This is a genomic window from Streptomyces sp. YIM 130001 (genome assembly GCF_003574445.1).
In the GTDB taxonomy this organism is placed as follows: Bacteria; Actinomycetota; Actinomycetes; order Streptomycetales; family Streptomycetaceae; genus Streptomyces.
Map to the genome: position 1 here is coordinate 457,780 of NZ_KZ984550.1, position 45,018 is coordinate 502,797.

Annotated in this window: 32 protein-coding genes (1 of these 32 only partly in view); 16 read left to right on the top strand and 16 right to left on the bottom strand. The window is 70.8% G+C overall.

The window, feature by feature from the left end; translation table 11 throughout:
- On the bottom strand, positions 1 to 565 hold the 5' portion of the coding sequence (locus tag DSC45_RS07620) for a glycosyltransferase family 2 protein (RefSeq protein WP_240434513.1). Its footprint begins 212 nt before the window's first position; the window shows 565 of its 777 coding nt (coding positions 1–565); its start codon is at positions 563 to 565; its stop codon lies beyond the left edge, outside the window.
- A 157-nt stretch (positions 566 to 722) separates the two neighbouring features.
- On the opposite strand from DSC45_RS07620, the gene DSC45_RS07625 reads away from it, so the two are divergent.
- The 5 genes from DSC45_RS07625 to galE all read left to right on the top strand — a co-directional run bounded on the left by DSC45_RS07625 (position 723) and on the right by galE (position 10,054).
- Positions 723 to 4,193: a bifunctional glycosyltransferase/CDP-glycerol:glycerophosphate glycerophosphotransferase gene (locus DSC45_RS07625; RefSeq protein ID WP_346426650.1), complete on the top strand. Its 3,471-nt coding sequence runs from the start codon at positions 723 to 725 to the stop codon at positions 4,191 to 4,193.
- Entirely contained in the window at positions 4,190 to 5,785 is a 1,596-nt protein-coding gene (locus tag DSC45_RS07630; protein WP_119288333.1) for a hypothetical protein, read from the top strand. The genes DSC45_RS07625 and DSC45_RS07630 overlap by 4 nt, the downstream gene beginning before the upstream one ends.
- Positions 5,786 to 5,895: 110 nt before the next feature.
- Positions 5,896 to 7,149, top strand: coding sequence for a glycosyltransferase 87 family protein (locus DSC45_RS07635; RefSeq protein WP_119288475.1), 1,254 nt, complete (start codon positions 5,896 to 5,898; stop codon positions 7,147 to 7,149).
- Between the two features lie 80 nt (positions 7,150 to 7,229).
- A complete protein-coding gene (locus tag DSC45_RS07640; protein WP_119288477.1) occupies positions 7,230 to 8,900 on the top strand; it encodes a glycosyltransferase family A protein in 1,671 nt (556 codons plus the stop codon).
- A 188-nt stretch (positions 8,901 to 9,088) separates the two neighbouring features.
- Positions 9,089 to 10,054 (top strand): UDP-glucose 4-epimerase GalE, encoded by a 966-nt coding sequence (gene galE / locus DSC45_RS07645; protein ID WP_119288334.1) that lies wholly within the window; start codon positions 9,089 to 9,091, stop codon positions 10,052 to 10,054.
- Between the two features lie 95 nt (positions 10,055 to 10,149).
- Here galE and DSC45_RS07650 read toward each other — a convergent pair whose 3' ends face one another.
- Positions 10,150 to 10,800: a TetR/AcrR family transcriptional regulator gene (locus tag DSC45_RS07650; RefSeq protein WP_119288336.1), complete on the bottom strand. Its 651-nt coding sequence runs from the start codon at positions 10,798 to 10,800 to the stop codon at positions 10,150 to 10,152.
- A gap of 169 nt (positions 10,801 to 10,969) precedes the next feature.
- On the opposite strand from DSC45_RS07650, the gene DSC45_RS07655 reads away from it, so the two are divergent.
- Together DSC45_RS07655 and DSC45_RS07660 are read left to right on the top strand one after the other, a co-directional pair.
- Positions 10,970 to 11,926, top strand: coding sequence for an ABC transporter permease (locus tag DSC45_RS07655; RefSeq protein WP_119288338.1), 957 nt, complete (start codon positions 10,970 to 10,972; stop codon positions 11,924 to 11,926).
- A gap of 100 nt (positions 11,927 to 12,026) precedes the next feature.
- Positions 12,027 to 12,776 (top strand): ABC transporter ATP-binding protein, encoded by a 750-nt coding sequence (locus DSC45_RS07660; protein ID WP_240434530.1) that lies wholly within the window; start codon positions 12,027 to 12,029, stop codon positions 12,774 to 12,776.
- A gap of 52 nt (positions 12,777 to 12,828) precedes the next feature.
- On the opposite strand, the gene DSC45_RS07665 is transcribed toward DSC45_RS07660, so the two are convergent.
- The 3 genes from DSC45_RS07665 to DSC45_RS07675 all read right to left on the bottom strand — a co-directional run bounded on the left by DSC45_RS07665 (position 12,829) and on the right by DSC45_RS07675 (position 21,931).
- Complete coding sequence (locus tag DSC45_RS07665) at positions 12,829 to 13,968, bottom strand: glycosyltransferase (protein WP_240434514.1); 1,140 nt, start codon at positions 13,966 to 13,968, stop codon at positions 12,829 to 12,831.
- Positions 13,965 to 16,838: a bifunctional glycosyltransferase/CDP-glycerol:glycerophosphate glycerophosphotransferase gene (locus DSC45_RS07670; RefSeq protein WP_119288340.1), complete on the bottom strand. Its 2,874-nt coding sequence runs from the start codon at positions 16,836 to 16,838 to the stop codon at positions 13,965 to 13,967. Before DSC45_RS07670 ends, DSC45_RS07665 begins: the two co-directional genes overlap by 4 nt.
- A gap of 149 nt (positions 16,839 to 16,987) precedes the next feature.
- The gene (locus DSC45_RS07675) at positions 16,988 to 21,931 is read right to left on the bottom strand and encodes an NAD-glutamate dehydrogenase (protein WP_119288342.1); all 4,944 of its coding nucleotides are present in this window, start codon (positions 21,929 to 21,931) and stop codon (positions 16,988 to 16,990) included.
- Positions 21,932 to 22,408: 477 nt separating this feature from the next.
- Between DSC45_RS07675 and DSC45_RS07680 the strand changes: the two genes are divergently transcribed.
- Positions 22,409 to 22,975 (top strand): DJ-1/PfpI family protein, encoded by a 567-nt coding sequence (locus tag DSC45_RS07680; RefSeq protein ID WP_119288344.1) that lies wholly within the window; start codon positions 22,409 to 22,411, stop codon positions 22,973 to 22,975.
- 63 nt (positions 22,976 to 23,038) lie between these two features.
- Here the strand turns inward: DSC45_RS07680 and DSC45_RS07685 are convergent, their stop codons facing one another.
- Positions 23,039 to 23,701: an HAD family hydrolase gene (locus DSC45_RS07685; RefSeq protein ID WP_119288346.1), complete on the bottom strand. Its 663-nt coding sequence runs from the start codon at positions 23,699 to 23,701 to the stop codon at positions 23,039 to 23,041.
- A gap of 70 nt (positions 23,702 to 23,771) precedes the next feature.
- On the bottom strand, positions 23,772 to 24,278 hold the full coding sequence (locus DSC45_RS07690) for a DUF6912 family protein (RefSeq protein WP_119288348.1): 507 nt from the start codon (positions 24,276 to 24,278) through the stop codon (positions 23,772 to 23,774).
- 470 nt (positions 24,279 to 24,748) lie between these two features.
- Between DSC45_RS07690 and DSC45_RS07695 the strand changes: the two genes are divergently transcribed.
- Positions 24,749 to 25,084: an Rv3235 family protein gene (locus tag DSC45_RS07695; protein WP_119288482.1), complete on the top strand. Its 336-nt coding sequence runs from the start codon at positions 24,749 to 24,751 to the stop codon at positions 25,082 to 25,084.
- A 143-nt stretch (positions 25,085 to 25,227) separates the two neighbouring features.
- On the opposite strand, the gene DSC45_RS07700 is transcribed toward DSC45_RS07695, so the two are convergent.
- Together DSC45_RS07700 and secA are read right to left on the bottom strand one after the other, a co-directional pair.
- The gene (locus DSC45_RS07700) at positions 25,228 to 25,626 is read right to left on the bottom strand and encodes a VOC family protein (RefSeq protein ID WP_119288350.1); all 399 of its coding nucleotides are present in this window, start codon (positions 25,624 to 25,626) and stop codon (positions 25,228 to 25,230) included.
- A gap of 101 nt (positions 25,627 to 25,727) precedes the next feature.
- Complete coding sequence (gene secA, locus DSC45_RS07705; RefSeq protein WP_119288351.1) at positions 25,728 to 28,571, bottom strand: preprotein translocase subunit SecA; 2,844 nt, start codon at positions 28,569 to 28,571, stop codon at positions 25,728 to 25,730.
- Positions 28,572 to 28,814: 243 nt separating this feature from the next.
- On the opposite strand from secA, the gene DSC45_RS07710 reads away from it, so the two are divergent.
- Both DSC45_RS07710 and DSC45_RS07715 read left to right on the top strand, forming a co-directional pair.
- On the top strand, positions 28,815 to 29,396 hold the full coding sequence (locus DSC45_RS07710; protein WP_119288484.1) for a GNAT family N-acetyltransferase: 582 nt from the start codon (positions 28,815 to 28,817) through the stop codon (positions 29,394 to 29,396).
- Positions 29,397 to 29,490: 94 nt separating this feature from the next.
- Entirely contained in the window at positions 29,491 to 30,678 is a 1,188-nt protein-coding gene (locus tag DSC45_RS07715) for a winged helix-turn-helix domain-containing protein (RefSeq protein WP_119288353.1), read from the top strand.
- A gap of 40 nt (positions 30,679 to 30,718) precedes the next feature.
- On the opposite strand, the gene DSC45_RS07720 is transcribed toward DSC45_RS07715, so the two are convergent.
- From DSC45_RS07720 to mtnA, 7 genes are all read right to left on the bottom strand, one after another.
- A complete protein-coding gene (locus DSC45_RS07720) occupies positions 30,719 to 31,462 on the bottom strand; it encodes a response regulator (protein WP_119288354.1) in 744 nt (247 codons plus the stop codon).
- A gap of 191 nt (positions 31,463 to 31,653) precedes the next feature.
- Entirely contained in the window at positions 31,654 to 32,391 is a 738-nt protein-coding gene (gene raiA / locus DSC45_RS07725) for a ribosome hibernation-promoting factor, HPF/YfiA family (protein WP_119288356.1), read from the bottom strand.
- A gap of 268 nt (positions 32,392 to 32,659) precedes the next feature.
- Complete coding sequence (locus tag DSC45_RS07730) at positions 32,660 to 33,472, bottom strand: ComF family protein (protein WP_119288358.1); 813 nt, start codon at positions 33,470 to 33,472, stop codon at positions 32,660 to 32,662.
- A 153-nt stretch (positions 33,473 to 33,625) separates the two neighbouring features.
- A complete protein-coding gene (locus DSC45_RS07735; protein WP_240434531.1) occupies positions 33,626 to 35,374 on the bottom strand; it encodes an LpqB family beta-propeller domain-containing protein in 1,749 nt (582 codons plus the stop codon).
- A gap of 97 nt (positions 35,375 to 35,471) precedes the next feature.
- Positions 35,472 to 37,478 (bottom strand): MtrAB system histidine kinase MtrB, encoded by a 2,007-nt coding sequence (gene mtrB / locus DSC45_RS07740; RefSeq protein WP_240434515.1) that lies wholly within the window; start codon positions 37,476 to 37,478, stop codon positions 35,472 to 35,474.
- Between the two features lie 61 nt (positions 37,479 to 37,539).
- Complete coding sequence (gene mtrA / locus DSC45_RS07745) at positions 37,540 to 38,229, bottom strand: two-component system response regulator MtrA (RefSeq protein WP_015659998.1); 690 nt, start codon at positions 38,227 to 38,229, stop codon at positions 37,540 to 37,542.
- A 4-nt stretch (positions 38,230 to 38,233) separates the two neighbouring features.
- On the bottom strand, positions 38,234 to 39,382 hold the full coding sequence (gene mtnA / locus DSC45_RS07750) for an S-methyl-5-thioribose-1-phosphate isomerase (protein ID WP_119288364.1): 1,149 nt from the start codon (positions 39,380 to 39,382) through the stop codon (positions 38,234 to 38,236).
- Between the two features lie 140 nt (positions 39,383 to 39,522).
- On the opposite strand from mtnA, the gene DSC45_RS07755 reads away from it, so the two are divergent.
- Genes DSC45_RS07755 through DSC45_RS07775 form a run of 5 tightly spaced genes read left to right on the top strand, consistent with a single transcriptional unit; the run spans position 39,523 to position 44,974 of the window.
- A complete protein-coding gene (locus DSC45_RS07755; protein WP_119288366.1) occupies positions 39,523 to 40,788 on the top strand; it encodes a DUF7544 domain-containing protein in 1,266 nt (421 codons plus the stop codon).
- Between the two features lie 4 nt (positions 40,789 to 40,792).
- Positions 40,793 to 41,485, top strand: a complete 693-nt coding sequence (locus DSC45_RS07760) for a DUF4129 domain-containing protein (RefSeq protein ID WP_119288368.1) — start codon at positions 40,793 to 40,795, stop codon at positions 41,483 to 41,485.
- Positions 41,482 to 42,672, top strand: coding sequence for a DUF4350 domain-containing protein (locus DSC45_RS07765; RefSeq protein WP_119288370.1), 1,191 nt, complete (start codon positions 41,482 to 41,484; stop codon positions 42,670 to 42,672). The genes DSC45_RS07760 and DSC45_RS07765 overlap by 4 nt, the downstream gene beginning before the upstream one ends.
- The gene (locus tag DSC45_RS07770) at positions 42,669 to 43,652 is read left to right on the top strand and encodes an AAA family ATPase (RefSeq protein ID WP_119288371.1); all 984 of its coding nucleotides are present in this window, start codon (positions 42,669 to 42,671) and stop codon (positions 43,650 to 43,652) included. The genes DSC45_RS07765 and DSC45_RS07770 overlap by 4 nt, the downstream gene beginning before the upstream one ends.
- An 11-nt stretch (positions 43,653 to 43,663) precedes the next feature.
- On the top strand, positions 43,664 to 44,974 hold the full coding sequence (locus tag DSC45_RS07775; RefSeq protein WP_119288373.1) for a DUF58 domain-containing protein: 1,311 nt from the start codon (positions 43,664 to 43,666) through the stop codon (positions 44,972 to 44,974).
- Positions 44,975 to 45,018 lie beyond the last annotated feature (44 nt).

A 45,018-nucleotide genomic window follows, 5' to 3' on the forward strand; every position in this document is an offset into this window, starting at 1 on the left:
AGTACAGCACGTCCTCGTACGGCTCGTGGGTCTCGGTGAAGGACAGGCCCTCGTACTGCCAGAACGCGCGCCTGACGAGGCGGTTCCAGGCCGCGTTGGTGACGGCGTGCGGATCGCCGGCGAGATCGTCGCCGCCGGGGAGCACGGTGTCCCACCAGTCGACGCGGTCGTGGGCGAAGAGCAGGACGTCCACGGGGGCGGGCCCCGGGCCACTCTCGTCGGGGGCCGGCCGGTCACCGGCCTTCAGGGCCGTATCGAGGGCTTCCAGTGCGCCCGGCAGCAGCAGGTCGTCCCCGTCGAGGAAGAGCAGATAGTCACCGGTGGCCGCGCGGGCGCCCGCGTTTCGGGCTCCTCCGGCGCCCGCTCGCGCGTCGAGCCGGACGACTTGCACGCGCGCGTCCTCGGCCGCAGACTCCGCGGCGATCGCACCGCCGGCATCGGGCGAGCAGTCGTCGACGACGATCAGTTCCAGGTCACGATGGCTCTGCGCCCGCACGGACTCCAGACATTCCCGCAGGTAGCCCTGGACGCGGTGGGCGGTCACGACAACGGAGAAACGGGGCATGCGCACCGAACGTAGTGAGACGGACACCGCCTGTCGAAGACCGATAGTCATCCTTTCGGGCGACGCAGGGCGAAGGAATTGACCGGAACGGGCAAACCGTACAAATACTCCGCCATGGTCGGCGGTGTCCCGTGCGCCCGCTCCGGAGGAGAGGCCCGTGTCCGTGCAGCCACGTCTCAGCGTCGTCGTGCCCATCCACAACGTCGAGCACTGCCTGGAGGAGTGCCTGCGATCGATCGCAGCCCAGACCGTCCCGTGGGACGGCGCCCTCGAAGTCGTACTCGTCGACGACGGCTCCACCGACGGCAGCACCCGCATCGCCCAAGCATTCGCCGACCGCGATCCACGCCTGCGGTACGTACGCCAGGAGCACGCCGGACTCGGAGCGGCCCGCAACACCGGGGTCCAGCAGATCTCCCCCGGCGTCGAGTTCCTGGCCTTCGCCGACAGCGACGACGTCGTGCCGCACGGCGCGTACCACCGGATGATCACCAGCCTGGAGAGCACCGGCTCCGACTTCGCCACCGGCAACGTCTGGCGGCTCGACGACCGCGGCCGCCACCAGACCGGGCAGTACACGTGGCTGACGAAGACCCGGGAACGCACCCACATCACCCGCGACCCCGAACTGCTCTCCGACCGGGTCGCCTGGAACAAGGTCTTCCGCCGCGCCTTCTGGCAGCGCCACGGCCTCTCCTTCCCCGAAGGTGGGCTCTACGAGGACACCCCGGTGATCGTCCCCGCGCACTTTCTCGCCTCCTCCGTGGACGTGCTGCACGACCACGTCTACTACCGGCGCGAAGGCTCGCTCACCGGGCAGCGCACCGACGTGCGCGGCGTACGGGACCGGATCGCGGCCTGCGACGAGGTGAGCCGCTTCCTGGCGGAGCGGTTCCCCGAGCACCGCCGGAGTTACGACACCTCCTGCCTGCGCGACGACTTCGGGCCCCTCCTCGACGGGCTGCCGATGGGCGGTCCCGAGTACCGGGCCGCCTTCCTGGTGGGCGCGGCCGCGTTCCTCGCGCGCGCCGACCCGGGTGTCATCGACGCACTGCCGGTCGACCTGCGGGTGAAGTGGCATCTGGTGCGTGAGCGGCGGCTCGCCGATCTGATCGCGGTGCTCTCCTTCGAGCAGCGGGGCGGCGCCGCGTTCGGCGTGCGGGGCGCGGTGCGTCGCGCCGCGGTCCATCCCGACGCCTCGGGAGGCCGGTTGCGCGTCCCGGCCCGCACGGCACGGCTGCGGCGCGGTGAACTGCCGGTCGTAGCCCGCCTTGAGCGTGCCGAATGGCAGGACGACGGGACGCTCCGCATCGACGGGTACGCGTACGTGCGCAACCTCCCGAGCGCGTCACCGGGCCGTGAGGTGCGCACCGGCATCCTGAAGTCCGCGCGCCACAAGGGAGTTGTGCGCCGCGTACCGACCAGGAGCGTGCCGTCGCCCGCGGCGACCGAGGACTCGGGCCAGGAGCTGCACGTCTACGACCACTCCGGCTTCTCGATGATCGTCGACCCGGACAGCCTCAAGGTGCGCGGTCGCAGGGAGCCCGGCAGTTGGCTGCTCGGTGTCCTCGTCGCCGGACACGGCACGGTGCGCAGGGCGGCCGTGCGGGCCCCCGAGGGACCGGCCGCGCAGGCCCTGGTGCGGGAGCTCGAGGACGGGTTCCGGCTCGTCCTGACGTACAGCCGGGGACGGTTGGTGCTCGAGGTCGTCGCGTACCACGCGCGCGTGGAGTCGCATCGTGCGGAGGGTGACGAGGTGGTGCTGCACGGGCGCCTGCACGGCCCTCGGCCGACCGTCCTGCGGCTCACGCACACGCATGCGGACGCCCGTTTCGACTGCCCCGTCGAGGGCGCCGGCGACGACTTCGCGATCCGGCTTCCGGTCGCCGCCATCGCCGCTGTGCCGCCCGCCGAGCGCCACGAGCCCAAGGAGGTCGAGCCGCCGCACAGTGACCGCTGGCAGGCGGAGCTGATGCTTCCCGACGGCTCCTCGGCCGCACTCGCGGCGGTCGTCGCTCTGCCGCCCGGGCGGTATCCGGCAGGTGCCGGACGCGAGCTCTGTGCGACCGCCGACGATTCGGGGCAACTCGTCGTCGAACTGACCCGGCAGCCGGTGGCCGACTCGCTGCGCTGGACCGACGGCGGTTCGCTGGTGGTCGAGGGCACGGTGGCGGACGCCAGTTGGGGCGATGCGGAGCTCGTACTGCGGCACGACTCACGGCACGAAGAGGTCGCCGTGGACGTCCACCGCGCGGGTGGCCGCTTCACCGCGCGCGTGGAGCCGGCCATCGCGGACGGCGGCCTGCCGCTACGCCAGGGCCGCTGGTACGCCTTCCTCCGGGAACTCGGTGCGGACGGCGACGGGGTGCCTGTGCGCACGCTCGCGTCGCTGGCGGGCCGGCTGCCGCTCACGCGCGCGTGCCAGGGCCGCGACTACAGCGCCGACCGCCGCTTCGGGGACCGGCTCCTGATCGACGCGGCGCCCCGCCTCGCGCGCGAGGAGCGCGGTGCGTACCGCCAGGCGCAGCTGCGGACCGTGCACTACGCGGCACAGCGCGAACTGCCCCTGAAGGAGACGGTCCTGTACGTCGGCGGGGACTCCCCGCGCGCAGTGCAGGAAGAACTCCTCCGACGCGGTGCCCCGGTCGAGCACCTGTGGGTGACACACGACGGACGCAGCTCGGTGCCGGCAGGCGCCGACGGTGTGGAACTGCACAGCAGCGCCTGGTACGAGGCGCTCGCGCGCTGCCGCAGGATCGTCACCGCAGGGCATCTGCCGGACTTCTTCGAGCGCCGAAGCGGCCAGACCGTCGTACAGACCTGGCACGGCAACCCGTTCAAGCGCATCGGCACGGATCTCACCGGCAGCCCCTACGCGGACCACTCCCAGCTCGACGTCCTGGCCCGGGCCACCGCCCAGTGGAGCGTCCTGGTCGCCCCGGGCCGGCGCGCCACCGCACGATTGAGCCGCGCACTCGCCTACCGCGGTGAGCTGCTGCAGGCCGGATCCCCGGCCAACGACCTGCTGTTCGCGGACGACCGCGGCAAGATCGCCGACCGGGTACGGGCCCGCCTGGGGCTGCCGCCCGGCAGACGCGTGGTGCTGTACGCCCCGACGTACCGCGACCATCTCGGCTACGCACCCGACCGCTACCGGCACGAGCAGGCACTCGACCTCGCCGCCGCGGAATCGGCACTCGGCGACGACCATGTGCTCCTGGTACGGCGTCATCCGCTGGCCGCGGGACCGCTGCCGGGTGCCCGCCCGCCGTTCGTCGTGGACGTCAGCGCGTATCCGCAGGTGGCCGAACTCCTCCTGGTCGCCGACGTCCTGGTCACCGACTACACCTCGCTGGCGTTCGACTTCGCGCTGACCGGCCGCCCGATGCTCTTCCACACCTACGACCTCGAGCAGTACCGGGACACCGTGCGCGGCTTCTGTCTCGACTTCGAGGCCACGGTCCCGGGGCCGCTGCTCCGCAGCACCGAGGACGTCGTCACGGCGCTGCGGGACCTGGACGCGGTGGCCGAGCGGCACGCGCGCGCGTACGCCGCGTTCCGGCAGGCGTACTGCGACCTCGACGACGGACGCGCGGCGGCGCGCGTCGCGGACAGGCTGCTGCGATGACGGACGCGCGCGTGGCCGGGGTCAGGACGGCGGCCGCGCGGCGCGTCGTGCACGGGTCCACAGCCGTGTACGGCGGGCTCAGGTCGCTGCGGCCGAGCCCGTACCTGGTGTACGGCACGCTGTTCTGGCTGGTGGCCGGGGCCGCGGCCTGGCGGGTGCCGGTCTGCTGCGACTTCGGGCAGCACGCGGCCGTGGTGAACCGGCTCGTCGCCGATCTGTGGTCGCCCGCCCAACCGACGGCCGACGTACCGGGCGCCGGCAGCCCGTACTACTCGCCGTACGCGGTGCTGCAGGCCGTCGTCGCCCGGCTGACCGGGCTCGACGGGTGGCAGGTGGTCAAGCTGACCGGACCGGTCAACCTCCTGGTGCTGCTGACGGGGCTCGGCCGCTTCGTGAAGGCCCTCACGCCCCGGCCCTGGGCGCCGGTGCTCGCGCTCGCTTTCCTGGTACTGCTGTGGGGCACCAGGACGGCGTGGTGGAGCGGGTTCCTCGGACTGATGCCGCTCACGGGGCATCTGCCGTTCCCGAGCACCTTCGCCGTCGGACTGGCCTTCTGGGTCTGGGCGTTGACGGCACGGCTCGCCGCGTCCGGCGGCCGGCCGGCCTCGTACGTACTGCTCGGCGTGCTCGGCGCCCTGGTCCTGCTGGTGCATCCGATCGGTTCGGTCGGGGCCATGGCGGGCGTCGCCGCCCTGGTGGCCGGGCGGCAGCGCGGGTGGCACGCGCGCGTGGTGGCCCGTTGGGTACTCGCCGGAGCGACCGCCGTCCTGCTCGCCGCCCTGTGGCCGTACTTCTCGGTGTTCTCGCTCGTCGGGGACGGGAGCGCGGACCCGGTTCACGAGCGGTTGTACACGGGATTTGCCGAACGCTACTGGCTGTCCCTGATCGGGTTGCCCGCGCTGTGGCTGCGGTGGCGGCGCGACCGCCGCGATCCGCTGGTCCTGATGTTCGCCCTCGACTGCCTGATCGTCGGCTACGGCTACCTGTCCGGGCACTTCACGTACGGCCGGGTCCTGGGGGCTGCGGTGATCCCGCTGCAGCTCGCCCTCGCCGTGGAGTTGGCCGGGCCGCGGCCATGGGCGCGGGGCCGCCGGGTCCTCGCGGGCGCTGCGGCCTCGGGAGCACTCGCGGGCCTCCTGCTGGTGCACGCCGGTGCGGTGGTGCCGCGGGCCGTCGATCCGGTGGGCTTCGACCAGCCGCCGCGCTGGCCCTCGTACGCCTGGGCCGCCGAGCGGATCGGGCCGGGCGACGTGGTGCTGACCGACAGCTATCGGGCCTCGCGTTCGCTGCCGGGCTTCGGGCCGAATCTCGTCGCGCCCGTGCGGCCGGACGCCTCGCTGCCCGAGCCGCAGCGACAACGCCGGCTGGACGCCGTCCGGCGCTATCTGGACCCCGGCAGCACGCGCGCACAGCGGGACGGGATCGTGCGCCGCTACGACGTGCGCTGGGTGCTGCTCTCGCCGGATCAACAAGCCCCTCAGGAGGCGGCGGTGGCGGCCTGGGGGCCACGTACAGGTGAGGTGCTGATGCGCGTAGGAGACGGCCGTCGGGCGCCGGCGCCGGTGAACGGCCCTGCGGGGAACGAACGTTGAGCGGCGTGAAGGCGCCCGCGCCCGCCTCCACGGCCGATCCCGAGTCCGTACGCCCCCGGCGGAGCCCGCTGCCCGCGCTCGTCGCGGCCTGGGTGATCACACGGGCGGTGATGCTGGTCCTGCTGGCCCGCGACGGCAGCCACCCGCTCGGGGTGGGCGGCGTCGCCCGCGAGGTCTACGAGCTCTACTTCCGCTGGTACGGCGTCCTGGCCGACGGCGGCTTCCCCCTCGACGACCCGCTGTGGCAGTACCCGCCGGCGGCCGGCCCGGTGATCCTGGCGCCCGGTCTGGTGCCAGGGGCGAGCTACTTCCAGGCGTTCGTCGCCATGACGCTGATCGCCGACGCGGTCGTGGTGCTGCTTCTGGTCCGGGCGGGACGGCGGCCGGGGCGTTCGCTGCGCGGTGCGCTCCTGTGGACCTGCAGCCTCCCGCTGCTCCTGCACATCCCGCTCGCCCGTTACGACGTCCAGGTCACCGCGTTCGCGGTGGCGGCGCTGCTCGCCCTGCCCACCGCAGCCGGGCGCACCAGCCCGGTAAAAGCCGACTCCGCGAAAACGTCCTCCACGCGCGCGTGGAGTGCGATCGCCGGAGCCTGTGCCGCTGCCGGTGCCGTGATCAAGGTGTGGCCGGCGCTCGTCCTGCTCGGCACCCCACCGGGCCGCATCACCCGCACCGCATGGACCGCGGCGGCCGCGACCGCGGCCGGACTGCTGCTCCTGCTCGCCGCCCTGTTCACGCATCCGTTCGACTTCCTGAGCCAGCAGGGCGACCGCGGCGTACAGATCGAGTCGCTCGGCGGCACCGTCCTCTCCCTCGCCCGGCAGGCGGGCTGGCCCGGCGAAATGCGCTACCAGTACGGCTCCGTCGAGTTCGTGGGGCCGTACGTGCCGACGGTGGCCGCCACCTGCCTGGTGCTGACCGTCCTCGCGTGCGTGGCTCTCGTCGGCCGGCGGATCAGGGCGGTGCGGTCCGGGCGGTGGACCACGGCGACGCCGTACGACGCCGCACTCTGCGCCGTACTGCTGTTCACCGTGACGAGCCGGGTGATCTCGCCGCAGTACCTGATCTGGCTGCTCGGACTCGCGGCGGTCTGTCTCACCTCGCGCGCAACGACCCAGCGGCCCGTCGCCGCCGTCCTCGCCGCCGCGGCCGCCGTCAGCACGCTCGCGTATCCCACGCTCTACGAGGACGTGATGACCGGGACCTGGACCGGCTGCCTGGTGATGCTGGTCCGCAACGGCCTGCTCGTGACGGCCGCGGTGCTGTCCTGGAAGGGCCTGTGGTCGTCGACCACGAAGCTCCCCGGAAACCGGGAAACCGGGGCAAACAGAGAAAACAGGTCAAAAGCTAAGATTCACTCGTGAACAGCACGCCAGACCACCGGTCACCGTCCGACGCCGGGTCCATCGCTCCCGCCGCGGCACCCGTCGCCCCCGCCGACGGCGTGAGCATCGTCGTGATCGGCTACAACGACGCACCCCATGTCGTGGACGCCGTGCGCTCGGCGCTCGCCCAGGGACCTCACGTACGCGAGGTCATCGCGGTCGACGACCACTCGACCGACGCCAGCCCCCGACTGCTCGCCGCGCTCGCCGCCGACGACTCCCGGGTCCGTCCCGTCCTGCGGCGGGCCAACAGCGGCGGCTGCGGCACTCCGCGCAACGACGGCATCGACGCCGCGACCTCGGCGCACCTGATGTTCCTCGACAGCGACGACGTCCTGCCGCCGGGTGCCGTGGACGCACTCCTGACGGCCGCCCGCGAACACGGCACCGAGGTCACCACGGGCCGCTGCCTGCGCCGCGAGCTGCCCTCCGGGCACGAGACCGTCTGGCAGCCCGGCCTGTACGACAGCGCCGCGATCATCGAACACCCCGCACACCGCACCTCCCTGGTGCAGGACACCCTGTGCGTCAACAAGCTCTACCGGACCGACTTCCTGCGACAGCACCGGATCCGCTTCCCCGAGGGCCGGTTCCTCTACGAGGACTTCGTCTTCACCGCGCGTGTGCTCGCCGCGGCCCCGCGCATCGCCCTCATCGCCAATCCGGTCTACGTCTGGCACGTACGCCGTGAGGCCGCCCGCCTCTCGCTCTCCCTCGACCGCGCCGGCATCGGGAACTGGACGGCACGGCTCGACGCCCACCGACAGGCCGTCGAGATCCTCGCGGCCGCCGGCGAGCAGCGGCTCGCCAGCGCGGCCCGCGCCAAGTTCCTCGACCACAGCCTGTGTATGTACGCGCGCGAACTGGGCGACCGGAGCGCCGAGTACCGCGCTGCCTGGTGGCACACCACGCGCGCGTACCTGTCGACCTTCGACGCCGCCGATTTCGCGCGCGCCCCCGCGCCGGGCCGCGTCATCGCGCGCGTGGTGCTCGCCGCGCCCGACCCCGTCGACCTCCCCCGCATCAAGGAGATCGCGGCGCGCCCGGCCCGGCTCCTGCCGCCCTACGCCGTCGACGCGGCGGGCGCGCCCATCTGGTCGCAGGCCCTGCCGCAGGTGCCTCTCGACCACCTCCTCGTACGGCCGATGCGACTGTTGCCGCTCGCCGTGGACGCCGAGGTACGGCCACGCGCGCGTGCCTCCACCCTGACGCTGCGCCTGCACGACCTCTACGGACGCGCGAGCGCGGCCGTACCCGTCAGCGTCGACGTCGAGCTGCTCGCCCGCGCCGACCGGCGTACCGGACTGCACCACACGGCGCCCTGGACGCCGGACGGCCCGGCGGACGCCGACTCTGCCGCGCCTTCCTGGTCCGCGCGCGTCGACCTCGACCTGGCGGGGCTCGACACCGGTCTGTGGGACCTGCGGCTCCGGGTCCGCTTCGCCGACGGCAGCTACCGCGACACCACGGCCCACCCGGCACCCGGCCCCGGACGGCTGCACCCGCGGTTCGTCCTGCGCGCGCGCCGCGGCCTGCTGCTCCTGCGGCCGTACAGCACACGGGCGGGGAGCCTCGCCGTACGCGTGGCTCCCGGAGCATCCGCCGCGAGGAGCGCGGCGCGGGCGCGGCTGCGGCGCCTGCTCGACGCGGAGCGCTCCCGGCGCAAGCCACCCGCGCCCGACCACCCGACGGCCGCCCCAGCGGAACCGGCCCGCGGCGCCGCACGTTGACCGACCGAGAACAGCCAACGACCGGCCGGACCGGCACACCGGGTGCGGACGGCGGGACGGCAGCACGGAGAATGCAGGAACCGACGGCGTGGCCGCACCCCGCGCCGACCGGACACGAAGCACGAAGCAGAGACCGGCACACGACCGACGCACAAGAGCGACCAAGCAAGGCAAAGGACAGGGTGGACATGACCTGGCTGATCACCGGCGGCGCCGGCTACATCGGGGCACACGTCGTCCGCGCCATGACGGCGGCGGGCGAGCAGGCGGTCGTGTACGACGACCTGTCGACCGGCATCGCGGACCGCGTACCCGAGGGCGTCCCCCTGGTCCAGGGCTCGATCCTCGACCGTGACCTGCTCGGCCGCACCCTGGCCGATCACGGCATCACGGGCGTCATCCACCTTGCGGCGAAGAAGCAGGTCGGCGAATCCGTCGAACTCCCCCTGGACTACTACCGGGTCAACATCGAGGGCCTTCGTGTCCTGCTCGAGGCAGTGGTGGACTCGGGCGTCGGCGCCTTCGTCCTCAGCTCGTCGGCCGCCGTCTACGGCATGCCGGACGTCGACCTCGTCACCGAGGAGACGCCGTGCCTGCCGATGAACCCGTACGGCGAGACGAAACTGGCCGGCGAGTGGCTGGTGCGCGCGACGGGCCGGGCGCACGGCCTGACGACTGCCTCCCTGCGCTACTTCAACGTGGCGGGCGCCGCGGCCCCTGAGCTCGCCGACACCGGCGTGTACAACATCGTTCCGATGGTCTTCGAGAAGCTCAGCGCCGACGAGGCGCCGCGCATCTTCGGCGACGACTACCCCACGCCCGACGGCACCTGCATCCGCGACTACATCCACGTGGCCGACCTGGCGGATGCGCATGTGGCCGCCGCCCGCCGACTCGCCGCCGAGCCCGGCACTGACCTGACGGTCAACATCGGCCGGGGAGAGGGAGTTTCGGTCCGCGAGATGGTCGACATCATCTCCGAGGTGACCGGCCGGGACATCACCCCCGAGGTCACGTCCCGCCGCGCGGGCGACCCCGCGCGCGTGGTGGCCGCGGCGGACCGCATCTCCGGGGAGCTGGACTGGAAGGCCAAGCACGACGTACGGGACATGGTCACGTCCGCCTGGGCCGGTTGGCAGCACCACCACCGGTGAACGCTCCACGGCCCGACCAGGACCCACCCCCGTAACGCCTCGCGGCCCGACCGGAGCGCGCCGTCGCCCGACATCGAATCGGGCGGCGGCCGGCCTCACAACTCCCGAAGCGCCGCCGCCGTGGCCGAGGCGAGCAGGTCCAGGTAGCCGTCGGGCAGCGGTGAACGGACCACGACGGAGCGCCAGTACAGCGGCCCGGAGATCAGGTCCAGCGCCAAGTCCTCGTCCGTCCCGTCCAGTTCGGACAGCTCCCCGCGCGCGGACGCTGCCCGTACGATGCCGCTCGCGACCGAGTACTGCCCCTCCCGCAGCGCCTGCTGCAACGCCTCGGCGATCTCCGGATTGCGGGCCGCCTCCGCCTGCAGATCCGGAATGATCTGCCCGGCCACCGGATGCCGCAGCGCACGCGAAGTCACCTCGTAGAGCAGCCGTAGATCCTCCTCGAGCGAGCCGGTGTCCGGGGCCGGCAGCCCCTGCACGGCGACCGCGGACACCAGGTCGAGCACCAGCTGCAGTTTGGAACGCCACCGGCGGTAGACGGCGGTCTTGCCGACACCCGCCCGCCGCGCGACCCCCTCGATGGACATCCGCGCATAGCCGACCGCCGCGAGTTCCGCGAAGACCGCCCCACGGATCGCCTCGGTGACGTCCTCCCGGAGCACGGCCGCACCCGCCGGTGCCCGCCGACGGCCCGGACCGCCGGCTGCGTTCTCCTCGCGGTCGCCTTCACGGCTCTTGGGTGTCATGAGCACCAAGCATAGGGCGACGTGACCACGACCACGTCACGACGAAACGGTTGCGTACCGACGTCGTCAAGCCCTACGCTCCACGCAACGACGAAACGGTACCGTCCCGACGCCAAGGCGCCGCAAACGCCGCGGATCCCGCGACCCCTCACACCCGGAGGCCCGGAAGGTGAGCCACACACTCGACAAGCCCCCTCAGGAGCCCGCGCCCACCCGCGCCACCTCCACTCCACCCGCCACCGAGCCGGCCCTCTCCCCCACCGAACTCGCCGCACGCCACGGCCTCACGGCCAGCGGCGCCCGCCCCTCACTGCCGAGTTACGTCCGACAGCTGTGGCAGCGGCGGCACTTCATCACCGCGTTCGCCACCGCCAAACTCACCGCGCAGTACAACCGCGCCCGCCTCGGCCAGCTCTGGCAGGTACTCACACCGCTGCTCAACGCGGCCGTCTACTACTTGGTGTTCGGCGTGCTGGTCGACACCCGCAGGGGCGTCGAGGACTTCGTGCCGTTCCTGGTGACGGGCGTGTTCGTGTTCACCTTCACGCAGAGCTCCGCACTCACCGGCACCCGTGCCATCTCCGGAAACCTGGGCCTGGTCAGGGCGTTGCACTTCCCCCGGGCGGCGCTGCCCCTGGCGCTCTGCCTGCAGCAACTCCAGCAACTGCTCTTCTCGATGGCCGCGCTCGCCGTGATCCTGCTCGGCTTCGGCGTACCGGTCACGACCTCCTGGCTGCTGGCACCCGGAGTGCTCGCGCTCCAGTTCCTGTTCAACGCCGGCCTCGCGCTCGCCGTCGCCCGCCTCGGCAGCAAGACCCCCGACATCGCCCAACTGATGCCCTTCCTGCTGCGCACCTGGATGTACGGCTCGGGCGTGATGTTCAGCCTGCAGTCGAAGCTCGAGGGCCGGGACATCCCCGAATTCGTGCGCACGGCACTGGAGTTCAACCCGGCGGCCGTCTTCATCGATCTCATGCGGTACGTCCTGATCGACAGCTTCCACACGGCGCAGCCACCCGGCCAGGCAACAACCTGGTGGATCACGGCGGCGTGCTGGGCGGTGGTCGTCGGGGTCGGCGGATTCATCTGGTTCTGGAAGGCTGAGGAGACCTACGGTCGTGGCTGACACCCTGAGTGCATCCCTGTCCGCGCGGGCGACGGGCCGCGTCCCGGGCCCCGCGCCCGCGCCGTCCACCGAGCCCGCGACGGAGGCCCCGCCCCCCACCGTGATCGCCGACGGCGTGGACATCGTCTACCGGGTCAGCGGCGGCTCCGCCGGCCGCGGCAGCGCCACCTCCGCACTCAGCCGCATCCTGCGGCGCGGCAAGCCGTCCGGCGGACGAGAGGTGCACGCCGTCAGAAACGTCTCGTTCACGGCCTACCGCGGCGAGGCGATCGGCCTGATCGGCACCAACGGCTCCGGAAAGTCGACACTGCTGCGCGCCGTCGGGGGCCTCCTGCCCACCGAACGGGGCCGCATCCTCACCCAGGGCAGGCCGTCCCTGATGGGTGTCAACGCAGCCCTGATGGACGACCTGACGGGCGAACGGAACGTGGTGCTCGGCGCCCTCGCGATGGGCCTGTCCCGCGCGCAGACCCGCGAACGCTACGACGACATCGTCGATTTCTCCGGAATCAACGACAAGGGCGACTTCATCTCGCTCCCGATGCGCACCTATTCCTCGGGCATGCGGGCGCGGCTGCGCTTCTCGATCGGCGCGGCCCGCGACCACGACGTCCTCCTGATCGACGAGGCCCTGGCCACCGGTGACCGCGCCTTCCAGCGGCGCTCCGAGACCCGGATCCGCGAACTGCGCCGGAACGCGGGCACGGTCTTCCTGGTCAGCCACAACAACAAGTCCATCCGGGACACCTGCGACCGGGTGCTGTGGCTGGAGCACGGCGAGTTGCGCCGGGACGGACCGACGGACGAAGTCCTCGCGGAGTACGAGGAGTTCACCGGCGGCAAACGCTGACAGCGCCCCGCCACCACCGGCCGCTCACCGCTGCCCGCTCACCGCTCACCGCTCACCGCTCCAGAAACGCGAACAGCCCCTCCCACCGCCGCACGATCTCGTCCGTCGAGTACCGCTGGATATTGCCCCGGGCAGCGTCCCCCATCCGGTCCCTGAGCGCCTTGTCCGACATCAGCGCGTCGAGGTGCCGGGCGAGCCGGGTGATGTTGCCGAGGGGTGCGAGCAGCCCGTCCACACCGTCCTGGACGATCTCCCGCACCCCCGGCGCACAGTCGAAGGCCGCGCACGGCACACCGGTCGCCATCGCCTCCATCAGGGCCAGCGGAAAGCCCTCGTAGCGCGAGGACTGCACGAAGACGGAGCCCGCCCTGAGCGCCGCCGCCGGATCGTGGGTGCGGCCCTGCCAGCGCACCGAACCGTCCAGGCCGAGAGCCCAGCACTGCCGCCGCAGGGTGTCCTCGTCCTCACCGTCCCCGTAGATGTGCAGTTGCCAGTCCGGGTGCAGCGGAGCGACCTCCGCCCAGGTCTCCAGGAGCATGTCGATGCCCTTCTGGTCCTCCAGGCGGCCGATGCTGGTGACGACGCGGCCGGTGCGCGGCGAGGGTGCGTCGGGCAGTACGGGCAGCGGATTGGGCATGTGGCCGACGTTGTTCATGCCGCCGTGGGAGATCCACAGGTCGGCGTCCTCCCGGGTCAGCGGCAGCATCCGGTCGACGTCCGCGTAGTACCTCTTGCAGCGCCCAAGACGTGAACTGCCGCGGGTCGCGGCGTACGACTCGTGGCTCATGCCGATCACGGTGTGGCCCGCGGTGTCGGCGCGGACCACCCACTCCATGGCCCAGACTTGCGTGACGATCACCACCGCGCCCGGACGGGCCGCCCGGAACAGCGCCGTGAGCTTCGCGGACTGCGCCGGCATCGTGGCCTCGCGGCCCTCCCGCGGCGGATCGGCGTCGTACAACGTCGTGGTGGGGTACGGCAGTTCGTCGCCCAGACGCTGCTGCTGACCCTCCGGGGCGGGCCGGATGCCGACGACGTGCACACGGTGGCCGCGAGCGGTGAACAGTCGCGCCATCTGATGCGACCAGGTCGTCACCCCGCCCAACTCGTCGACGCTGTTGGAGACCAGGAACACGTCGCGCGCCCGGTCCGCGAGCGGGGACTCGACGGTGGTCTCGAGTGCGGTCGTCACGCGTGCCTCCCGGGGGCGAAGAACGTCGAGACGACGCGGCTCGCGGCGTCCCCCTGGTCGTACTCGCCGTAGCGGGCCACGAAGTCCGCCCGGGCCGCGGCGTATTCGGCGTCGGCCGACTTCAGGTCGGCCACCGAGTCGAAGAGTTCCTCCTGCGTACCGACGACAGGGCCCGGCGCCTCCTCGCGGAGGTCGAAGTAGGTGCCGCGACTGTGCGCCGCGTACTCCTCGTAGTCATACGCGTAGAAGATCATCGGCCGGTCGAGCAGGGCGTAGTCGAACATCACGGACGAGTAGTCCGTGATCAGGCCGTCGGCGAGGGCGAGCAGCGGGGTGATGTCGTGCTGCGAGGTGACATCGACGACCGCGCCGCGCACGGACGGCGGCAGCACCACGTGGTTCAGGTAGTGCGAACGGATCAGCAGCACACAGCGGTCCGCGAAGCGCCGCGCGAACTCCTCGACGTCAAAGGGGAGTTCGAAGGTCCGAACCTTGCCGCCCTCGGTGGCGCGGAAGGTCGGCGCGTACAGGAGGACGGTCCTGTCGTCCGGGATCCCGAGCTCCGCCGCCAGGGGTCCACGCGCGCGTGCACCCGTGTTCTCCTCCGCGGCGCGGGCGGCCACGAGCGCGTCGTTGCGCGGATAGCCGGTGCGCAGCGGCACGTCGGGACGCAGCCGGTACGCACGCGCGAGAGTGCGGACGTCGTGCTCGGAGCGGACCAGGAAGGCGTCGAAGCGGTCGAGTGCCTGCTGGTAGGCCTGCTGCGCCGGGTGCCACATCGCCTTGTAGCCGGGCTCGTCGAAGCCCATCCGCTTGAGCGCGGAGCCGTGCCAGGTCTGGATGTACGTGGTCTCGGGGCGCTTGGTCAGCTTGAGCGGGAAGCCCTGGTTGTCGATCCAGAACTCGGCCTGCGCCAGATACCTGAGGTACGGCCAGCTCCAACGCCGCACCAGCACCGCGTCCTCGGGGAACCCGGCCGGCTTCTTCCCCGCGTACGACCACACGGCACGGAAGCGCACCCCCTGCCGCCGCATCTCCTCGTAGATGGCCCGCGGACTGTCGCTGTACTGCCGGCCCAGGTGGCTCTCGAAGACCACCAGCCCCTTGCGGACCGGCAGCCTGGCGAGCAGCCGGTGGTACGCACGGATCTTGGTCTCCCCGGAGCGCAGCCGGTTCCGGGTCGACCGCACCTTCCGCTTGGCGGTGCCGGCCGGGCCGGTGGCGATGGCCCGTCGGATCGCCTCCTCGCTACGCCTCGCGGCCGGCCCCCGCGACACGAGGCGGAACGCGAGATGGCCGCGCTGCGAGACCCGTGGCTCGAGCCGGTCCGCGACGAGCCGGGTCAGCCGCGGACGTACCCGCAACTCGGCGGCGTCCTCGATGTCCTGGTCCCGCGCGGTCAGCCGGGTTCGCAGCCGCTCCCCGTCCACGTCGAGGATCAGACGTACGTCCCACACGGCGTCGATCACACCGAGCGGCCGCAGCCCCCGGGCGAGGTCCACCTCCGCGCTCCACTCCAGCGTCTCGCCGGCGTGCCGCAAGGAGGCGAGCGGGAAGCGGAACGTCTGCAGGCTGCGTCGACGGGCACGGAACTCGAGCTGTCCGCGCAGCGGCCGGTCCGCGCGGATCCGGCCGAGCGGGTTCACGATCCTGCCCGCGAGCCGTACGGGGCCGCGGCCGCCCGCGCCGAGGTCGGTGTACTCGGTGAGCTCGTTGCGCAGGAAGAGATGTCCGAGCGGGGCCGTGTGATAGCCGAGTGCGGTGACGTCGAGGACCTCGCGGCCCAGCGGGTCGTCGAGATGGTCGGCGCACCAGTAGACGCGGGCGTCGCGTTCGGCCAGCGGCGAGGACAGCTTGTCGCGGTTGGTGAGGGTGTCGGCCGCGGGGATCAGCCGGTCCCAGTCCTCCAGGAGCAGGAGATAGGCGCAGATGGCCTGGGCGGGCTGCACCTCCCGGTAGACCTCGGGCGCGAATCCGGCGACATAGGGCCGGGCGAGTTCGGCGAAGGCGCGCCGGTACTCCTCGTCCGTGGACGGCAGATCGCGCAGGTGAAGGACCAGGTCGTGCTTGAGGAACTTCACGTCCTTGTGGAACTTGAGGTCCGTCAGGCCGCGCTCGGCCAGGAGCGTGTCGACCTGGCGGTGGATCTCCATCCGATGCGCGAAGTTGGCGATCTCGTGGCGGCGGTTGCTGATGGACTTCGCGGCTGCACCGTCCACCACGTTCCAGTCGTAGACCCGGTTCGGGATGAGGGTGATGCGGCGGGCCGCCACGTATGCCTGCGCGGAGAACAGCAGGTCCTCGTAGTGGATGCCGACCGGGAAGCGCAGGCCCTCACGGGCGAGGAAGTCCCGGCGGTAGCACTTGTTGGTCGACAGGGTGTCGAAGACGAGCAGGTCGGGGAGTTCGGCGATGGACTCGAGGGTGCGGGTCCGGTCGTAGAGCCAGGGGTACCACTTGACCTGCTTGCCGCTGCGGGAGTCGACGTGGACCCGCACACACAGTCCGGCGACCAGATCGGCGCCGGTGGTCTCGGCGGCCTCCAGCATGTTGCGGCAGGCGTTGCGCTCCAGGACGTCGTCGCTGTCCAGGAACATCACGTACGTCCCGCGCGCGTGGTCGACGCCGAAGTTCCGCGGAGCGCCGCAGCCGCCGCTGTTCTCCGGCAGCCGGAGGGCGCGTACGCGACCGGGGTGCTCGGCGGCGAGTTGCTGCGCGACCCGGTACGAGCCGTCCGTACTGCAGTCGTCGACCACCAGGACCTCGACGGACCGCAGTGTCTGCCCGAGCGCGGAACGCACTGCCGCCGGCAGCCGCTCCTCGTCGTTGTAGACGATCACGACGACGGACACGTCCGCGGTCACATCCATGCGTCCCTCCAGACACCCGGCACTGCTCGTACACAGTCCGATTGTCATCCATAACGGGACAAACCATCGAGCTCATGGGGGCCAACGGAGGTCGGGGAACGACGGAAGGGGCCCCGAAGGACCCCTTCCGTACGGGTGTGCCCGCAGCGTCAGCTGTGCGTACGCAGCAGCGTCCGCATCGTGCGCATCGCCACCGACAGGTTCGCCAGGTCGAAGTCCTCCGAGCCCTGGATCTCGTCCAGGGTCGTCTTCGCCCGGCCCAGGATCGCCGCGTTCTGCTGCTCCCAGGCCTTGTAGCGCTGCTCCGGGGTCGCCGAGTCGCCGCCCGCCGCGAGGACGTCCGCGGTGAGGGCGGCGTGCGCCGCGTACAGGTCCTCACGGATGGCCGCGCGGGCCATCGACTGCCAGCGGTCGGTACGCGGCAGGGCGCTGATGCGGTCCATCAACTGGGTGATCCCGAGCCGGTCGGCGAGGTCGTAGTACACCTCGGCGACCGCCATCGGCTCCTTGCCCATATTGTCCGCGATCAGGACGTTGTCCAGGGTCGGGAAGGCCGAGGAGAAGCCCGCGACCTGCTGGGCCAGCTCCTCGGTGACACCGGCGCCGGTCAGCTCGTCGCGGATCTGCTGGTACCACTCGAGGTCCGCGCCGCGAAGCAGCGACGGCAGCTCGGACCAGACCTGCCGCACACCGCCACTGAAGAAACCGATGGTCTCGGCCAGTTCGAGCGGCTGCGGGCGGTTGTTCAGCAGCCAGCGGGTGCCGCGCTCCACAAGCCGCCGCGAGTGGAGCCGGATACGGGTCTGTACGTCTGCGGGCACCACGGTGTCCAGCGCCTCGACGGCGTCCCAGACCGAGCCGAGCCCGAAGATCTCGCGGGCCGCGGTGTGCGCCCGTACGACCTCTTCGAGCGAGGCGCCGGTCTCCTCGCGCATCCGGTGCAGGAAGCTGGTGCCGCCCGCGTTCACCGTGTCGTTGACCAGGACCGTGGTGACGATCTCGCGGCGCAGCGCGTGCCCGTCGATCTGTTCCGTGTACCGCTCGTGCAGCTGCTTCGGGAAGTACGCGTGCAGCAGCCGCTGCAGATACGGGTCGTCCGGCAGGTCCGTGGAGAGCAGTGCGTCCGCCACCGTGATCTTGGTGTAGGCGAGCAGTACGGCCGTCTCCGGCTGGGTCAGACCGTGTCCGTGAGTCAGCCGCTCGCGGATCTGCCGGTCGGTCGGCAGGAACTCGAGCGCCCGGTCGAGGTCGCCCTCGCGCACCAGCGTGCGCATGAAGCGCTGCTGGGCGTGGACCATGCTGGACGACTGCGCCAGGGCGTTGGCCAAGGCCGTGTTCTGCGCGTAGTTGTTGCGCAGGACGAGGCGGCCGACCTCGTCGGTCATCTCGGCGAGCAGCTTGTTGCGCTGCTTGACGGTCAGATCGCCGTTCGACACCACCGCGTTCAGCAGGATCTTGATGTTCACCTCGTGGTCGGAGGTGTCCACGCCCGCGCTGTTGTCGATCGCGTCGGTGTTGATCCGGCCGCCGTGCTGGGCGAACTCGATACGCCCGAGCTGGGTCAGGCCCAGGTTGCCGCCCTCGCCCACGACCTTGGCGCGCAGGTCGGCGCCGTCCACCCGGATCGCGTCGTTGGCCTTGTCGCCGACGTCCGCGTGGGACTCGGTGCTGGCCTTGACGTAGGTGCCGATGCCGCCGTTCCACAGCAGGTCGACCGGCGATTCGAGGATGGCCTGCATCAGCTCGGCCGGCGTCATCTTGGACACCGAGCCCTCGATGCCGAGCGCCTCGCGCATCTGCGCGTTGACCGGGATCGACTTCGCCGAACGCGGATGGATACCGCCGCCGGCGGACAGCAGGTCCTTGTTGTAGTCGGCCCAGGACGAGCGGGGCAGCTCGAAGAGGCGGCGCCGCTCGGCGTACGAGACGGCCGCGTCCGGAGTCGGGTCGATGAAGATGTGCCGGTGGTCGAAGGCGGCGACCAGGCGGATGTGCTCGCTGAGCAGCATGCCGTTGCCGAAGACGTCGCCGGACATGTCGCCGACGCCGGCCGCGGTGAAGTCCTCGGTCTGGCTGTCGTGCCCCAGCTCCCGGAAGTGCCGCTTGACCGACTCCCAGGCGCCGCGGGCGGTGATGCCCATGCCCTTGTGGTCGTAGCCGGCCGAGCCTCCGGAGGCGAAGGCGTCGCCGAGCCAAAAGTTGTAGCTCTCCGCGACCTTGTTGGCGATGTCGGAGAACGTCGCCGTGCCCTTGTCGGCGGCGACCACCAGATAGGTGTCGTCCTCGTCGTGGCGCACCACATCGGCGGGCGGCACGATCTCGCCGCCGACCATGTTGTCGGTGATGTCCAGGAGCGCCGAGATGAACATCTTGTAGCTGGCGACGCCCTCGGCGAGCCACGCGTCCCGATCCTTGGCCGGGTCCGGCAGCTGCTTGGCGACGAATCCACCCTTCGCGCCGACCGGCACGATCACGGTGTTCTTCACCATCTGCGCCTTGACCAGACCCAGGATCTCCGTACGGAAGTCCTCCCGCCGGTCCGACCAGCGCAGACCACCGCGCGCGACCTTCCCGAAGCGCAGGTGTACGCCCTCGACCCGCGGCGAGTACACCCAGATCTCGAACGCCGGCCGGGGCGCGGGCAGATCCGGGATCGCCTGCGGGTCGAACTTCATCGAGACGTAACTGTGCGGGACACCGCCCGACGCCTCCTGGAAGAAGTTCGTCCGCAGCGTCGCCTTGATGACCGTGAGGAACGACCTGAGGATGCGGTCCTCGTCGAGCGAGGCGACCTGGTCGAGCGCGCCGTCGACCTCCTCGAGCAGTCCGTCGATCAGCTCGGTGCCGGCCCGCTGCCGGTCCGGCGACATCCGCGCCTCGAAGAGCGAGACGAGCAGCCGGGTGGTGTGGACGTTGTAGTGGAGGGTGTCCTCCATGTAGTCCTGGCTGAACTTGGAGCCGGCCTGCCGCAGGTACTTCGCGTACGCCCGCACCACCATCGCCTGGCGCCAGGTCAGACCGGCGGCGAGGACCAGGGAGTTGAAGCCGTCGTTCTCCGCCTGGCCGGTCCAGACCGCGGCGAACGCCTGCTGGAACCGCTCGCGGGCGTCGTCGGCCAGATAGTCGCCGTTGCCGTTGGACTTGGGCATCCGCAGGCCGAAGTCGTAGATCCACGCGGTGCTGCGGTCGCTGCGGCGCAACTCGTAGGGCCGCTCGTCGACGACCTCGCAGCCGAGCTTCTGCAGCACGGGAAGCACCGCGGACAACGAGACCTGGCCGCCGTCACGGTAGATCTTGAAGCGGCGCTCGCCGGGGCCCGCACCGACCGGTTCGTACAGGCTGAGCGCGAACCCCTTGCCCTCCGCGGCCAGTTGCTCCAGATGCGTCAGGTCGGCGACTGCCGCGCGCGGGTTGTGGTCCGCCTTGTAGCCCTCGGGGAAGCCGCCGGCGTACTTGCGCAGCAGCGCCGCGGCGCGCTCCTCGCCCAGCTCGGAGTTGAGGGCCTCGGCGAAGCCGTCGGCCCAGGACCGCGCGGCGTCGACGAGGCGCGCCTCGATGCGCTCGGTGTCGGCGTCGGTCAGCTCGGGCAGCTCGGTGCCCTGCTTGACGCGGACCACGAAGTGCAGCCGGGACAGGATGGACTCCGTGTTCCAGGCCGTGAAGTCGACGCTGGCGCCCTGGAGTTCTTCCTTGAGGATGTCGATGATGCGCAGCCGTACGCCCGTGGTGTAGCGGTCGCGCGGCAGGTAGACGAGCGCCGAGTAGTAGCGGCCGTACTCGTCCTTGCGCAGGTAGAGCCGGAGGCGGCGGCGCTCCTGCAGGTACAGGACGCTGGTGACGATGGCGCGCAGCTCGTCCGGCGGTGTCTGGAACAGCTCGTCGCGCGGGTACGTCTCGAGGATCTGCAGCAGGTCGCGGCCGTCGTGGCTGTTGGGCGAGAAGCCCGCGCCCTTGAGGACCTCGGCGACCTTGCGGCGGATCACCGGAACCCGGCGTACCGATTCGGTGTAGGCGGCGGAGGAGAACAGTCCGAGGAAGCGGCGCTCCCCGACGACATTGCCCTCGTCGTCGAACTTCTTGACGCCGACGTAGTCGAGGTAGCTCGGACGGTGCACCGTGGCGCGGCTGTTGGCCTTGGTGAGGACCAGGAGCCGGTGCTCGCGGGCCTTGGCGCGGGCGTCGGCCGGCAGCCGGTTGAAGGACGGGCTGACCGGGTGGCCGTGCACGTCCTCACCGGTGTGGTGCGGGTCGGCGCGCAGGACACCGAGGCCGGTACCGGGCAGGGCGCCGAGCGAGTCGTCCTCGTTGAGGTGGTACTCGCGGTAGCCGAGGAAGGTGAAGTGGTCGGCGGCGAGCCAGCGGAGCAGCTCGCGGGCCTCCTCGACCTCCTGGTTCTGCAGATCGGCCGCGGTGGGCTCGCTCGGCAGCTCGTCGGCGATGCGCAGCGCCGCCTCGCGCATCTTCTCCCAGTCCTCGACGGCCTCACGGACGTCGGACAGGACGCGCACCAGGTCGAGGGTGATCTGCTTGAGGTCGGAGCGGTCCGTCTCACGGTCGATCTCGACGTGGATCCAGGACTCGGTGAGGGTGTCGTGCGAGCCGTCCTTCGCCCCCTCGGGCAGGAGCTCGATGAGCTTGCCCGTCACGTCGCGGCGCACCGTGACCTGCGGGTGGATCACGACGTGGATGCCGCGGTTCTGCCGGGACAGTTCGTTGGTGACCGAGTCGACCAGGAAGGGCATGTCGTCGGTGACGACCTCGACCACGGAGTGGCTGCAGGTCCAGCCGTTCTCCTCGACGGTCGGGGTGTGCACCCTGACGTTCGCCGTGCCCTGCGGTCGCTCCTCCGCCAATCGGTAGTGCGAAAGGGCGGCACCGAAGATGTCGACCGGGTCGCGGTCGGCCAGATCCTCGGGCGCGGTGTGCAGGTAGTAGCGCTGGAGATACGTCAGGAGCGTGTCCTCGGCCGGTGCCGCGGACTCACCCTCGCTCGTGGCCCCGGTCGGTAGGTGTCCTCCCACCGGGCTGTTCTCAGCAACCCGGGCCGCCCTTGCGAGCAGCTCGGCCTTGGCTTCGTCCAGCTTGGTCTGCATGGTCCTTAGGCTCCTGTCGCGCGCCGTTGCGAGACGTAGAAAGAGGTGTCGTTCTGCCGAACTTTGCCGTACGCCACGACGCGGGGTCTCCGGTCGTTGACGACGTTATGCCCCGTCGAGGGACGGGCGGGGGGTTATCGGCCATTATTGTCGGCCTGCTCCGGCCCGGAAGATCGGCGAAGGCAGCCCGGTCTCGGATGTCGTCCGAGCACACCGGGCGCGGCCCGGGGGCGGCGCTGCCCCCGCGAGCTATCGCGCTGATCACGGGACCCAGGCTATCCCCCTCCGCCAGTGGTCCGTCATGGGCCACTTGTGGACAAAACAGGGGGCCGAACTTTGACACCTTGTCCCATAACAACCGGGGTTCGATCACCCGAGGACTTGGCAAACCGGGCAGATCGCGGCACGTTGGACAAATAGGCCCCGTGCCCGTGCCCGGGCAGGGGGCGGAGATCCGGCACCGGGGAGCGTGCGGCCATGGCACCGAAGATCCTGATCGTGACCGGGGACGCGGCGGAGTCCCTCGAGGTCCTCTACCCCTACCAGCGGCTGCGCGAGGAGGGTTACGACGTGCATGTCGCAGCGCCGGCCCGCAAGACCCTGCGCTTCGTGGTGCACGACTTCGAACCCGGCTTCGACACGTACACCGAGAAGCCCGGATACACCTGGCCCGCCGATCTGGCCTTCTCCGAGGTCGACGCGGGAAATTACGTCGCCCTGGTGATCCCCGGCGGCCGGGCACCGGAGTACCTGCGCAACGACCCCGAGCTGCGCAAGCTCGTCAAGTCGTTCTTCGACACCGACAAGCCCGTCGCCCAGATCTGCCACGGCCCGCTGCTCACCGCCGCGATCGGCAGCCTGAGCGGACGCCGGGTCACGTCGTACCCGGCGCTCGAACTGGACATGCAGTCGGCGGGCGCGCGCTTCGAGGACGCCGAGACCGTGGTCGACGGCACCTTGGTCTCCGCTCGCGCGTGGCCGGACCACTCCCGGTGGATGCGCGAGTTCCTCACGGTGCTGCGCGACAAGGCTCCGGTCTCCTGACCGTGACGCCGACTTCCGACGGTCACCGGCGGCCGTCGGGCCCCGGGGTGCGCCGGCTCGTCCTCACCCCGCGATCCGGCCGGCCTCCACGACCGCCTCTGCCAGCGTGTCGACCACGGGCACGCCCACCTCGGCGAGGCTTGCCCGGCTGTGCGAACCACCCGTGTACAGCACCGCCCGCGCTCCCACGTGCGCGGCGGCCAGCGCGTCGTCCACGGCGTCCCCGATGACCACCGTCCTGCCGGGATCGATGCCGGCCAGCGCGGCGACATGACGCTCCATGTGCTGCGCCTTCGTACCGCCGGAGGGGCCGATCCGCCCGTCGACCCGGACGAAGTGGCTCTCGATGCCGAAGTTCCGCACCAGCGGCACCAGTTCCTCATGGCCGAAGAGGCTGAGGATGGACTGGCTGTGCCCGGCCGACTGCCAGTCGCGCAGCAGCATGTCCACCCCCTCGGCGAGCCCGCAGGCCTCCCGCCGCGCGGTGTAGTGCCGGTGGAACGCCTCGTCCATCACGCCCCACTCGGCTTCGGTGGGCAACCGCCCCATCAGCCGCTCGTAGAACCGCGGCACCGGTACGCAGTACAACTCCCGATAGCGCTCGAGCGTGATCGGCGCGAGGCCTATCTCACCGAAGGCGGCATTGGTCGCGCCGATGACGGCGTCGACGTCGTGGAACAGCGTGCCGTTCCAGTCCCAGACGATGTGTGAGCCCTGCTTCCCCATGCCTTCCAAGCTACCGGGCACCTCTGACAGCGCTCCATGGCGCACCCTGCCCGGTGGCCCCGCCCGCCGCTCAGCCGATGAGGTTCTCGATCTCCTGCGTCGCGAACCAGAGCAGCTCGTGGTCCTCCGCACCGTCCACCGTGAACTGCGCGTCGTCGTCACCCAGGTCCGCCGCACCGAGCGCATCGGCCGCAGCCGTCACGTCCGCCGAAGCCTCGTCCGCGTCCACATGGACGGCGGCCGCCTTGGCCAGCGGGACCGCCCCGGCGATACGCACCTCGCCGAGCGCACCGGCGTCCAGCCCGCGGTCGGGATCGACGGACGTCGCCGAGTCCGGTACGTCGGCGGCGAGCACGACCCGGCGCCGGACGGCCGAAGGGGCCCCGGAGATGAGCCGCAGCGAGGCGCCGGCCGCCCGGTTGAGCGCGGCGTACTCCAGCTCCTCGATGTCGTCGGAGAGGTACCACTCGCGCAGCGCCGGGGTCACGGCGTACGCGGTGAGCGGGCCCGGGCCCAGTTCGCCCGCCCTGTGCGCCTCGGCGAGGGAGGTGAGGGTCAGGGGGACGTACACGCGCATGGCCGCCGCTTTCTCGGGTCGGTGGTGGGGAGGCCCGGACCCGTGTGTTCCGGGGCCCTGGGGGTCTCAAGGATACGTCCGTTGTCCCCCATCGAGGCGGGGGTGTCGGGTCCCCCGGAGCTGCCGAGCGTCCGCGCCCGACGCGCACGGCCCAGGCGCCCCTTGGCCCGTCACCCTGATAGGTGATCTCCGCCCGAGCCTTCGCGGCGGTCCGGCCCACGTTGCGCCGAGGGGCGTGATCCCCGTAGAAGAACGCCACAAGCTACTGCTCGGTAAACATTCCGGGCCCAAGCAGAAACGGGGCGATCACCATGACCAGGACGCGGATCGGAACGGCACCCAAGACCCGTCGCGACCAGCGCGGACCGGCCGGACCCGCGGGAACTGCACCCCATCGGCCAACCACCGTCCCCGCGCCCCGCCGGCGCCCGGACGGACCCGCTTCCCGGCCCGCTCCGTCCTCCCGACGCATCACACCCCACGAGCTCTTCGCCGAGCGCCTCCTCGCCGTCCTCAGCGGGCGCCGGCCGGTCCACTGGATGCTGAACCACAGCATCGGCGACGGCTACCAACAGCTCGTCGAACTGGCCCCGGTCGCCCCCTTCGGCACCGTGGGCCCGCGCCCCGTCGTCCGCACCTGCCGGGCCCATCCGCTGCGCCCCGGCGTCGTCGAGGCCAGCGCCTGCGTCGGTACCGGCGAACAGGTGCGGGCCATGGCGTTCCGCCTGGAGCAGGGCCCCGATCTCCGCTGGCGCTGCGCGGCCGTCGAGCTCGACACGTCCCCGGCCCGCCCGACCGCGTCCTGACCCCCTCGCGCCTCGCCCCCCCCCTCACCGCCGGCTTCCCCCTCCGGGCCGCCGCTGCCGCGTCACAGCGGCGGCCCGGATCGCCGGGAGGCGAACGCCGGCAGAGGCGGTGACCGCAGGACCCCACGACTCTCGCGCGCAGGTCAACTCCCCTGCCCCGCGAGCTGAATCAGATCCCACCGATTGCCGTACAGGTCCCGGAAGACCGCCACCGTCCCGTACGGCTCGCGGCGCGGGGGCTCCTCGAACTCGACGCCGGCCGCCCGCAGCCGCGCATGATCACGCGTGAAGGCGTCCGTGTACAGGAACCAGCCGACCCGTCCGCCGGTCTGGTCCCCCACCCGGCGCTCCTGCGCCCCACTCGCCGCACGCGCCAGCAGCACCGCCGTCTCCCGCGCTCCGGGAGGCGCGACGACCACCCACCGCTTCGGGCCGTCGAGCCGGGTGTCCTGGAGGAGCTCGAAGCCGAGTACGCCGCAGTAGAAGTCGATCGCCTCGTCGTAGTCGCGCACGACCAGCGTCACCAGTCCGAGATGGGCCATCCGCCCAGCCTGCCCGACGGCCACCGGCGCCGTGCCCGCACACGGAAACGGCAGGGGCCGGGTCCGGCGATTCGCCGGACCCGGCCCCTGCCGGACATCGGTCACTTCTTGCGGCGACGGCCCTTCTGCGCCTTGCGGCGCTCCGCACGCGTCATGCCGTCCGCGGACGAGCGCACCGCGGTGCCGTCCTCGTCCTCGGTGGTGAAGTCGCCCTCCACGACGCCGCCTTCGCCGTCCACCGTGGGGGCCGAGAAGTGCAGCCGGTCCGGACGCTGCGGTGCGTCGAGGCCCTTGGCGCGGATCTCCGGCCGGGCGCCCGCGGGCACGGCGTCCTGCTTGTCCTGCTTGCTGAGCGAGGTCTGCTCGGCGGCGTCCACCGGGACCTCCTCGACCTGCTGCTCGACCTGGACCTCCAGGTTGAACAGGTAGCCGACGGACTCCTCCTTGATGCCCTCCATCATGGCGGTGAACATGTCGAAGCCCTCCCGCTGGTACTCGACCAGCGGGTCCTTCTGGGCCATCGCCCGCAGGCCGATGCCCTCCTGCAGGTAGTCCATCTCGTAGAGGTGCTCACGCCACTTGCGGTCCAGGACCGAAAGGACCACGCGGCGCTCGAGCTCACGCATGATCTCCGAGCCGAGCTGCTCCTCGCGGGCCTCGTACTGCTCGTTGATGTCGTCCTTGATCGACTCACCGATGAACTCGGCGGTGAGCCCCGCCCGGTCGCCCGCGGCGTCCTCGAGGTCCTCCACCGTGACCTTGACCGGGTAGAGCTGCTTGAACGCGCCCCACAGCCTGTCCAGGTCCCACTCCTCGGCGAAGCCCTCGGCGGTCTCGGCCTGGATGTACGCGTCGATGGTGTCGTTCATGAAGTGCTGGATCTGCTCGTGCAGGTCCTCGCCCTCGAGGACGCGGCGGCGCTCGCCGTAGATGACCTCGCGCTGGCGGTTGAGCACCTCGTCGTACTTCAGGACGTTCTTACGCGTCTCGAAGTTCTGCTGCTCGACCTGCGACTGGGCGGAGGCGATGGCGCGGGTGACCATCTTGTTCTCGATGGGGACGTCGTCCGGGACGTTGGCCATGGCCATCACGCGCTCGACCATCTGCGCCTTGAACAGCCGCATCAGGTCGTCACCGAGGGAGAGGTAGAAGCGGGACTCGCCCGGGTCACCCTGTCGTCCGGAACGACCGCGCAGCTGGTTGTCGATACGGCGCGACTCGTGGCGCTCGGTGCCGAGCACGTACAGACCGCCGAGTTCGGTGACCTCGTCGTGCTCGTCCTGGACGGCTTGCTCGGCCTGCTCCAGAGCGGCAGGCAGCGCGGCCGCCCACTCCTCGATGTGCTCCTCCGGGTCGAGACCCTGCTGCCTGAGCGCGGCCTCCGCGAGGTCCTCCGGGTTGCCGCCGAGCTTGATGTCGGTGCCTCGGCCGGCCATGTTCGTCGCGACCGTGACCGAGCCCTTGCGGCCCGCCTGGGCGACGATCGGCGCCTCCCGGTCGTGCTGCTTGGCGTTGAGCACCTCGTGCGGGACGCCGCGCTTGGACAGCTGCTGCGAGAGGTACTCGGACTTCTCGACCGAGGTCGTACCGACCAGGATCGGCTGGCCCTCGCCGTGCTTCTCGACGATGTCGTCCACGACCGCGTCGAACTTCGCCTTCTCCGTGCGGTAGATCAGGTCCGACTGGTCGATGCGGACCATCGGCCGGTTGGTCGGGATCGGCACCACACCGAGCTTGTAGATCTGCTGGAACTCGGCGGCCTCGGTCATCGCCGTACCGGTCATGCCGGACAGGCCGCTCTTGTAGCCCTCGCGCTTGTAGAGGCGGAAGAAGTTCTGCAGGGTGATCGTGGCGAGCGTCTGGTTCTCGTCCTTGATGTCCACCCCTTCCTTCGCCTCGATCGCCTGGTGCATGCCCTCGTTGTACCGGCGGCCGGCGAGGATACGGCCGGTGTGCTCGTCGACGATCATGACCTCGCCGTCGATGACGACGTAGTCCTTGTCGTTCTTGAACAGTTCCTTGGCCTTGATGGCGTTGTTCAAGTAGCCGACCAGCGGGGTGTTCACCGACTCGTAGAGGTTGTCGATGCCCAGCCAGTCCTCGACCTTGGCGACGCCGGACTCGTGGATGGCGACCGTGCGCTTCTTCTCGTCGACCTCGTAGTCGCCGGTCTCCTCGATGCCCTTCAGCTGGTTGCCCGCCTCGCCCTTGGTGAGGCGGGTGACGAGCTTGGCGAAGTCGCCGTACCACTTCGTGGCCTGGTCGGCGGGGCCGGAGATGATCAGCGGCGTACGCGCCTCGTCGACGAGGATCGAGTCGACCTCGTCGACCACCGCGAAGTTGTGGCCGCGCTGGACGAGCTCGTCCTTCGACCAGGCCATGTTGTCGCGGAGGTAGTCGAAGCCGAACTCGTTGTTCGTGCCGTAGGTGATGTCGCAGTTGTACTGCTCGCGGCGCTGCGCGGGCGTCATGTTGGCGACGATGCAACCGACGGTCAGGCCAAGGAACCTGTGGACCCGGCCCATCATCTCGGAGTCGCGCTCGGCCAGGTAGTCGTTGACCGTGATGAGGTGAACGCCCTTGCCCGACAGGGCATTGAGGTACATGGGCAGCGTGCCGACCAGGGTCTTGCCCTCGCCCGTCTTCATCTCGGCCACGTAGCCGAGGTGCAGGGCGGCACCGCCCATGACCTGGACGTCGTAGTGCCGCTGGCCGAGCACGCGCTTGGCGGCCTCGCGGACGGTCGCGAACGCCTCGGGGAGCAGATCGTCCAGGCTCTCGCCGTCGGCGAAGCGTTCCTTGTACTCATCGGTCAGGGCGCGCAGCTCGGCGTCGGAGAGGCTGACGAAGTCCTCTTCGATGGAGTTGACCTGGTCCGCGATGCGGTGCAGTTTGCGCAGGATCTTTCCTTCGCCTGCACGCATGATCTTGTTGAAGACGGACACGAGGGTTGGTCTCCTTGCCGGTCGGGCCTGGCGCGGTCGGGTTCTGAACGGTGCGGGCACGGCAGATGGCACCCACCGCAACGGCCATCGTAAGCGAGGACCCCACCGCCCCGGGAGGTCCGGCCCACAAGGCGGCCACCACGACCTTCGTGAACCCTTCAGCACAACGTCCGGCAGCCCGAGAAGGTGCCGGTCCACGGCAAATTGCTCGCTGTCCGCCGCCGCGTCGACCACAATCCGTGCATGGAGCCGATCACGCTGAGCACCGAGCGCCTGTTGCTGCGCACGCCCGTCGCGGCGGACACCCCCGCAGTGTTCGAGGCGTGCCAGGATCCCATGATCCAGCGCTGGACGACCGTGCCGTCGCCCTACGCACGCGTGGACGCGGAAATCTTCACCGAGCGCCTGGTCCCGGACGGCTGGCGGGACTCGACGATGTACACCCTGGCGGCGTTCCGGCACGACGCCCCGGCCTCCGGGGACATCGTCGCCATGCTGGGGCTCAGCGCCCGCGGGACGGGTGTTTTCGAGCTCGGCTTCTGGGCCCATCCGCGCCACCGGGGCAACGGCTACACGGTCGAGGCGTCCGACGCCTTCTGCCGCTGGGGGATGCAGCACCACGGCATGGACCGGATCGAGTGGCGTGCCGAGGTCGGCAACCACGCCTCGCGGGCCGTGGCCGAGAAGTCCGGTTTCAGCTTCGAGGGCACCCTGCGCTCCGCGATCCTGAACCACGGCACCTGGCGGGACTGCTGGATCGGATCCCTGCTCCCCGCCGACCTCGGACTCCCCTCCCACGCCCCGTACTTGCCGGCCCCCTCCTGAAGCCGGCCCGCCCCGCCGGCGCACCCAGACCGTCTCGCGAACGACTTTCCGCAGGCCATCCCCGGCTGTCAGTGCCGGGCTCTACGGTACGAACATGACGTCCGCCGCACCCGCCCCCGAAGTCTCCCTCTCCGCCGACGAGGCCCGCCGCATCGCCCTGCGCGCCCAGGGCTTCCTGGGCGCCCCGGACAGGCGCGGCGCGGTGCAGGGCGTGCTGCGCCGCCTCGGGGCAGTCCAGCTCGACACGATCTCCGTCCTCGCCCGCTCCCACGAGCTCATCCCGTACGCACGCCTGGGGTCCGTGGGCCGCCCGGCGGTGGAATCGGCCTACTGGACGCCGTACGGCACGGGCGCGCCCCACACGTTCGAGTACTGGTCGCACGCCGCGTGCATCCTGCCCATCGAGGAGTGGCCGCACTTCGCCTTCCGCAGGCGTGCCTACCGTACGAGGCCGCACTGGCACCACGAGCTGAAGGCCTCCGCGTACGACCAGGTCATCAAGCAGCTGGAGGCCGAGGGCCCACTCACCGCCACGGAACTGGGCGGCGCGAAGAACAAGGGCGAGTGGTGGGACTGGTCCGAGTCCAAGGTCGCCGTCGAGCGCGCACTGATGTACGGCGAGGTGGTCTGCACGGAGCGCCGCGGCTGGAAGCGGGTGTACGACCTCGCCGAGCGCGCCATTCCGGACGCCGTGCTGCACGACGACCTGGCCGACGCCGAGTGCCTGCGCCGCCTGGTCCGTCAGGCGGGCGAGGCCCTGGGCGTGGGCACCAGGGCGGACATCGCCGACTACCACCGGATCAAGTCGGAGCAGTTCGACTCGGTGGTCGCGGACTCCGGTCTGGTGCCGGTGTCGGTGGCGGGCTGGCCGAAGCAGGCCTGGGCCGATCCGGCCGCCCTGGCGAGCGCACCGCGCGGCCGGCACCGCACCACGCTGCTGTCGCCCTTCGACTCGCTGATCTGGGAGCGGGCCCGCACCGAGCGGATCTTCGGCTTCACCCATCGCCTGGAGGCCTACGTCCCCAGGCCGAAGCGGATCTACGGGTACTTCGCGATGCCGCTGCTCGCCGGCGGGCGTCTGCACGGCCGAGTCGACCCGGCCCGCGAGGGCAGCACCCTGGTGGCCCGCCACGCGTCCCTGGACAGCCCGAAGGCGGTCGAGCCGATGGCCAGGGCGCTCAGGGAAGCGGCCTCCTGGGTCGACTGCTCGGACGTACGGGTGGAGCGGGTCAGTCCGGCGGAACTGCACGCGCCGCTGGTCTCAGCTCTCGCGTCCGTGTGAGCCGAGGGCGGTTCGGCGGCCGCTGCAGGGCCGCCGTTATTCAGCGGATCTCGAGAATCTTTTCGCGCATGGCATAGACCACTGCTTCCATCCGGGAGTGCAACTGCAGTTTCTCCAGGATATTGCGCACGTGATTCTTGACCGTGTTCTCGGAGATGAACAACTCCTTGGCGATATCACGGTTGTTCATTCCGGTGGCGACGAGTTTCAGCACTTCCAGTTCACGCTCGGTGAGCCGCGGCGCCGGCACGAGGCGTCGCTCATCGGTCCGCTGGATCATCGACTTGAACTCGGTCAGCAGCTTCGACGCCATGGACGGGCTGATCTGCGACTGCCCGTCGGCAACGGCGCGGATGGCGGTGGCGACCTCGTCCGTGGAGATCTCCTTGAGCAGATAGCCGGTGGCGCCCGCCTTGATCGCGTCGTAGAGGTCGGCTTCCTCGTCGCTGATCGTCAGCATGATGATCTTGGCGCTGGGGGCCACCTCCTTGATCGAGGTGCACGCCTCGATCCCGCCCCGCTTCGGCATCCGTACGTCCATCAGCACGATGTCGGGCAGCAGGTCGGCGGCCTTGTCGACGGCCTCGGCCCCGTCCGCGGCCTCGCCGATGACCTCGATGCCCTCCTCGTGGGCCAGGACAATCTCGAGGCCGCGGCGGAAGAGCGCGTGATCGTCCACCACAAGGACCCGGATGGGTTCCTTGGCGGTCGCGCCCATGTCCGCGCCGATGCCATGGACGCCGTCGTCGGCCTCGTTACGCATCGGTCCGAAACTGTCCGCCATCGTTCCTCCCCCTGAAGGCCGTGGCCTGATTACAAGTGGCACTCCAACCCGCGCCGACAGCACATGGGTTGGCCTGCACACCCATGCTTTCATGACTGGACGGCGACCCGGTGCCCGTAGGGGGCGCATCAGGGTGCCCCTGGCGGCGCGCAACGCGCTCCAGGGGCACCACGGAAACGGTCACCGATGCGTCATCCGCCGAGTGCGCCGCCCGCGTCCGCGGACTGCGGCTTCGTCACCATCGGGTCGGTGTTCAGGTGGATGACGCCGTAGTCGTAGGCGTGACGGCGGTAGACGACGCTGGGCTCCTTGGTCTCGGAGTCGACGAACAGATAGAAGTCGTGCCCGACCAACTCCATCTCGTAGAGCGCCTGGTCGAGCGTCATGGGTGCGGCGACGTGGCTCTTCTCGCGGACCACCAGAGGGCCTTCGCCCTGCACCTCGAGGGAACCCACGCGCCTGGTCGGCACGTCCTCCCCGGTCTCGTCCGCGGCGAGGTCGCCCTCTCCGTTCAGGACCGCCGTGCCGGGGACCACCTCGGCGACCTCGGCGGCCGAGATACGGCCGTTGCCCCGGCGGGTGGAGCGCTTGCTGTGCTGCTTGCGCAGCCGCGCCTCCAGCTTCTCCTGCGCCAGATCGAGCGCCGCGTACGCGTCGCTCGCCGCCGCCTCCGCGCGGATCACCGGCCCCCGGGTACGGAGTGTGATCTCCACCCGGTCGGAACGGTCAGCCTGTCGCGGGTTGGGCTCCTTGGACACCTCGACGTCGAGGCTGATCACCTTGCCGTCGAGCTTCTGGATCTTGTCCAGCTTCAGCTTCTCGGCCACGTGCTTGCGGAACCGCTCGGGCACCTCGGTCTTGCGGCCCTTGACGACGATGTCCACGCAGAACTCCGTTCCCGGATCGCTCCGCTCCGTGCGGCGGAGCATCTCCCTTTTGCACCAGGCTCCGGTATGCGCCGGAGCCTCGGACTCGGTGACTTCCACCTCCTCCTCCCCCGGGGACAAGATCCACACCCCCGCAAGAACGAGTGGTTACAGAAACCCGCGCCGGCATTTCGGGAGGCGAGGGACAGCGTCCACCATTCCTCACAACCGAACATATCCCGGCCGGACGGATACCGTCACCCTCTGACCTGACGTACCTCCGTTCAGGCGAATTTGAACTCTCTCTACCTGCAACGATGCAAGTTCCCCATCAGTTCCGGTTTATTTCGAAAGAATCCGGCGAGGCCGCGATCACCGCCGCCCTCGTTCGACTCTTCACCGTCGATTCCCCTCTCTGTGCGAGGCGTACGACGCGGGCGGCTTCGGCGAGTGAGGCCCCGGTCGTCATCAGATCGTCGACAACCACGACCCGCCGCCCCGCAAGCAGCCTGCCCACGCCCGGCGCCAGTTCGAGCGCGCCCCGCAGATTCGCCTGCCGCTCGCGGGAGTTGAGCCCCGACTGGTCCGCGACCACCCGGCCGTGGCGCAGCGCAGGCACGACTTCCGCCGGCGCACCCGCTCTGCGCAATCTCCGCGCAGCGGCCAGCGCCATGCGCCGCGTCGGGTCGTGCCCACGTCTGCCCACGATCCGTCGGGCGGACGGCATGGGCACCAGCAGCACAGGCCGCTCCGAGCACACCCGCAAGGCACGCCCTCGGTGAGGGCGGGGCCACGGCCCCGCATCCACCGTCGTACCGGTGCGGGTACCCACTTCCCCCGCGTTACGCACCTCCATCTCGCCCTCGCCCACCACACCCGCGAGCGCCCGCCCCAAGGCGTCCGCCAGCACCATCGCACCTCGCTCCTTGTGCGCCAGCAATACCGAGCGCACCGCATCCGCGTACGGCGCCGCCGCGTGCACCACCGGCAACCCGGCCGGCTCCGGCGAGGGCCTCACCCGGCCCGGCACCCGCCCCCACAACTCCTCACCACAGGCCTCGCACAACACCGCGCGCCCGCGCCCGCACCCCGCGCAATCGACCGGCAACACCAAGTCGGCGACGTCTCTCCAGATCGTCCGCATGCATCCACTCTGCCCACGAAACGGGCATCCCGCCACCCCTGTGGAAAACTCCGGCCGAGACCGCCAATTCGCCTCTCACCAGGCAGGATTCAGTGGTACAAGCCCCCAGGTTCAGCGGTACAAGCCCCACACCGCACCATCAGCCGCCTGCACTCACCCCGGGTAGACCGGAGCCGAACCTTCCTTGAGTACGGTCCGCCAGTTCGCCCCCTGCGCCAGCCGCACGATCCCGTCCTCGGAATGGGCCACCAGCGGCAGCCGGTCGTCCTCCGAAGCCGCGATCTCCGTGGCCCCGGTCAGCCCCGGCAACGTGGGGCCCAACGACACGGAGCCGTCGCTCTGCACATAGCGCAACTGCTGCACCCCGCCGGCCTCCTTGCCCACCACGACGAGCCGGCTCCCCCCGGCCCAGGACATCGCGGTGACCTCCTCCATCTGCGGTGCGGCCAGGCGCAGTTCCCTGACATCCACCACCGGCTCGTCGGGCGTACCCTCACGCTCGACGCGCCCCACCTTGAGCGACACGGTCCCTTCGTCCTCGACGAGCAGCGCGACCCGCGCACCGTCCGCCGAGACCCGGACGGACTTGATCCGCCCGTCGCCCAGCCCGGCGACCCTCACCTCGGTCGGGGCGCCCTCGCCCTCGGGAAGCCACAGAAGACGCGGGTTCTCAGGATCCTGATCGGCCACCCACAGATCGCCCCTGCCGTCCCAACTGGGCGCCGTCAGCCGGTCCTCCTCCTTCTTGGCCTTGCTGCGCACCTTCGTACGCTCCAGCGAGCCACCGGCAAGCAGCGAGCCGACGAACAGCGAATTGCCGTCGTTCGACACCCCTGCCGCCCGGTCCTCGGCCCGCGACACGGCCACCGTGCGGAACTCCTGCTCCCCCGCACCGAACGGCCCGGACACCGGCTCCACGTCATCGCCGTTCTTCGGCATCCGGACCAACTGACCCTTGTCGTCGACGAAGTACTGGTACGCCAGCGTGCCCGCCGTGTGATGCGGAGCCACACCGTCCGCCTGGTCCGCGTCGAGAGCGCACAGCCGCGAGCCGTTGGACCGCTGCAGTTCGATCTCCTCGATACCCGTGGAGGTGAGGTCCTGCAGAGTGAAGAAGAGCTGCGCCGCCATGTTCACGCAGCGGTCCTGCCGTATGCCGTCCGCCTTGCGGTTCAGCGGCACCTTCAGGCGGTTCTGGTCGTCCGGCGAGAGCGACTTGGTGCCCTTCTTCAGAGCCGTGCCGGTCGGGAAGCGCGAACTGACCACCGGGTTCAGCCAGTCCGTCGGCCCCTCCAGGAGGGACTTCACCGACTGGGTCACCGGATCTATCCGCTTGCGTACGTAGACCGGATCCGCCACCAGCGGGGCCTGGCCTGCACTGTCGCCGTCCGAGGACGAACGCGAAGCGAAGTAGTACTTGTTGACCGAGAGATAGATCCGCTTGAAGTCCGACTCACCGAGCACCACGCCTTCGGGCAGGTCCTCGATGCGCCATTCGTCGCCGTCCTTGCCCTTCTGCTTCGTGAGATGCAGCGTCTCGGCGTACGGGCCCTCGTCCGACTCGTAGGCGCGCTTCGCATTGATCGTGGCGATCTTGCGGCCGGTCAGGCCGTAGGTGAACCCACCGCCGTCCCGGTCGTTGCTCGTCCGGTCCGGGTCCCGGTTCGGCCCGTCCGCGAGGACCGTGGTGGCACTGCCCGGCTGCCAGCCCTCGGAGGCCTCGTCGGTGAGGTACTTGCGGGCCATCGCATAGTCCGCCTCGTCGCTGGTCAGGGCCTCGAGGAAACCCTCGACGATCTCCGCGGGCGGTGCTCCGTCCCGCGGCGGCACCCCGAAGACGCGCACCTGGGAGTCGCCCTGCGCGGGGACGTCCACGGGCCCCGCGCCACCGCTGTCGGGCATCGAGGCGCAGCCGGTCAGCAGCACACCGCCGCACGCCCAGAGCGCCACGCCCTTGCGCCGGCCGCGGCGGCCGCTCGTCCCGGCCCGTCGCCCGCCGTCAGACCTCACGGGTCGCCCCTCCCTCGTCGTCCTCCACGCGGTCATGCCCCTGGCCCGGAATGCCTGGCTCCGGCCGTGGTCCTGCCGTGTCGGGCTCGGCCTCCGCCCGCTCCTTCGGCCGGGCGATCACGCGCGCTCCGCTGCCGGGCAGCGCCGTCGGATCGACGGCGGGACGCACCGGCCCGGTGGCCGTGCCCCCCGGAACCACGCCGGCCTGCCGCTCGGGCGAAGCCTGCGCCGGAACCGTGGCCTGCTTGGCGGAGCCACCGAGCGGCAGCCCGGCGTCGCCGAGCCCACGATGACGTCGCGAATCCTCCGGCTCCAGAGGTATCGGCGAGCCCCGCAGCGCCTCGTCCGCCGTGCCCGGCAACGTCAGCCGGAACTGGGAACCACCGCCCGGCTCCCCCCACGCCTGCAGCCAGCCGCCATGCAGCCGGGCGTCCTCCAGGGCGATGGACAGGCCCAGCCCCGTACCGCCCGTCGTCCGCGCACGCGCCGGGTCCGCCCGCCAGAACCGGTTGAACACCCGTGTCGCCTCGCCCGGCTTCAGTCCCACCCCGTAGTCGCGCACGGCGACGGCGACCGCGCCACCGGCCGATGCGAGCTTCACCACCACGTCCTCGCCCTCGCCGTGCTCGACGGCGTTCACCACCAGGTTGCGCAGGACCCGCTCCACCCTGCGGGCATCGGCCTCCGCGACCACCGGCCGGTCGTCTCCGACGATCCGTATCCGGCCGCCCTTGCGCTCGGCCAGCGGCTCCGCCCCGCCGACCACCCGGCGCACCACATCGCGAAGGTCCACGGCCTCCGACTCCAGAGCCGCCGCCCCGGCGTCGAAGCGGCTGATCTCGAGCAGATCGGCGAGCAGCGATTCGAATCGGTCCAACTGGTCCGCGAGCAGCTCCGCCGACCGCGCCGTCACCGGATCGAAGTCGACGCGCGCCTCATGAATGACGTCCGCGGCCATCCGTACCGTCGTGAGCGGCGTCCGCAGTTCGTGCGACACGTCCGACACGAAGCGGCGCTGCATCCGCGAAAGGTCCTCCAGCTGCTGGATCTTCAGCTGAAGGTTCTGCGCCATCTTGTTGAAGGCCTCGCCGAGCCGTGCGATGTCATCCTCGCCGGTGACCTTCATCCGTTCCTGCAGCCGCCCCGCCGAGAGCCGCTCCGCGATCCCCGCGGCCATCCGGACCGGCGTGACGATCTGCCGCACCACCAGCCAGGCGATCGCCCCGAGCAGGACGACCACGAAGAGACCCGCCGTCGCCAGCGTGCCCTTCACCAGGCTCAGCGACTTCTCCTCCTGCGCCAGCGGGAAGAGGTAGTAGAGCTGGTACGAATCGCCGTTCACATCCCGCAGGCTCTTGCCGATCGCCAGGCCGGGTGTCGAATCCACGGTCCTGTCGGTATGCACGATCCGGGCGAAGCTCTGATAAGCGCCGTTGCTGCGGTCGACCTCCCTGCGCAGCTCGGTCGGCACACTGGACAGCGCGTTGACCCCACCCGAGGCGCGCGGGCCGCGGCCCTTCTCCGCATCGCTGCCCTCGCCCGCGCTCAGCGCCACCACATGGAAGGCGCTCTGCCCACTGCTGGACAGCTGCACCACGAGCTCCGAGCGCCACAGCGCCGCGTTCTGCTGGGCTCCGCCGCCGTCCGAACTGTCGCCACCGCCCCGGCCGGCGGAGTTGGCCATGTCCTGGGCAGCCTTGAACCCGCCCGTGGCCTGGATCTGCGAAGCCTTCTCCTTGGCATCGAGCAGGCCATTACGCACCTGCCCGATCACGACGAAGCCGAGCAGCAGTACGACACCGAGCGACATCAGCAGCGTGGTCGCCACGACCCGCAGCTGGATGTTCCGCCGCCACAGGCGCATGACCGGCAGCAGCGGCCGCCGCACCCAGCGGGTGAACAGCCGCAGCACGGGGCTGCCCTGCACCCCGCCCTGCAGCAGCAGCCCGCTGTCGACGACCCTTCCGAGCCGGGAGGCACGCCCCTTCGAAGTCACCGGCGGAACCGGACGAGACCCCGGCTCCCCGGCCTCCGGAGCAGCTTGCTCCCGGGACACGTCAGCTCGGTCCCGCCTTGTAACCGACACCACGGACGGTCACAACGATCTCCGGGCGTTCCGGGTCCTTCTCCACCTTCGACCGCAGTCGCTGAACGTGGACGTTCACCAGGCGGGTGTCCGCCGCGTGCCGGTACCCCCAGACCTGCTCGAGCAGCACCTCGCGCGTGAACACCTGCCACGGCTTGCGCGCGAGCGCGACCAGCAGGTCGAACTCGAGCGGCGTCAGCGCGATCGACTGTCCGTCGCGCTTGACGGAGTGCCCCGCCACGTCGATGACCAGGTCACCTATGGCGAGCTGCTCCGGCGCGGGTTCCTCGGAACGCCGCAGCCTGGCCCGGATCCGCGCGACAAGCTCCTTGGGCTTGAACGGCTTGACGATGTAGTCGTCGGCACCGGACTCGAGCCCGACCACCACGTCCACGGTGTCGCTCTTGGCCGTCAGCATCACGATCGGCACCCCGGACTCCGCCCTGATCAGGCGGCACACCTCGATGCCGTCCCGGCCGGGAAGCATCAGGTCGAGCAACACCAGATCCGGCTTGGTCTCCCGGAAGGCAGCCAGCGCCTTGTCGCCATCCGCTACGAACGACGGTTCAAAACCTTCTCCACGCAACACAATGCCGAGCATCTCGGCCAGTGCGGTGTCGTCGTCGACGACAAGGACTCGTCCCTTCATAAACGACATCATCCCATTAGCTAATCGTTACCTGGCGTGACCTGGCACACAGCTCGTCGAGCCGCCCTGCCGTCACCGGCGAAATGGCCCCGAATTCGGTGACGATCGCCGTCACCAACTCGGGTGGCGTCACATCGAACGCCGGGTTGTACGCCTGCGTGCCCAACGGCGCCACAGGAATGCCGCCTCCCGCTTCTCCACCCGCCACGCGCACCCGCGGTGCCGTGAACTCCGTCACTTCATGCCCTGACCTCTGCTCGACCTCGATCGCCGCCCCGTCCGCGGCGTCCGGATCGACCGTCGTCGCCGGCGCCACCACGACGAACGGCACGTGGTGGTACTTGGCGAGGACCGCGAGCGGATAGCTCCCCACCTTGTTCGCCACAGAACCGTCGGCCGCGATGCGGTCGGCCCCGATCAGCACCGCGTCCACCTCACCCGCCGCGAACAGCGACCCCGCCGCGTTGTCCGTCAACAGGCTGTACGCCATACCTGAGCGCGCCGCCTCGTACGCCGTAAGCCTTGCACCTTGCAGCAACGGCCGCGTTTCGTCGACCCACAGCCTTCTCAGCCGCCCGGCACGATGGGCTTCGAGCGCCACCGCGAAGGCGGTTCCCTCGCCCCCGGACACCAGCCGACCCGTGTTGCAGTGCGTCAGGATCCGATGACCTCCGCCCGGGACCAGCTCGTCCAGGAGGGCGAGGCCGTGCCGCGCCATCTCCCGGCTCGCCTCGGCATCCTCCCGGTGCAGCGCCTTCGCCGCGTCGAGCGCGGCCGCGGCAGCACTCGCCTCGTCTCCGCCGGAGCCCAACGCCGACCGGTACGCGGTCCGCGCCCTGCGCACACCACCGGCCAGGTTGACCGCCGTGGGCCGTGCGGTGGCGAGCGCACCCGCCGCCTCGTCCACGTCGAAGCCCCGCGCCGCAGCGAGCGCGACACCGTACGCACCGGCGATGCCGAGCAAGGGCGCTCCCCGTACGGCAAGCGTCCTGATCGCCTCGCCGAGGGCGGGCGGATCCGTGCACACCAGCTCGACCTCCTCCACGGGCAGCCGGGTCTGGTCGAGGAGCACCAGGACCGGCCCCTCCGGCGACTCCTCCCAGCGGATCGAAGGAATCCCCTTCGCCCCGCCGCACTCGGGGGATCGTGCTCGCTGATCAGCCATCCGCCCAGTCTCCCCCCAACCCGGCGGACAATTGAAGGTACGCAGCCCTTACGGGGCCTGGCCCACGAACAAGCACGCCATGGCACGATGGCTGCCAACCCACCGCCGCACACGCGGTCGGGCACCGTGAAGGAGCGACGATGAACGACACTCCGGGCTGGGCTTCGCCCGGATCTGCCGCCTCGGACGGAGACAACCGGGGCGTCTCTCGGCCTGCCGACCCCGACGACGCTCCGGCCTCGAAGTGGTCGAAGGACCAGCCACCCGCGGGTCAGTGGTCCGCACCAGGCACCCAAGCCCCCGGCGGGCAGCAGGCGCAGGGCCCCGGCCCCGACGGCCCTCGCTGGGGCGGCGCCCCCGGGCCCGGGCAGCCACGCGGCGGCTGGGGAGGAGGCTGGGGCGGCCCTCCGCAGGCCGCGAAGCCCGGCGTGATCCCGCTGCGCCCGCTCGGCGTCGGCGAGATCCTCGACGGCGCGGTCTCCACGATGCGGGCGCACTGGCGCACCGTGCTCGGCATCTCGCTCACCGTCGCCGTGATCACGGAGATCGTGGTCGTCCTGCTCCAGGGGCTCGTCCTGAACTCCCAGGGCAGTACGGACGCCCTCAGCGACCCGAACGCGAGCGTCGACGAACTGAGCCGCGCGCTCGGCAACTCGCTCGTCGAGACCGGTGTCGTTCTGCTGATCTCGCTGCTCGGCACCTTCGTCGTGACCGCGCTGCTCACCATGGTCACCAGCCGAGCCGTCCTCGGTAAGTCCGTGACCAGCTCCGAGGCCTGGCGGGACGCCCGGCCTCAGCTGCCCCGCCTGCTCGGCCTCACCTTCGTGCTGCCCCTGCTCGCCGCTCTGGTCGTGGGCCTCTGCATGGTGCCGGGCATCCTGATCTCCGTAACGTCCGGATCGGACGCCGGTATCGCGCTCGCCATGCTCGGCGCACTCGCCGGCGCCGTGCTGGCCGTATGGCTGATGGTCCGCTTCTCGCTGTCGTCCCCGGCCCTGATGCTGGAGAAGCAGAGCATCCGCAAGTCCCTGGGACGCTCCGCCAAGCTCGTCAGGGGCTCCTGGTGGCGGGTCTTCGGCATCCAGCTGCTCGCGGCGATCCTGGTGAACGTCATGGTGTCGATCATCGTCATCCCCTTCACCTTCATCGCCGTCGCACTCAGCGGCGACGGCGTGAGCGGATTCCTCGGCACCGGCGGCGGCGACGTCGGCTGGACCTTTCTGATCGTCAGCGGCATCGGGTCCGTGATCGGCTCGATGCTGGCCTTCCCGATCACGGCCGGAGTCACCGTCCTGCTCTACGTCGACCTGCGCATCCGCCGCGAGGCCCTCGACCTCGAACTCGTCCGCGCGGCAGGCCTTTCCGGCCCGGCCGCCGACGCACCCGGCGCCGGGCCGGGGAGTTGACGGGGTGACCTGGGCGGGGGGCTTCCTGGGCACGATCGGTGCACTGCCTGCGGCCGGAGACGAACCTCCGGTCACGGTGGGGCGTACCCCTGCCCGGGAGGCCGCCGAGCGCGAACTGTCCCGTCCGAGATACCACGAGAACGACCCGAGCCTCTTCCAGCGCGCTCTCAACCGCTTCTGGGACTGGGTCGGCGATCTCTTCGACGCCGCCTCGGGGGCAACACCCGGCGGAGGGCTCGGACTTGTCGTGATCCTCCTCGTGGCCGTCGCACTGCTGGCTCTCCTGTGGTGGCGGCTCGGCCGCCCCGAGCGGACCGGCACCCCCTCGTCCGCCCTCTTCGACGAACGCCCTCGCACTGCTGCCGAACACCGGGCGGCCGCCGAGGCCCACGCAACCGACGGACGATGGAGCCAGGCGGTACAGGAACGGATGCGCGCCCTGGTTCGGAGCCTGGAGGAACGCGCTCTGCTGGACCCACGCCCCGGCCGCACGGCCGACGAGGCGGCCACCGAAGCCGGCCGTTCACTCCCCGCCCACGCTGCCCGACTTGTCGCGGCCGCCCGCGACTTCGACGACATCACGTACGGCGGACGCACCGCCGACGAGACCGCGTACCGCCGGATGACCGAACTGGACGGCGACGTGGAACGCACGAAGCCCGAACTCGTCGAGACGGCCCACGGAGCGGACGCATGACCGGGGCCGCACCCGTCTCCACCTCGGCCTCCCCCACCGCTCGCCAGGTGTGGACCCGTGGCCGCGGAATCCTGCTCGCCCTCACCCTTCTGCTGGTCGCCGGCATCGCCATCGCCGCCGTCCGCTCGGGCGGCCAGCACGGCCGTCTCGATCCGCGCTCCGCAGACCCCAACGGCAGCCTGGCGGTCGCCGAACTCCTCGCCGAACGCGACGTATCCACCCGCGTCGTCACCACCACCGCCCAGGCCGCCCGCGCCGCCGGCCCCGACACCACCGTCCTGGTCGCCGCCCCCGACGCACTCACCCATCGCCAGCAGTCGAAGCTGCGGTCCGCCACCGAGAACGCCGGTGGCCGGACCGTCCTGCTCTCCGCCGGAGCTCCCTCCGTCGCACGACTCGCCCCAGGCGTCGAAGCAGCTCCCCCCAGCATCGAGACGACCCTGGAACCCGGCTGCTCGCTGCCCGAGGCACGCCGCGCCGGCCGCGCCGACACCGGCGGCGCCCGCTACGACACCGCACGACTCGAAGCCGATTCCTGCTACGTCAGCGACGGCCTCCCGACCCTGCTGCGCATGCCGGACGACACCGGCAAGGGCGACACCGTCCTCATCGGCGCGGCAGACATCCTGTACAACGACCGTCTCGACGACGAGGGCAACGCCTCGCTCACCCTCCAACTCCTCGGCTCCCGCCCACATCTGGTCTGGTACCTGCCTTCCCTCTCCGACGCCGCAGCCGAGGACGACAGCGGCGAAAGCAGCTTCGTCGACCTCGTCCCCGCGGGCTGGCGCTGGGGAGCCCTGCAACTCACCATCGCCGCGGTCCTGGCCGCCCTCTGGCAAGGCCGTCGCCTCGGCCCTCTGGTCCTCGAGCACCTGCCCGTCGCCGTACGCGCCTCGGAGACCGTCGAGGGCCGCGCACGGCTCTACCGCAAGGCCAACGCCCGCGAACGCGCCGCCACCGCACTGCGCTCCGCCACCAGGTCCCGCCTCGCACCCCTGGTCGGCCTGCCCCCGTCCCGCGCGCAGGCATCCGAAGCCCTGCTCCCCGCCCTGTCGTCCCAACTCCCGGACAGCACCACCGATCTGCAGTCCCTGCTCTTCGGACCTCCGCCGTCCAACGATGCGGCTCTCGTCGCCCTGGCCGACCAACTCGACGCCCTCGAAAGAGAGGTACGCACGTCATGAGCACCCCGATCACCGACAGCCCCGGGAACGCGGACCAAGCCCGCGCCGCCCTGGAGGCACTTCGCGCCGAGATCGCGAAGGCCGTGGTCGGCCAGGATCCCGCGGTGACAGGACTGGTCGTCGCACTCCTGTGCCGCGGTCACGTCCTCCTGGAAGGCGTGCCCGGCGTCGCCAAGACCCTCCTGGTCCGCGCCTTCGCCACTGCCCTCCAACTCGACACCAAACGCATCCAGTTCACCCCCGACCTGATGCCCAGCGACGTCACCGGCTCACTCGTCTACGACGCCCGCACCGCGGAGTTCTCCTTCCAGCCCGGCCCGGTCTTCACCAATCTCCTCCTCGCGGACGAGATCAACCGCACCCCGCCCAAGACCCAGTCCTCCCTCCTCGAGGCGATGGAGGAACGCCAGGTCACCGTCGACGGCACCCCCCGCCCGCTGCCGGGCCCCTTCCTGGTCGCCGCCACACAGAACCCCGTCGAGTACGAGGGCACCTACCCTCTCCCCGAAGCACAGCTCGACCGCTTCCTCCTCAAGCTCAACGTCCCCCTCCCCTCTCGCCAGGACGAGATCGCCGTCCTCACCCGCCACTCCGAGGGCTTCAACCCTCGCGATCTCGCCGCCGCCGGCCTGCACCCCGTGGCCGGCCCCGCCGACCTGGAGGCCGCCCGCACCGCAGTGGCAAAGACATCGGTCTCCCCCGAAATCACCGGCTACGTCGTCGACGTCTGCCGGGCCACCCGCGACTCCCCGTCCCTCACCCTCGGCGTCTCTCCCCGTGGCGCCACCGCACTGCTCTCCACGGCACGCGCCTGGGCCTGGCTCACGGGCCGCGACTACGTATCGCCCGACGACGTGAAGGCACTGGCGCTCCCCACGCTCCGCCACCGCGTCCAACTGCGCCCCGAGGCAGAGATGGAAGGAGTCACCGCCGACTCCGTCATCAACTCGATCCTGGCGAACGTCCCCGTACCCCGCTGATCCGAGGACCCATGGCACTCACAGGACGCGCCGCCCTCCTAGCGGCCCTCGGCACCCTGCCCGTCGGCTTCCTCGCACCCAGCTGGACGGGCATCCTCGCCGTCAATATCCCCCTGTCGCTCGCAATGATGTGCGACTACACCCTGGCCGCGCCAGTACGAACGCTCCGTTTCACCCGCACCGGTGACACGTCAGTTCGACAGGGTGACGCGGCACAGGTCGAACTCGCCGTGACCAACCCGTCGGCACGCCGGCTCCGCGCCGAGCTTCGCGACGCCTGGCCGCCCAGCAGCTGGACCTCCGAGGCGGAAGCCGCCGGCGCCCACCATCAAGTCACCGTCCCGGCAGGGGAACGCCGTCGCGTCACGACCCTCCTGCGGCCCACCCGCCGCGGTGACCGTCACGCCGACCGTGTGACGGTCCGCTCATTCGGACCGCTCGGCCTCATGGCCCGCCAGGGCAGCCACCGCGTGCCCGGGACCGTTCGCGTGCTCCCCCCGTTCCACAGCCGGAAGCATCTGCCCTCACGCCTCGCACGCCTGCGTGAACTGGACGGCCGCACAAGCGTCTTGACCCGCGGCGAAGGTACCGAGTTCGACAGCCTCCGCGACTACATCCCGGGCGACGACACCCGCTCCATCGACTGGCGGGCCACTGCCCGCCGGACCGCCGTGGCCGTCCGCACCTGGCGCCCCGAACGTGACCGCCACATTCTCCTGGTCCTCGACACGGGCCGTACATCCGCAGGCAGGGTCGGCGACATCCCTCGCCTCGATGCCTCCATGGACGCCGCGCTGCTCCTGGCCGCGCTGGCCTCACGAGCCGGCGACCGCGTGGACCTGCTCGCCTACGACCGCCGGATCAGAGCACTCGTCCAGGGCCGCGCCTCCGGCGAACTCCTGCCGGCCTTGGTGAACGCCATGGCCCCGCTCGAACCCGAACTCGTGGAGACCGACTCCAGGGGCCTGACCGCGACTGCCTTGCACACAGCTCCCCGCCGCTCCCTCGTAGTCCTCCTCACGAGCCTGGACGCAGCACCCGTCGAGGAAGGGCTCCTTCCGGTCCTGTCCCGCCTCACCGAACGGCACTCCGTGGTCCTGGCCTCGGTCGCGGACAGTCGGATCGAGCACATGGCCACGTCCCGCGGCGACACGGAAAACGTCTACGACGCTGCCGCAGCAGCTCAAGCCCAGGCCGAACGTCGGCGTACAGCTGATCAATTGAAGCGTCGCGGTGTCACGGTCGTCGACGCCACCCCCGAGGACCTCGCACCTGCACTGGCGGACACCTACCTGGCACTGAAATCGACAGGCCGGCTCTGAAGCCTCACCGACACAAAACAACCGGGAGAAACTGCCCCAGAAAT

What these genes read in the sequence shown, in the direction of transcription:
- DSC45_RS07735 (WP_240434531.1), bottom strand. Translation starts at nt 35,374, where the DNA reads ATGCCCGACAGCGGTGGCGCGGGGCCCGTGGACGTCCCCGCGCAGGGC.
- DSC45_RS07775 (WP_119288373.1), top strand. Translation starts at nt 43,664, where the DNA reads ATGGCACTCACAGGACGCGCCGCCCTCCTAGCGGCCCTCGGCACCCTG.
- DSC45_RS07700 (WP_119288350.1), bottom strand. Translation starts at nt 25,626, where the DNA reads ATGGCCCATCTCGGACTGGTGACGCTGGTCGTGCGCGACTACGACGAG.
- DSC45_RS07765 (WP_119288370.1), top strand. Translation starts at nt 41,482, where the DNA reads ATGACCGGGGCCGCACCCGTCTCCACCTCGGCCTCCCCCACCGCTCGC.
- DSC45_RS07720 (WP_119288354.1), bottom strand. Translation starts at nt 31,462, where the DNA reads ATGGCGGACAGTTTCGGACCGATGCGTAACGAGGCCGACGACGGCGTC.
- DSC45_RS07715 (WP_119288353.1), top strand. Translation starts at nt 29,491, where the DNA reads ATGACGTCCGCCGCACCCGCCCCCGAAGTCTCCCTCTCCGCCGACGAG.
- mtrA (WP_015659998.1), bottom strand. Translation starts at nt 38,229, where the DNA reads ATGATGTCGTTTATGAAGGGACGAGTCCTTGTCGTCGACGACGACACC.
- raiA (WP_119288356.1), bottom strand. Translation starts at nt 32,391, where the DNA reads ATGCTCCGCCGCACGGAGCGGAGCGATCCGGGAACGGAGTTCTGCGTG.
- DSC45_RS07680 (WP_119288344.1), top strand. Translation starts at nt 22,409, where the DNA reads ATGGCACCGAAGATCCTGATCGTGACCGGGGACGCGGCGGAGTCCCTC.
- DSC45_RS07770 (WP_119288371.1), top strand. Translation starts at nt 42,669, where the DNA reads ATGAGCACCCCGATCACCGACAGCCCCGGGAACGCGGACCAAGCCCGC.
- DSC45_RS07690 (WP_119288348.1), bottom strand. Translation starts at nt 24,278, where the DNA reads ATGCGCGTGTACGTCCCCCTGACCCTCACCTCCCTCGCCGAGGCGCAC.
- DSC45_RS07730 (WP_119288358.1), bottom strand. Translation starts at nt 33,472, where the DNA reads ATGCGGACGATCTGGAGAGACGTCGCCGACTTGGTGTTGCCGGTCGAT.
- DSC45_RS07685 (WP_119288346.1), bottom strand. Translation starts at nt 23,701, where the DNA reads ATGGGGAAGCAGGGCTCACACATCGTCTGGGACTGGAACGGCACGCTG.
- DSC45_RS07670 (WP_119288340.1), bottom strand. Translation starts at nt 16,838, where the DNA reads ATGGATGTGACCGCGGACGTGTCCGTCGTCGTGATCGTCTACAACGAC.
- DSC45_RS07675 (WP_119288342.1), bottom strand. Translation starts at nt 21,931, where the DNA reads ATGCAGACCAAGCTGGACGAAGCCAAGGCCGAGCTGCTCGCAAGGGCG.
- mtnA (WP_119288364.1), bottom strand. Translation starts at nt 39,382, where the DNA reads ATGGCTGATCAGCGAGCACGATCCCCCGAGTGCGGCGGGGCGAAGGGG.
- DSC45_RS07710 (WP_119288484.1), top strand. Translation starts at nt 28,815, where the DNA reads ATGGAGCCGATCACGCTGAGCACCGAGCGCCTGTTGCTGCGCACGCCC.
- DSC45_RS07755 (WP_119288366.1), top strand. Translation starts at nt 39,523, where the DNA reads ATGAACGACACTCCGGGCTGGGCTTCGCCCGGATCTGCCGCCTCGGAC.
- DSC45_RS07630 (WP_119288333.1), top strand. Translation starts at nt 4,190, where the DNA reads ATGACGGACGCGCGCGTGGCCGGGGTCAGGACGGCGGCCGCGCGGCGC.
- galE (WP_119288334.1), top strand. Translation starts at nt 9,089, where the DNA reads ATGACCTGGCTGATCACCGGCGGCGCCGGCTACATCGGGGCACACGTC.
- DSC45_RS07650 (WP_119288336.1), bottom strand. Translation starts at nt 10,800, where the DNA reads ATGACACCCAAGAGCCGTGAAGGCGACCGCGAGGAGAACGCAGCCGGC.
- DSC45_RS07635 (WP_119288475.1), top strand. Translation starts at nt 5,896, where the DNA reads ATGCTGGTCCTGCTGGCCCGCGACGGCAGCCACCCGCTCGGGGTGGGC.